Below are 41,246 nucleotides of genomic sequence, written 5' to 3'. Positions count from 1 at the left end.
GCAGACCAGTTCGTCGTGCGGTAGCGGGTAGGCATGGGCATGGTCATGCCGCCTATCTATGCGGCCGATCCGCGCCGAAAACCGTCAGGCGGGGAGTTCTGCAACAACGCCCTCCAAAGGGCCGCGAGCCGGTTTTGTGGCCGACAGTGGCCGAGACGAGAAAGGTGCAATCCGGCGGCCACATGCGACTTCTGGGCTCGGACAGCGAGAGCCGAGGGGCAGATCGGAGGATAGCTCTCAAATTTGCCCTTCCGTTTTGATCCCGTAGAGTTCCGCTTGCGCAAGATTGATGCAACCAGCAACGACGCCGGCATGCAGGATGCCCCGCAACAGCCAGTAGTTGCGCTGCGGGGTCGACAAAGCAGTCGGGATCGCAGCCAGTCCACAGCTCAAGAGCTTGGCGCTGGCCGTTATGATCATCAAAATTTTTGCCCTGCGCCCGGAGGCGAACGCGGCGAAGCTTTGCCCAGATCGGTATCTTCGCCGTGCAAGCCACCTGAACGACAACCGATTTGCCTCGATTTCTTCTTTCACCACAGCATCGAGGCAGATTTCGAATCTGGCACCGATCTTATACAAATTAAGAAAAAACGCGGTGTCCTCGCCGCCCGAGCGCCCGCGTGATAGATCGAAGCGCGCACCCGTCCAGGGGGCGCCGTTCCAACGCAACAGGGCATTGCAGGTATGGCCGGTAATGACGCTGCCCGCGTTCCTGGTCGGGATGTTGGAATGATAGTCGCCGGCCCTTATCCAAGGCGGCGCGAGATCGCCGTATCTCGCAAGCGAGGGGCCGAAGACACCATCGGCGCCCGTGGCCTGTGCACAGTCCAACAGCGTCGCCAACCATCTCGGCTCCGCGATCTCGTCATCATCGAGAAAGGCGACCCAGTCGACATCGCCCGCGGCTTCGAGCCCGGCATTCCTTGCAATGGATATGTTACCCGCCGGGGCATGGACATAGCTCACCGGCCATATGGCCTTAGTCGCGGCCGCTTCGATCGCAGGGCGGGCGGTGTCGGTTGTGTCATTGTCGACCACAATGATCCGAAGCCGCATTCTATCCGGCAACCTCTGTCTATCGACCGAGCGCAAGGTCTCGACGACCTGCGGCCTACGAAACGTACACATGGTGACCGCGACAGTGGTCATCGGACCCGGGCTTTTCCAAAGGGTTTTCCCCAAATAAATCCTAGGGCCCATGCATTATGAATGATGAAGGCCGCCACGCCGGCCCATAGTCCGCACAGGCTCCGCATCTTCGCCATGGCCACGCCGGAGGCAGTGGCCAGAGCGAAAAGATACAGGGCCGGCAGCGCCAGCGAGGCCGGCCAGACCGGTGCCATGAGCAGGGCGGCCAGTTGCGCCACGAGCGACAGCGCCGGGGTCGCTTGGCGCCATTGCAACCGTACCTCGTGCTTGCGTGTCGTCCGGGCCCTTCCCTTGCCATAGAGCCAGTACTGCAACCACAGCGCTTTTGGCGTGGGCCGCATGACGTAGTCAACGCGAAGATCGCCGTCGAGCCAAATCCTGCCGCCACTTGTGATCAGCCTGTGATCATACTCCGCATCCTCGTTGTGGGTGAAGGTCGGATCGTAACCGCCTAGCCGCCGGAACCAGTCGAGCCGAAAACCGGCATGGTGGCCATGTTTTACCCAGCCCGACCGCGTGCCGCCCCGGTGGGCCGACCCGCCCGAGCCTAGCGGCGTATCAATCAGCCACGCGCTGGCGCGCTGGAAGCAGTTCCGCCCCCCGGCATCGAGAACTCCGACAATGGAGCCTGCATCGGGATGCTGGGCGAAGGCTTGGATCACGCGGCGGATATAGCCGTTCGGATAGAGTGCATGCGCGTCGCATCGAATGAGATACCGCGATTCGGGCCTTCCCAAATCACGGACCGCTTTGTTAATGGCCGCGGACTGAATCCTGTCAGGATTGTCGATGAGATGAATATTGGCGAACTCCCTGCGAAGGGACGAAACGATCTTGCATGTGTCGTCGCTGCTGCCGCCGTCGACAATCGCGACCCTCACTTCCTTGCAGAAGTCGTCCGACCCAATGAGGGAGCGCAGACAGGCCTCGATATGCACCGCTTCGTTCAGGGTAGGGATCGCCACCAGAACGGCGTCCGGCCGAATACCGCCTAGCCCCGGCATGTCGTCACAATCGGATGATTCCGACAGCAACGTTGATGCCCCCGGACATCGCACATTACGAAGGGCAGCAGCATATCGCTCAGAGTTTGTCAGATCCGTAGAATCCTGCATGCCACTCGAAATCATTTCGTGGTGAAAGTGCGCACCTCGCATCTGACCGTTCCGCAACGGCCATTGACATGCAAAGTTGCCTTCGATTTTCGGGGGCGAACCAGCGCATGTCAACAATCATGACTTTACGACCGATTAGGATCTTGGGTCGGCTTCGCCTGATGAGGAGGGGCAACATGCAGGCGAACTCGCAAATTCCGGAACTTTCGGTCAGGCGGAGGCCCTGAGACCCTGAGCGTCTATTGGCCGCGATCGCGCCTCTGCCGGCTGGGTGTCGATGGTTGAAACGACCGATTCCTGCACGACCGGACTATATTTGTGCCCGAACTCGGTTAGTGTCGACCGGCGGGGCCTGTGCTGCTCCGGCGGCGCGGCGGCGGCCGGGGCGTGCTTTCTGGGTGGCCGGGTCATGTTGATCGATACTCACGTACATTTACACGAATGCTTCGACCGGGCCGTGTTTCTCGATGCGGCGGTGATCAATCTGTCGAAGGCGGCCCGCGTTCACAACCATTCAGAGGAGCCCGGGGCACTGGTGCTGACTGAAATCTCTGAAAGCGGCGTGTTCGAGGCCTTCGCGGCCGGGCAAGGATTGCCGAAGAGCTGGCAGGCCGAGCTCACCCAGGGCGATCCAGAAGCGGTGTGGCTGCAAAGAACGGACGGGACGAGGTTGCTGATTGTCTCGGGGCGTCAGATCGTGAGCGCGGAGGGGCTTGAGGTTCTGGCGCTGGCATCGCGGCCAGCCAGCTTGAGCGGACAAACGGCGGAGGAGATATTGGCCAGTTTGGGACAGGCATGCATACCAGCCGTCCTACCGTGGGGGGCGGGCAAATGGCTCGGTCGTCGCGGTCGGGTGCTGCAAAGGCTGCTGGAGGCGGGACCACGGCGGGGGCTGTTTCTCGGAGACAACGCCGGTCGCCCTGCAGGCTGGCCAGCGCCAAGCTGTTTCGGCGGGATGCCGGTGCTGCCCGGCACCGACCCGCTGCCCCTCGCGGCGTCGGTGCGGGACGCGGGGCGGTATGGCATCGTCCTCGACCCCGCGCCCGATCCAGCGTGCCCCGCCGCCGATTTGCGAGACCGGCTGATGCGGATGACCACCCAGCCCCCCACCTTCGGTCGACGATGCGGCCCCGTGACCTTCCTGCGCCGTCAGGCGCGGCTTAGAGCGGGTTAGGTCGGTGCGGCGCGCCACGCTTGGCGATCTCGGTGCCGCGCGCTGGGATGTTCTGGTGATCGGGGGCGGCATCTATGGTGCCATGGCGGCGCGCGAGGCGGCGCTGCGCGGGCTTCGCACGGCGCTGGTCGAACGCGCGGATTTTGGTAGCGGAACTTCCCAAAATTCTCTCAAGATCATGCACGGCGGCATCCGCTACGTGCAGCACCTCGATTTTGCGCGACTGCGCGCGTCGGCCCGCGAGAGAGCCTTCTGGCTCAGAGCCGCCCCCGACTTGGTACGACCCTTGAAATTCGTCATTCCGCTCGTCGGACATGGCACGCGCGGCCCGGCAGCCTTCGCCTCAGTCGCCGCGCTTTATGGCCTTGGCACCGTCGGGATCGACGGAACCCTGCCGGGCGTGCGGGTGGTGGGGCGCGCGCGCGCGCAGGCCCTGCTCGGGGCTATGGCACCCGAGGAGATGACCGGCGCAGGGGTCTGGCATGACGGTCAGATCGAGGACACCGGGCGCCTGCTGATGGCGGCGCTGCGGGCTGCTACACAGGCCGGTGCCTTGGTCGCAAACTATGTAGAAGCCGAGGCGCTGCTGCGAACGGCGGGACGGGTAGAAGGCGCAGCGCTGCTCGACCGGATCGCCGGGACGCGCGGCGATGTCAGGGCCGACATCACCTTGTGCTGCGCGGGGCCGGCCGCGGCCGGACTGACCGTCTCGGCACTCGGCCCCGAGGCGCGGTCGCGGTTTCCCTGCTTTGCACGCGCCATGAATCTCGTGATCGACCGGCCTGCCGGGCCATACGCTCTCGGGGTGATCAGCAGGTCGCGTGCTGACGCCATAGTGAAACGCGGTGGCCGCATGTATTTCTTCGTGCCTTGGGGCGGTCGCTTGATGATCGGCACGCATGAAAGCCCGCACGAGGGCACTGATCTCAGAGATGGTCTGGACGCTAGCAGTGCTTTCCTCGATGAGATCAATGTGATCTGCCCCGGTCTCCATTTGCGCCCTGACGAGCTGCTGCATGTTCATCGCGGACTGATCCCAGCCGATGTCGACGACGCACGCACCACGGTCCGGCGGCTGCGAAGCGGCACAGTGATCGACCACGAGGCCGAGGTAGGGGTTGGTGGGCTGATCAGTTGTACGGGGGTAAAATACACCACCGCCCGGCTGGTCGCCGCACGCATGGTGACGCTGGTACAGGCGCGGCTCGGCAAAGGTCTGCCTCCGCGGCAAGGAGCTGCACGTAGCTTGGCCACGCGGCTTCCCGTCATTTCCGAGCCCAGCCACGCAGGCCTGCAGAACTGGGCTGCGCGGATCGAGATGGCTGTGCGCGACGAAATGGCGATGAGCCTCGACGACGTGCTGTGGCGCCGCTCCACGATTGGGGAAAGTGGAGCGCTGCGCGGGGCATCCGGCATGCACCTTTGGCGCGAAGCCGCTTGTGCGGCTCAGACGCTCGGTCTGCCGCTGCGGATAGCTCCTTAACAGGCCGCCAAATCGCGGGGGAACAGTAAGTTTCTACACCTTAGGGTGAATGACGCACTGTCGTGCTTGCCGGATTGACCTGCTTCGTGCTGCAATTGGAGGTAAGCAGGAGAGGGGGGCCATGCCGTGGAAGCAAGTGACACGCCGCCACCCGGTCTGTCGGAAGACTTCTCGGGGCGCACGGTGCTGGTTCTTGGAGGTGACGGGTTCTGTGGTTGGCCGACGGCCCTGCGCTTTTCCACCCTCGGTGCCAAGGTTTCGATCCTAGACAATGGCGCGCGACGCCGAATCGATAAGGATCTCGGCACCACACCTCTGCTGCCGATTTGCAGCCTGCCAGAGCGTCTCGCGGCGTGGCAAGAACAGACCGGGCGGACTATCAGGTCGCATGAGATTGACCTTGCTACCGATCCAAAGGCGCTTCGGATCTTACTGGCCGAAACCCGCCCCGACATCATCATTCATTTTGCCGAACAGCGCTCGGCACCCTATTCCATGATGTCCCCCGAGGCGGGGCGCTATACAGTTGATAATAACCTCCGAGCCACGCACAACCTGTTGGCCGCGATTGTCGAGGCAGGCTGCGATCCGCATCTCATCCATCTTGGCTCTCTCGGGGTCTATGGCTATCGCAGCGCCGGGTTGCGCTTGCCCGAAGGTTATCTGTCGGTCCGCGCCTTCGGGACTGATGGCCGCGAGGCTGAGAAAGAGGTGCTGTTTCCCGGTGAGCCGGACTCGATCTACCACATGACCAAGTCGCTTGATCAACAGCTCTTCGCCTTTTATGCGCGGTTCCACGGGCTCCGCATCACGGACCTGCACCAAGGCGTGGTCTGGTGCACCCAGACCAAAGAGACCCGGACCGACGCGCGGTTGGTGAACCGGTTCGATCATGACCGGCTCTATGGCACCGTGGTCAATCGCTTCATGTGCCAAGCCGTTGCTCAGCGGCCCCTGACGGTGTTCGGGAGCGGCACTCAACGGCGCGGCTTCATCCATATCTGTGACATGCTGCGCTGTTTGGTTTTTGCCGCGGAAACGCCGCCCCGCAACGGCGACCGCGTACGCGTCGTCAACCAAGTTGCCGAAATCTGTTGCGTCCTCCATATCGCGGAAATCATCGCCAAGCTGACTGGCGTGCCGATCGTCTTCGTCGACAATGAGCGGCGCGAACCCGAAGGCAACGAACTCGACGTCGACAACTCGACGCTGCGCGGTATCGGTTTCACGCCGCAGTGCTTTGATACCGGACTGGCTGAGGAGATTGCAGACGTCAAGAAGCTGCTGCGTTCCAATCTTCAACGCGTTGCGGCGAGCTGATACGTCGCAGTCGCTGCAGGGCAGGGGCGCGAAGCCGTCGAGCCTACAGTCGCACTCTTCGGCAGAGGGCGTGGCCTGCCCGTGCATGGATAGCATCCCTTTCTGTGACCCGACCGCCCGGTGCAACAGGCCGGGGGGGATTGGCCATCTTGGCTGTGACAAGTCCAGGGGAGGCCTGTGCGTATCCGCAAAGGAAGTCTGGCCCCTGAGAACAGTCACGGACTGCCGTCCCCCGTTTCAGTAACCAGTTCGGCGCAACACGACCGCCATGGTGCGCAGCAGAATGTAAAGATCCGTGCGAGGCGATATCCGGTGCAGATACTCGGCGTCGAGCTTGATCCGCTGATCGTAGGTTATGTCGTTGCGACCCGAAACTTGCCAAAGACCGGTGACGCCCGGACGCAGCGACAGGTAAATGAGACGCTGACGACCATAGCGTTCCAGCTCATCGACTGTGATCGGGCGCGGGCCGATCAAACTCATCTCGCCCGTCAGCACGTTCCAGATCTGCGGCAGCTCATCAAGCGAGGTTTCGCGCAAGAAGGTCCCGAGGCGGGTCACCCGCGGATCGCAGCGCAGCTTGCGGTCTCGCTCCCACTCAACTCGCGCCTCGGGGTCGCTTGCCAGCAGTTGATCCAATTGCCTGCTAGCATCGGGAACCATGGTGCGGATCTTCCAGCAGCGGAACATCCGCCCACCGCGCCCGACACGGGTATGCCCGAACAATCCCGGCCCGCCATCCAGCCGCACGATCAGCCACAGGATGGTAATGATCGGGACAAGTGTAGGCAAAAGAAGAAGTGCGAGAGACAGGTCAATGCAGCGCTTGACGGCTCCATCATACCGAAACTGAAAAAAGTGGCGGCTACGTTCGACCCTTATCGGTCGTTCCGGCGGGGCGGCCGTAGAAGTATCCGTCATGACTACATCCTACAATTTAACCGTTTAAAAACACTTTTGATTTCTTACTGTACCCCGCATCCCCCATGGCGGGTGCTGAAACTGCCTCGTTGCGAAGGCCGGCTCTCACGGTCGACTTGCGTATGGTCAGGACCTTCTGCGAGGCAGGGGGAGCCCGGCGGCAAAAATGGTGCCTTGGCCGAACTCGAGCGGAAACCGCGTATCTGCCGGTTACCTATGGAACCCTGCAATCCTCGCGTGAAACATAATCCCAACACCTACCCCTACTATAAGCCGCAAAATCGCCATATTGCAAACCTTCGGTGCATCCCGATGGAACCCGCCTGCCGGATCGACCCTCAATAGGAGGAATTCGGCCGGTTTTTTGGCTCGCGGGTCCGTGTCATTGCGGTCCTATCAGTGAACGCGTATCTAGCAAGTCGGTGAAGGTACCGCACAACATGCGTTCTGCGGGTCCGCATAATGACGCTACTCAACTCAGCGAAAGGCAGGGGCATCGTGATCAACGCCCAGACCGATATGGAGGCGGAGGCACCCGCTACGGTATCCCCACCCAGACCCTTCGTCCGGAGACGACCTGTCATATTCCTGGCGCTACTGCTGCTGCCCCTCTCGGCCAGCATCGCCCTCTGGATCGTTTCGGCTGCGGAGTTGTCGCTGCTCTGGGCCATTCCTCTGCAGGGCTTCGTCGGAGCGCTCCTGACCATGGCTGTGGTTCTGGCGCGATATCGCATGCGACGTTGATTCCAGCTACACTGGCCAGGCGTATTTCACATAGAACTTGACGGTCGCAATGCGATCGGCCGATGCTTTGACGAATGTCAACGCTGCGACCCAGTCCGGCCAGCATTTTCGATGTGCGTCACCGGTTCGCTCTTAGGCGTGAGTTCTTCAATAGATCCGGAGCCTGCTATGCCCCAAAAAAAAGCAGAACGGCCGATTTATCTGGTGACGGGCGCGGCGGGGTTCGTCGGCGGGCACCTGGTGCGTCACCTATCGGCTCGAGGTGAAAAGGTGCGGGCACTGGTCCGCAAGCCGAAGCAAGCGGCGGCACTCGAGGAGCTTGCTGAGGTCGTCATCGGTGATGTGACGCAGCCCGAGACGTTAGGTCCAGCCTTTGAAGGGGTGACCGGGGTGTACCATGTCGCTGGCCTGTTCCGTCAGGAGGGAGTTCCTGATCAGGCCTTCTGGGAGGTGAATGTCGAAGGAGTGAGGCACGTCTTCGAGGCCGCCATCGCAGCCGGAGCCGAGCGCGTCGTACATTGCTCGACCAATGGCGTGCACAGCCATATTGAGAATCCGCCAGCCAACGAGACCGCAGCCTTCAAGCCAGGCGATCTCTACCAGATCACAAAGCTCGAAGGAGAGAAGGTCGCCGCCAGCTATTTCGAAAGCGGTCGCATCGGTGGCGTGGTGATCCGGCCAACCATGATCTATGGCCCCGGCGACGACCGAACATTGAAGCTGTTTCGCATGATATCCCGCAAGCGGTTCTTCTATGTCGGACCGGGCACTGCCTTGACCCATTGGGTCGACGTGCGAGACCTTGCCGAAGCCTTTCATCTGGCCATGCAGCGCGCCGATGTAAACGCTGAAGCCTTCTTGATCGGAGGCGCCCGGTATCACTGCCTCAAGGACAACGTTCGCGAGATAGCCCGGCAACTCGGGGTGCCCGAGCCGAAATTGCACCTGCCGGTTGCGCCGGTCATGACAATGGCCTTTCTGACGGAAAAGATTTGCAAGCCGATCGGCGTGGAGCCGCCACTATTCCGCCGCCGCGTTTCGTTTTTCCTGAAAAATCGAGCATATGATATCGGCAAGGCGCAGCGTATTCTCGGTTTTACGCCTAGGCAGGATTTCGCGGGCGAGGTCGCCGAAATCATTGCTGATTACCGCAGCAGGAACCTTCTTTCTCCGGCAGGCAACAGGCAAGAGGCAGGCTGATCTTCCACCAGCTTTCAGGCTTGCACACAGGCCGTAAGCGGTCGTCCTGATCATAGATGCCGCAAATTTGCTCGAACTGTCGTCGCAATTCGACGATCGTGTCGCATTTAGCTCCGAATTTGCCAATTTTGCGCCGAGTATTTTCGCAAGGCCGGACAGTTCCGCTTTGCGCGAAGTCGGGCCGGCGCCGTGCGGTCACGTCGCACCGTCAAGAGAGGCAAAGCGAATGAAATCCGAAAAGCTCACGGCTCTCTCGACGGCTGTGCACTTCGGGCAAAGGTTGGCAATGCCGCACCCGGCGGCGCCTGCCGATATCGGGACACCGTGCCCCGACCTCGTTTCCTCGAGCAATCGCTATGCCCGTCGTTTCGAGGGGCCAGCGGAGGAGTGGCTGCTGGCACGACAGTCAAGCCTGCTGCGCGACATAATGCAGCCTTGGCCCGCGGCCCGTGTGCTTGATATCGGCGGCGGGCACGGTCATGTCGCCAAGGCTCTGCTCGTCGATGGCCATTACATAAGGGTCCGCGCTAGTACTCCCGACGCGCTTGGCCAGGTTCGGCATTTCAATGATGACCGCCTCACGGTCGAGACGGGACCACTGGTGGCGCTTCCGCACCCGGATCGCAGCTTCGACGTGGTCACGGCGTTTCGAGTACTCGCCCATATCGGTCAGTGGGAGGAGATGTTGCGGGAAATGTGCCGAGTGGCACGTTACGCGGTGATCGTCAATTTCTCGACACAGCGCGCGGGCAACCTGTTCGGAAAACAGCTGTTCGATCTCAAGAAGTGCATAGAAGGGGATACGCGACGCTACCGGCTCTTCCGCTCCGAGCAGGTCTGTAATCTACTGCGGGCCTCCGGATTTGGACAGAGCCGGTCCGCCGGGCAATTCGTTCTGCCGATGGTGTTGCACCGCATTCTCAAGCGTCCGGCCTTGTCGGATCTGCTGGAGCGAGGCCTGTCCGCGTTGGGTGGTGCAGCAATCGCAACACCCATAATCCTCTGCGCACGCCGATCCGATCCCTGAGACAAACGGAAGTGGTGTCTGGGCAAGGCTGTCCAGCCCCGAAAGCCCGAGAGTTTTCAGATCACATTCGACATCGCGCTTCCATCCTCGCCACAGGGCACGTTAGCGTGAAACCGGCAGCAAGCTAGTCGGTGTCCGGAGAAGGGCCTGCATCCCACTCACGGAGCCGCCGGCAGTACGGCGGTCGTGATTTTGCGTGCGTCGAGGACAGGAATGAATTCATGGAGAATGCAGGAGGGCCTACGGTCGTTTTCATCGCAGGTGAGGGGCGTTCTGGCTCGACCGTGCTCGACCGGTGTATTGGGTCGATCGACCGAGCCGCGTCGTTTAACGAGATGCATGAGATCGTGCACCAGTTTCAACGTAACCAGAAGCGGTGCAGCTGCGGTGCGCTTCCGCAGGGCTGCTACTTCTGGCGCGAGGTTTTCGCCGACCAGATTTTATTGGCCGCCTTGCCCGAACTTATCGACGGGTTCGAGCGATACGATGGTTCACGACAGACTCTACGGTTGCTGGCGGGTGCCTACGGACGAAGCGATCGGGTTCGGCTTAGGCGGTACGGTATGCTCACGGCGCATCTCTATCGCCGAATTGCGCAGGTAGCCGGCGTTTCGGTTATCGTGGACTCCTCCAAGAACCCTTCACGTGCGCTGATACTGAAGCGTTACGCGAGGCTTGATGTCTGGTGCCTGCACCTTGTGCGTAACCCTGTCTCGGTCGCAGAGTCGTGGCGCCGCAGCAAGGGTGCAATGGACGACAACCTGCCGACCTATACGCAGGTGCAGACCTACAAGCGTTGGATGCTGAAGAACCTCGTCTGCGAGGCGTTGCAAGCGCGGGTGCCCTACAGACGCGTGCCGTTCGAAACTTTCACCGAGGCGCCACGGGACAGCCTGCGTGACATCAAGCAATGGGTTCCGGCGTTGCGCGGCAAGCAGGACGGGTTTGCAACCACCTCCGAGATTGATTTTGGGCCGTTCCACAGTTTGCAAGGTAACCCTGATCGCTTCGAGAATGGTCGCGTCGAAATCCGCACCAGTTCCTCGCGGCCGCTCGCCAATAGTGGCATGACGCCGATTCAGATCTGGTTCGCCTCGAGATATGGCTATAGCCGGTGACGGTGCGCAACAGTTGGGATTGGGGCGCGGTTTCAAGTAGATCGACGCACGGGCCCCGGTTAGGCTCGAATTGAAACAGCGTGCCGGGCACCCGCCGTCGGGTCGTGCCCCGAGGTCGCAGACGATCGTGACGCCGCGATGTCCTGCCTATCGTTCTGCAGCGCCCCGTCCCTCTAGTCTTTAGGCGCAGCGCGTCGGCCAGCGGTACAAGAGCGAATATAGGAGGATTGGATGGACCGAGCTCTTGAACCAGCGCATCCAGACAGAGTCAGTACAGCATCACGTCCTCTGCAACTGGTGGTTCTGGGTGGTGACGCCACCAACCCCACCTTGATCCTACGCATACGCTCGTTCCTCCGGGCCGGGGCCGGGCTCACGGCGTTCACCTTCCGGCGTCATAAGTACAACACGGAGTTCCAGCCCGAATGGGAGAATATCCATCTCGGCGAGACCGTCGATCGCAATTATCTGAACCGCCTACCGCGGCTGATGCGGGCAATCCGGCGGCTTTGGCACCACCGCGATCGTTTCCGGCATGCCGATGCAATCTATGCACGCCAGATCGATTTGCTTGCGCTGGCATTGATCGGCAAATGGCTCTCCGGGAGCCGGGCAAAGGTTGTCTACGAAGTGGAGGACATTCAGGCCGTCTATTTTCGTGCCGACGCCACCGGCGCGCTGTTTCGCGCTACCGAGCGGCTGGCACTGCGCTTTATCAACCTGCTTGTGCCACTGTCTCCCGGGTTTCACAGCGGGTTCTACGGCCCCGTGATGCGCTATACGGGGCCGAGTTTTGTGTTGGAAAACAAGATCCAGCCGGGTGAACTGACCGGACGCGCGACCTCCGCAGGACGGGCTTGGGAAGAGATTAAAGACCGCTGGGTGATCGGCTGGTTCGGGACGCTGCGCTGCCCCGCGAGCATGGCCTTGCTCGAAAACATTGCTGAGCGGCTTGGGCCGAAGGTCGAGATCTACACCCGTGGCTATCCCACGGAAACCGGCCTCGCAGCCTATATGAAGATCGTCGACCGCCACCCGAATTGGACCTACGATGGCGAATATACCATCCCCGAGGATCTGGAGCAAATGTATGGGCGCGTGCATTTTTCATGGTGCCTCGACCTGCTCGACGAGCATGGCAACTCGCAGTTGCTACGTGCCTGCCGGGTCTATCAGGGCGGCTATTACGGCGCGGTACCGCTGGTGATGGAGGGCACGGAGATGGATCGCTGGCTCGGTAGTGCAGGGGTCGGCCATGCCTTTGCACCGCCTTACGACGCGCCCATCGCTCATTTCCTCGAACATGTGGATCCGGCCGACTACTGCGCTGAACGGCAGCAGGTAATGAAATTGCGCGATGCATTGTTTCTCGAAGATGGACGCGAAGCCCGTGCTCTGCTGGACACCATTCGTGCGTTACCATCGCAATAGGCTTTGTTGCGCAAAGACTGCGATAGGATTCACCCCGTGAATCCAGCATGGTAGCCGGGGCGCAACAAAGCCACCTCGCGCCAGAAATACGAGGGACACCCCTTTTATGCATTCCTGGAATGCAAAGAAAGCCTGACGCCTCATATAGGGACGGATAAATTCAAGATAGATAATTTAGCCTAGAACTCTGGGGCCCAGCGGCAAAGACAGTCGTAAAGCAGCAGGCCTGCTAACCAAATGTATCGTATGGGTCAGAATTCGCTGCCTCAGTAATATATGGTTGCATGATAAGGCTTAAACAAGAACTTACAAACTTCTGATGCGCCAATCTAGGCTAGTATAGACAAGTGGCCTAGGCGTCGCCTATGCTCGACCTTCTATGGTACCCTCGGTGGATTTGGTTCATGTTGCTGGACGCACGACAGCTTCCGGAAAACGAAACCCTCGATGCTGATCTTTGCATCGTCGGCGGAGGAGTCGCAGGCATCACGCTTGCTCTCGAATTGATCGGGTCTCCACTGCAAGTCATTTTGCTCGAAAGCGGGGGAATGCATTACGACGAGAGGACGCAATCTCTAGCCGACGGACCAGTGCTCGGCTTCCAATACGATGCCTTAGCGAACTCGCGACTCCGCATGCTGGGCGGATCGTCCAATCACTGGGCTGGACATTGCATTCCCCTAAGCCCCATAGATTTTGAGGCCAGACCCGGGATACCACATTCCGGCTGGCCGATCACCTTCGACGATCTCTCCACCTATTACGATCGCGCACAACCCTACTTCGAATTGCAGACCGAGCGACCTTACGACTTCGATTTCTGGGCAAAGCGGATCGGGATAAACCCGTTGCCGTTCGACCCTGACATCTTCACCAGCATTCCAATGAACGAAAGCCCGCCTACGCTGTTCGGTCATACCTATGCCGACCGCCTGTCGCGCGCCGAGAACGTGACGAGCTATCTGAACGCAAACGTATTGCAACTCGAAGCGAACGAGACTGCGTCACAAGTGAATTCGGCGCAGGTGGCCTGCATCGACGGGCCGCGTTTTACCGTCCGCGCCAAACGTTTTGCGCTATGCATGGGAGGGATCGAAATTCCGCGGCTCCTGCTGCTGTCGAACGGGGTCGCGGCGGCGGGTCTGGGAAACAGTCATGGGCTGGTCGGACGCTTTTTCGGCGATCATGCTGCCGTACGACCCTCAATGCGATTTCTCGCACAGCGGAAGCTAAGGGATCTCGATCTTTACTCGAAGCAGCATTTTTTCGAGACGGGCGGCGTGTTTCCCGCCATTGCATTGTCCGAAGCTACCATGAGGAAGGAGCACCTGCCAGGCGTGCTCTTTCATCTCATCGACAGCGAGGTGTCACCCGGCGAGGTTTCGCTGTGGAACCTGCGCGAAGGCATGAGAAAGGGCGAGATGCCAGACTATCTCGCCCGACAGGTCGCCAATCTCTTTACCGATCTCGATGGGGTGACCAACAGCTTTTATCGAGAGATGTCGGGTGATCGTGAACCGCTGATCGACCGCCCATGGTACAGCCCCTGGCTGACCTTCGAATGCACGCCCAACCCTGAAAGCACCGTTCACCTTGTGGAGGAACGGGACCTTTTCGGTCAACTGCGGATCGGGCTCGACTGGCGGCTGACAGAGCTTGAGATGCGGGCGGTCAAACGAGGAACGGAGCTCTTCATTCAGGAGCTCGGACGGATCGGGATTGGCCGGGCTTGGACCGACGTATTGCGCGAGGACTATACATGGCCGGACTTCGTGGCGCGCGGCAAGCATCACTGCGGCACCACGCGCATGTCGGACGACCCCCGAACCGGTGTCGTCGATGCCAATGGCCGGGTACACGGCATGTCCAATCTCTATATCAGCAGCTCATCGGTCTTTCCGACCATGGGCTACGCAAATCCGACCCTGACCATCGGCGCCATGTCTATTCGCATGGCGGACCTGTTTCGCACCCACGCCATGTCCGGAGAGTTGTGATGGACCGTTTTGCAGACATGGGACGTCGGGCCTTTCTGAAGGCCGCTGTAGGAAGCGTGATGGGCGCCGGCGCAGCCCAGGCGGTGCCGGTAGCACCCGCCATTCTGGAAGACGCGATCGACATTGGCCGTGCTGTCCTGCGCACAGGCGTGGTCGAAAGCGACGCGGCGGCATTGCGGGCGGCCTTGGGGGTGATCGACCGCGATATTGCCACACTGTTCACACCGCGCTGGAACGCCCGGATGCGACGCGACTTTGCAACCGGCGACACAGTGCATGTCGCAGGTTGGACCCTGAGTAGAAGCGAAGCGCGGCTTTGCGCGCTCGCCGCGAGCCTGCGCCAACAGGGGCTTTGCTGAGGCCGTGGCGCGTTTCGTAATCACCCTCGTCGCGATTGCGGCTCTTGGCTTTCTGGTGTGGATATTTGTGCCGGCAAGCTTCTACACAGCGACGGCGATCTTCATTGTCCTCGGAGCCTCGTATCTTTTGGTCGGCGGAAGAAACAGTAACGGTTGAGCCTCCGAGAGCGCGCTTTGTCGAGCTCGACAGGGCGCCACTGAGGCGCTCGAGAGACGACGGCCGAAACAAGTTGCCAGCGATCATCGTTTCCCACAGTATCGATTCCGAACGGTGAGTGCCGATACAGCGACCCTCGCCGATCCGCCTTGCTTTGTCTGCGCTCGACATGACCAATTCGAAGCCAGCCCCTGGCCAGACCTGGAGCCGCGCGTGAATATGATAATCGAAGCTGCCGCCTCGCGGGTACAATACGGCGGGCCTGTCGCCGATGCCGGAACGCACCGGCCCCTTGTCGATGCCATCGGGATCGGCGCACAGAAATGCGCATCTTCTTGGGTCTATTCTGTTGCGGGATCGCATCCAGACATCAGCATCAGCGCTCACAAGGAACTGGATTTCTTCAGCTATTGTTTCGATCGTGGGTACCGCTGGTATGAAAACCATTTTGTGCCCGGAGGCAAAGATACGGTCCGGTTCGAAAGTTCACCGTCCTATTTCCACGACCCCAGAGCACCCGAACGCGCGCGAGCCTACAATCCTGACCTTAAAATCGTACTACTCTTGCGGGACCCGGTGAAGCGGGCCTTCTCGAACCACCTGCATGAGATCATCAAGGGTCATATCGACGCGATCGAATTCGAAGCCGGTCTGAAGAACAATCCTGCCTATCTGGAGCAAGGCCTGTATGCCACGCATTTCGCACGATGGAGGCGGGCCTTTCCTGAGGAGCAGGTCCTCGTCCTCTTCGCCGAGGAGATATCGGCGGATGCCAGCACAGCCGCGAGGCGTCTGTTCGGCTTTCTCGGAGTTGATGACGGCTTCGACAGTGCGATCCTGCACGAGCGGCGCAACGAGAGTGATCGGCCGCGCCTTGCTCTGTTGAGGAGCGGTCTGCGGGCGGGAGGGGATTGGATGCGTCGACAGGGGCTTGAACACGTGCTGTCTAAGATCAAGGCCGCGCCGCCGGTGTCGAATATCCTTAAGGCCAACAGTGTTGAGATGCGCACGGAAATCCCACCCATGCGTCCCGACACCGCGGCTTGGCTTAGACGGTTCTTCTCCGATGAGATGGCGGAGCTTCGCGACCTGCTTGGGAGAGACATACTTCCTTGGGAAGAACTTGCGGATCGATGAGGGCGGCGAGCGAGGCATATGTTACGGAATGGCCTAAGCGGCACAAGTTGCTGATCTTCGCCTTCGATGCGGCCGAAGCCGCGCAACGCAGACGGATCCATGCCTACAAGGCCTGCCGTTTTAATGTGATCGGCTTTACCATGCGGCGGGCCAACATGACCCATGACGCAGAGCCGTTTTGGCAGAATGTCGATCTCGGTCAGACTAGAAACGCTGCCTTGGTCCAGCGCTTGGGACGCATCTTTGCATCCATCCCCATCCTTTGGAAACATCGCGCGCGCCTAGCCGGAAGCCAAACCATCGTAGCGCGGAACCTCGATATGCTCATCATCGCCCGCATGGCCCAGCGGATGATCAGTCCCCGGCCAAGGCTGATTTATGAGGCGCTCGATATCCACGATATCATGACTCATCCGGGCAGTAAGGGAAAACTCGCGCGCGCCGTAGAGCGTTATCTGCTGCGAAGTACCGAAACGGTGGTAATCTCGTCACCGGCGTTCCAGCGGGAGTATTTCGGACCCATACAAGGCTGGACTGGCAAGGTAGAACTGGTCGAGAACAAGATGTGGATCGGCCCAGGCGGCCCACCTCGGCCGCGCCCTGAGGAGTTTGCAAATCCCGTCGTCGATCGCCCGCTTGTTCTGGGCTGGGTCGGAACGCTGCGCTGCCCCCAGAGTTTGGACCTTCTTTTGAAGACTGCCGACGCCTTAGGTCCGGATATCTCCATCCGGATGCACGGCATTGTACACCACCATATGCTGCCAGATTTCGAGAGCATGGTGCAGGACCGAGACAACGTTCACTACCTTGGGGCATATCGTTATCCCGAAGATTTGGAAGCGATCTATCGCGGCTGCGATCTGGTTTGGGCGCAGGATCTATGGCAGTGGGGCACTAATTCCAACTGGCTATTGCCCAACCGCATCTATGAAGCCGGGTATTTTGGTTGCCCCTCGGTTGCAGTGGCGGGCACCGAGACCGCAAACAGGGTCGCGCAAGGGCTGGGCTGGACGATCCCCCATCCGACGGCTGATGCGCTCATTGGGTTGCTCAGTGCGCTAACAGCCAAAGCTGCAATATGCCGCCGCATTGCGATTTTGAAGGTGCCTGCAGAAGAATTTCGGCAGACGCCGGACGAGATCGCCTCTGCCATTCTTAGGTAACGCAGTGCCTTGTCGTAGCGCGAGTACCGAACCTATTGAGACCACGGGCGTCATAGCCGGAGCCGTGATTATTAGTAGTAGGGCGATAGATTGCGTTCCGGCACCTTCGAATAGACTGCTATCTGGCTAAAGATTTCGATGTCGGCAAGCTTGCCGACCGCGGCGCGGATCTCGTCAACACGGCTGTTATGGGGGATTACCATCACCAAGGTATCGGTCAGGTGGAGTATCGGCTGGGTATCGGACACCTTCAACAGCGGCGCTGTATCAATTATGATGACTTCGAAGTGTTTCTTGAGCTTACCAACGAGCCGCTGAAGTCCATTGCCAAGCAACGCGCCGCTCGGATCTCTCGCGCCGTGTCTGGCGGTGATGACGCAAAGATTTGTCTCTGGATCCCGCCGAACGGCCGCAGCGAGATCGCTGTCATCCTCGAGTAGGTCATTCAATGCGAACGGTGACCTGAGACCCATGTGTCGGGCGATGTCACCACGCCGCAGGTCGGCGTCGATCAGAATGCAAGATCGCCCCATTCTCGAAACTGACCGTGCGAGGTTGATCGCGGTGGTTGTCTTGCCGGCACCGGCGAGTGGAGAGACCACCGAAACGACGAGCGGCGATTTCGTGGGCGATGCCAGCAGCACGGCGGTGCGAAGAGAGCGGACCGCTTCACTGAAGGGCGATGGTTTGTCACGCAAGGCGACGATCAGTGGGTTTGAACGCCCGAACAGCCTTTTCAGCCGGGGCATAGAGAGCACAGTGAAGGCTGGAAGCAGTCGTTGAAGTTCTTCCATGGAGGTCGTGCGGTTTCTTGAGAGGTGAAGCAGGAAAACCAAGCCGATCCCAAGGCTCACTCCTGCAATACCGCCAAGTGCCGCTGAGAGTTTCTTATTGGGCGAGAAGGGGGAGGCCGGGGGGGCGGCATAGTCGATGATCTCGGCGCCCGTTTCATCTATATCCACGATCTCGCGGGTTTCGGTGAAGCGATCTAGAAAAGTCTCGTAAACTAAGCGGGCGGCGTCCTGTTCCCGCTCGAGTTGCGCCAGCCGCACCTCACGATCGGCTTGAGCGATAGCTTGGCGCTCAAGCGCGCGCAACTCGCCCTGTATTGCCGCGCGGCGGCCCGCCGCCAGCTGAACCATTCTAGCGCGATCATCTCTAATGCGCATGATCTCTTCCGACAGGTCCGTCTCGAGCCTCTTTATCTCCGCTCGTACGCTGACCAGAGAAGGGGTCGCGCCGTTGAACTCGGAGCGCAGCCGTGACGCGCGCTCCCGCAGTTCGGACAAGGTGGCCTGCAGGCCGTCAATCATAGGTGAGGTAAATAGGCCGACGGTTGAAAGCGGGCCATTCTCGGCGATCATCGCATCGATACCGCTGAGCTCAGACACCTGTTCGGCATATTCCGCCGTGACAGCGCCGAGCCGTATAGAAAGCTCAGAAATTTGCCGCTCTAGCTGCATTCGATCACCGAATCCGTCGGCTAGGTTTTCGTTGCGGATTTCGATTACGGCACGCTCGGCATCCTCTAGACGTCGGCGCATCGTTTCAAGTCGCACCTCCAAGCCCGAGGTCATACGCGATAGGATCCCGAAACGACGATTGAGTTGATCTTCGAGATAGATGTCGACAAGAGCATTCGGTATTGCCGCGGCCAGCAAACGATTTTCGGATATGTACCTGATGTTCAGAAGATTGGAGCGGCCCTCTTGGCTGACCCGGAGACCGGTGGACAACTGGCCGACATATTCCGCCTGTTCACCGAGTGTCGTTCTCCCGGTCAAAGCGGCCGTCTCGACGTTACTGCTGGATGGCACGTCAGATGGAGAGCTGGAGACGGTGCCCGGGGAGGAAGCTGGACCGATGGCCCCCTTGATGAGACCCACGGCCCAATCTGTTGCCGCATCCACGATGTTGGGAGAGCTTGAATCGGGGGCCTTGTTGAACTCCGGGCGATTGCGCAAATCGAGCGCTTCGCTGACCTGAGCGAGCATGCGGCCCGAAGTCAGTATAGCGATCTCTCCTGATACGGCGGCGTCGTCCAACTTCAAATCGGGAAAGATCGTTCCCATCGAGTCGTCGACCCGCCCCTTTTGTCCGAGAAGAAGTTTCGCCGATGCGGTGTAGGACGGTGGAACCTGCAGGACCAGGATGACAGCGATCAGCGTGCCTATAAAACCCGCCGCGGCGATGATCCACCAACCCCTCCTCAGGATGTTGAATATCTCACCGAAATCGAGAGCTATATCCGTCGTATTCTGCGAATAGGGCCACAGCTCCAGTTTTCGGGGATCTCTGATACGGCTATTCATCTGTTATGCTGTCATCTTCCCCGGACAAAGTAGCTAACGCAACTCCATTGCTTCCTGACAGGCTGCGCCAAGGAGCCGCAGCAATCCAGTGAAATCTTGGCGTAGCTTTAAGGCAATCAGGCGGAGTGACTAGACGATCTGGCCGATCAGTCAGGCTTCCACAAAGCTATCGACGTCGATCGGCTATTTCCGGCGCAAGGGCAGGACATCATTGACCTATTCTCATCATCACGCTTAGGCGGTAGTTACATGGTTCGCGCGATAGTTTCCGGGGCAGTCTCGACAAATGATGCGGTGCGTCGGAGTCGGCAGGCATGCTGGATGCAGAGAAGCCCTGCGACCGGCCGAGGCGCAGCTATGGGCGACCTGACCCGGGACCAGAATAACTCAGTTCATTCTCCCTAATCGGCAAGCCTCCCCGCCCGGTCAAGATCGACGGTGAAGGCACCATGATGACTTTCGAACATCCGCTCATATGCCATGACCCGCTTTCTCATGTTTTTTGCCGCGGGACTTCGGGCGTTCGCACAGCAACCGTCGCCTTACGACGCCCCGTGGCCGCGCTGTTTTCCGTTCGCTCCGTGCCTGTCGCCCTATGCCCGGTGGTGATGATTTCCGCGACATCATATTGCTTTAGCGCTCGAGCCCCTGAGAAGACGATGATCTCTCCAACGAGGCCTATGGCGATGATCTGTATCCCAAGCACGACCATCATGACCGAAAAGATCAAGGCAGGGCGATCGGCGAGAGCGGTGTCACCGAACAGGCGACTGATAACAAGGATCGTCGTCAGGATCCCACCGATGAGGAAGATCGGCAGCCCGATCGCGCCGAAAAAGCGCAGCGGGCGCCGCAGGAACTTCAACACTACGAACAGGGCAAGCGCGTCGAACAGCGCCCGCACATGTCCGATCGGTTTGAAGACGTAGCGTGCATCCGATCGCGCGGCACTCGAAGCCGGCTTCATAAAGGCCTCGGTCAGCCGGTAGCCCCGCTGTGCAGCGATGACCGGTAGGAAATGCTGGCGCACGCCGAAGTTGGCCGAATCCTCGAGGACGCCACGCCGGACAAGCCGAGTCCGGCAGAACGGGTCCGACGGCGCGCTGCCGAAGAGGCGCATGAGGAACCTCGCGAACAACCCCTTGCGCCAGTTCTGCCAGCCCCGTTTCGGATCGGTGGTCCGCACCGCCGACACCATGTCGTTGTCTTTGAGCCCGTCAAACAGGGCGGGAAGATCGGCAGGGTCGACTTGGGGCCAGCCCGGCATCAGCAAGACCAATTCAGCATGGCTGCGGCGAAGCCCCATGGCTAGGGCGGCATCCTCGCCGACCCAAGGCTGCTGGCCCAAAACCGTCAATTCTGGCCAGCCCTGCGACAGCCTGCGCAGTCCCGCCATCTGGCCGGAATGCGCGGCGTTCACGATCACGATGAACTCGTACGCCTTTTCCAGCGCATCCAGATGGGACCGGTAGGTCTCAATGGTTTCTGACGCTCCCTCCTTTTGATCGGTAGTGACCAGAACGGTCAGTCGGGGCGCGGTCGCTCTGTCATCCAGATAGATCGTATCAGCCATGAGCGCCTCTCGGATTGCGGATCATTCTGTTTCAATACGCCGGAGTTAGGTCTTTAGACGACCAGTGTGTTGGCGAGGTTCGACCTGTAGGATCAAGCCAGTCGCGAGACCGAGCAGGACGAGGAATGCGGCCAGAGAGGCGGCGAGTGCCGCCACGGTCATCGGCACGACCGCGGGTGTCGCGGCCGGGATGGAGAGCATGGCGATAACCGCGACCAAAGCCGCGACTGACGCGACGCCGTTGAATCGGGCCATCGGGCGCCGAGAGAAGATCAGCAGGGTCTTGATGACAATTAGGTCGAGCAGCACCTTCAGGACCCGCGACAGGCCGTATTTTGACTCCCCGAACTGTCTCGCATGATGCCGTACGCCGACCTCTGCCACCCGCGCCCCCATCGGGACCGACATGGCAGGAATGAAGCGGTGCATGTCCGAATAAAGCGGCACGCGCCGGATCACCTCGGCCCGATAGACCTTGAGCGAGCAGCCGTTGTCGCGAATGGGTAGGCCGGTCATTTTGCCGATTAAGAAATTTGCCAGTTTGGACGGCACCTTGCGCGACAGAAGCTTGTCCTGCCGGTTGACACGCCAGCCGACCACGAGGTCGTAATCTTCATTGAGCTTGTCGATCATCATCGGGATGTCGGCAGGATCATTTTGCAGGTCGCCATCCATTGTGACAATATAACGGCCGCAGGCATGGTCTATACCGGCTTGCATCGCCGAGGTCTGACCGGCATTGCGACGAAATCGTACGATCACAACACGAGGATCATCCTGCGCAATACACCGCAGCTTGGGAATGGTCTGGTCGGTACTGCCATCGTCGACAAGTACGATCTCGAAACTGTAGCCGCTAGGTTCGAGGGCGGCCACGATGACATCATGCAGAGGGCCGACACTGTCTTCCTCATTGTAGATGGGAACACAGACGGAGACGTCCGGTCGGCTGGTCCAATTTACACCCAAAACCTGTCCCCTAACAAAGCTGTAACAGGGGGGTGACCGAACGTCGGCCACGCCGCGCAAATGCACCCTAGCATGGCACGGAGCCATCTGGCGAGTTTGATTTGCTGACACTCAAGCTTTGGGGCCGCTCGCCTATCGAGGCTCGGCCGGACATGATCCAGGCGGGCCCGGGATCACTCGGAGGTTGAAGCGAGCGTCACGATCAGTACATCGAGCGGCTGCAGGGCAGTTGATGGGGTGGCGAGCATAGTCTCCTGTGCACCGCCGCTATCGCGCAGTATTTGAAACTGCAGCGTCGTTTCTTCTGTCTCGTCCTTGCCGAGCATCTGGAGTTCGGCCACCGAAAGGAGATTCTGCAACGTTCCCAATCGTGTCTCGTTCCGTTCGGTCAGAGCCTGCGCCGCTTGCAATTCCTGCAAGACTCGCAACTGACGTCCTGTCCGCAGGTCATTTGCCGCGCGCGACAGCTCGGATTGTTGTTGGCGAGCCCGGAAAATCCCGGTCTGCGCATCCAGCTCCCGCGCTTGCAGCTCGATCTGCGTACGCTGCAGATCGATCAGGGCAGGGGACCTAGCCAGCCCGCGGTCGCGCAGCTCCTCCATGTTTCCAAGAGACTCGTCCAATAGTTCGAGTTGGCGCTGAATTCCGCTCAGCTTTTCGTCAAGCGAGGATATCTCATTGACCAACAGCGCCTGCTCCTCGTCTAGCGAGGCAAGCTCGGTCTGAAAGCGCTCGTACCGATTGACGAACAGGTCGCGCTCCAGGAGGAACAGCAGCTCCTCGGCCTTCTCTCCCTCGGGGTGCGGCACTAGATCCGGCCGCTCGAACGTCGTTTCACCCTTCATCTCCGCTTCGAGCCGCGCGACTGTCATTCGCGTCCTGGCGATCTCGCTTTCGAGCTCCGAGATGCTGCCAATGGTCCGGATCGTGTTTGACACGACATCGCTGCGCGCCTCGACCGACCGATAACCGCCCCCCGCCACGGCATAGGCCTGCAAAACGGTGATCCCCGGCGTGAATTCGTATCGCCCCGGCTGTGCCACGTCACCGAGCACGTAGATTGGTCTGAACGCCACGACCTCGACTGTCACGCTTGGCGGCGTTCCGAGACCGAGGCGGTTGCGGTAGAGTTCGGGAAGTAGCGCAGCCAAGGCCGCCGGTGTCTGCGCGGCCGCCGCTACCGATCCCAACAAGGGAAGCGCGACCTCACCGTTTTGGTCAATCTCGAACGTCCCCGCGAGCGCGTCGAAGGTTTCGAATTGAAGGGTTACGGCGTTCCACGACAGCACCTTGATCGAAATCCGATCGCCGGCCGCCAAGGCATAGCCACCGCCATGCTGCGCCAAGGCGGCCTGCCCCGAGAGGACGACGGCCAACCAGAGCACGAGCGCGCCGGCACATCCGCACAAAAACACGAACTTGCCTACGCCACGCTTAGCGGCTTTCATAATCCGATCAGGTATTTGGGTTTTCATCATTATGTCTTCGATCACGGCGATTATACCGACTTACAACAGGGCAGGGTATTTGATCGAAGCTGTCAATGCTCTGCTCGCTCAGACTCGCCGCCCCGACGAAATAATTGTCTGCGACGACGGCTCGACCGACGCGACCGAGGCGGTTGCCAAGAGGTTTGGCCGAGAAATCAGATACTTCCGCATAGAAAACGGTGGAAAATCCAGGGCGCTCAACACGGCAATGAGACAGGCGCGCGGCGATTTGATCTGGATTTGCGACGATGACGATCTTGCCTTGCCTCAGGCGGCAGAAATGCTGGCCGGTATGCTGGAGGCAGCGCCACAAGCCGGCATTTCGGGGGGCGGCTACCGGCGATTTCGAGATGGGCAAGGTGGCGTGCGATCCGAAGAAGGGCCAGGCTACTGGCCCGATCTGTCCAACGGCTCCCCGGTCCGACATCTACTTGAGGACATTTTCCTCTTCCAGAATGCGATGATGGTGCGCCGGAACATCTATGATCACGCGGGGCCATTCCGGGAGGATCTGCCCCGTTCGATTGACTACGAAATGCTCATTCGTCTGGCCACACTGTCGCCGATTGTCCTCACCGATGCGCCACTGTTTCTGCAACGAAAGCATGACGGCGATCGTGGTCCGGCTGGCGCCCGTCACGCTGCCGCGAAATCTGAGGAGGTGTGGAAGGATGCCGACCGGACCATATTTGCCGAGTTCCGGAACCGAATACCGCTCGATTTCTACGAGGCAATGTTTGACGCCGATTCCCGGCATGCCGTCGCCCGCGCGGCCTTGTTACAGCGGGCCTGTGTCCATGCGCGGCGAACGGACTGGGTGTCCGCGCGTGAAGATTTCGACCGTGCCGCAGCCATCATGCCCGCCAAGCCGCTGTGCGCCGTCGAACAGGCCATCTGCCGACGCGCCATGGCGGGCAAGCACGGTATCGAGGAGGCAATGAGCCCCGCATCGCGACGCGGGCTTTGGGCGCTTTCTAGGCAAAACGCCTGCGGTGCTTCCATCGCGAACGCGCTCGTGCGGGGGCTGGCATGGCGGCTGAAAGCGGCTGTGAGGGAGCGTGATGCGACAACGGCCGCGCGGCTCTTACGGCTTTCGTCCGGGCTGGTGTCGCCCATCAGCGGCCGGGGCGCTTCGGGGCTGCAAACGATCGAACGCCGCAACATTCCTGCTGCGGCGTTCCTGTCCTCATGGTGTACCGACTCTCGGCCGGGTCGCGCTTAGGAGTAGAGCTCGAGCGCGCCGTTGGCGTACAAAGTATCGATGTCGAGCCCGCGACCATTGCGCAGCATGGCCATATCTTTGAAGCCCTCGCCGGACTGGTCGTATTGCAGCACCCCAACGGTGCCCTTGTCGACAACGCGCATCCGGGCAAGCATGTCCTCGGGTACATCGTCAGCAGCACCGATGATGGCGAGGATATCCCCTTCGGAAGCGTCGAAATCCTTGATGTCGTCAACGTCCTGACCGACATCCCGAGTCTTCAGCACGAAGGTATCCGCGCCACTGCCGCCGAAGAGCTTATCGCTTCCTTGGTCACCTATGAGGATATCGTTGCCATTGCCGCCCCAGATCCGGTCGGTTCCCGCATATCCCACTAGAACATCGTCGCCTTCGCTGCCCGTCAGATAATCATTGGTGTCGCCACCGGCGTGCGTCAGTTCAAAGATGAACTCGGAAGCAGTTGCGGTCTCGCCGACCGGCTCGACCTCTACCGGTAGTTTAACTGGCGTGTCGCCCTCGACGCTGCCGCCTTCGGACACAATATCCTCTGCTTCACCCGCCGGATCTTGGGGTTCCACGGGCGTCGGCTCGGCCGGGGTTTCGACCACGGGTTTCGGCTTTGTTGGGGTTTCGACCACGGGTGTCGGCTCGGTTGGGGTTTCGACCGGCGTTTTGCCCCCCTCATCAACGGGCGCATCGTCGCCAGCGATCAGAGCGTCGATACTCTCGAACACTTTGAACTGGCCACTTGCATAAAGATCTTCCACGTCGAGATCGCGTCCCCAGCGGAACTTTGCCAGCGACTCGAAACCCGTGCCCGTGTCGATTTGAAGTTCGCCCAAGGTACCCGACTTGACGAAGCGCACCCAGTCGAACGCGCCGGATGAGGCCAGAGCCCCGGGCACATCGACGAGTGCCACCATGTCGCCTTCGAGTAGATCGAAGTCTTTGACGTCATCGACTTTCCCCGACCCGGCATCGCCGACAGCGAGCGCGAAGATGTCCGCACCGGCCTTACCTCTGAGGATGTCGCTGCCGAGTCCGGCAAACAGGATATCGCCACCGGCCGTGCCGTCCATACGCTCGTCCCGCGCGGTACCTTCCACGAGGTTCATGCTCCCAGGATCGCCGGCTCCACCAGATATCGGGTCGCTTGGCATAGTAGTCACGCCCGTTTCCGAGTCGATCGTTTCGGGCCTGCCAGGGGTCGTGGGCGCCGGGGTCTCACCGATGGGCGCATCGCCCTCTCCGAGTTCGCCGTCAGAACCGGTAAGGGTCTCACCGCCCGTTTCAGTAGGCACATCCTCGGGTTCGGTCGGGACGGCAACCGGCGTGTCAGTCTCCGAGCCGCCGGAAACCGGTGGCATCGTAACCCCTGTCTCACCCTCAAGCTGCGTGCCGCCACCTGTGACGTCAAAGCCGAGTTCGAAGTCGGGGTTGTTGACCTCCGGCGTCGGGTAGGACGCAAGAGCGAATTTCGACAGGTAGGTGTCATCGAAATCCTTGAGGTTGATTTCGATGACCACTGGATGCTGATCGCCGCTTAGCCGTTCGGTCAGCCAAAAGACCACCGGTGCGACCCAGTCGCCGTTCTCCTTCTGCCACGTGCCGTGCAGTTCGAGGAACTCGTCTCGGGAGAAATTGCGATGCCACGTTGTGTCGTAATTCACGAGCTTAAGGCTCGCACCCTCATACGACGAGGCTTGATTGCTGGTGCTGCCGATGATGTTTTCATAGAACACACGCTCGCCGAGACCGTCGACGATCTTTCCGGTAATGTGCACTTCGTCGTCGTTCGGCGCGAGGGTGTTGTCCGCGTCGCTGCCGAGCGTGAAGGTTAGGCCCGCGTTAGGGTCGGCGTCCTCCTTCGACAGGATCTTCGGAAGCGGGTTCTCATAGTCGATGCCGAATTGGGCAAAGTATTGCTTCCAATAGGAGGTGTCGCCCCGCGTGTTATCATAGGCAATGTCGAACATTCGGTCTACGTCGTTGGTCACGACATCATAGAGCACTGCTTCGTGGCTGATGCCGTGCGCCTTCCAGAGCAAACCGAAATCAGAAGCCCGGATATCATTCATGACCGCCGAGGAGTTCTTGCCCCACATCGTGAAGGCAATGCCGCTGCCGCTCCAGTCCGAGTCGATGAACTCGTAGTTGAACCCGTAGTTCTGCAGGTTGACACCGTCCTTACCGCCCCAAATGTCGAAATCCTTTATGACGCTCAGGGTGTCGCTGTGGTTTGCGAACTGACGGTGGAATACGCGGAACGCCTCGGTGGAGGTCATCACCTCGTTCCCAACGAAGTCCGTGATCGCCGGCTCTTCGTGATCGATTGCCACGTCGAACGGATCAGGGTCGAATTTCAGCTGATCGCGCTCGAACATCTTGCGATGGATGCCGTCGTTCGGTGCTTTGCTCGGATCGTCTTCGGCAAAAGATTCTTGACCCGAGAAGTTCCAGCCCAGCTTCGAATTTGCAGCGATGTTGTCCTGCTGGACAATAATACGCGACTGGTTCTCGTAAGCCGCCCCTTGATCGCCGTCGCCATTCTTGTTCTCAGCATTGTAGCCGGTGACACTGGAGACGAGGTTGCGCATCCAGGCGCCGGTTTCGTTACCGAGCTCAGATACGATTCCGCCACCGACGATGTCATAGACGATGTTGTCGTTTACCTCGCCCCGGCTGCTGTGCTGGACGATACCCCAGCCCGGGCCACCCGAAACGGCGTTGCCGACCAGATAGTTCGTGGCCGCGCCCTCGTCCGTTCCAGTCTGATGGAGGTGGAGCGGATAGCGGCCTTCGGGGTTGGCAGCGCTGATGTCCATCGTCTTGTCGGTGCGACCAAGATCTTCGAACGCGGCATAGCGAACGTTGTTGGCCGAGCCGTCTACGGCGTCGGCCATGCCGTTATGCAGCATCACGTGACCGCGCGTACCTTCGGGGTTCTCGGAGCTAAAGGTCACGTTCCGCGATAGGTTGCCGACATAGATGTCCGCCTCTTGAGAGGTCGGTCGCGAATGCCCATGGTCAAGCGGTGTGTCGAAATGGATTGTGTCACCCTCGACTCGGGTGATCGTGCGAGTCTCGTCCTCGGTCATGAGGACGCCCTTGCTGTTTTCACCCAGATAGGTGGTGCCGACAACAAGGATGGTGTCTCCAGCCTTCCAGTTGTTCAAGTCGCCCTCGACAGCCATCGAAGTGGCGCCGGCAGGAACGTCCCCCTTGATAACCAGGTGTCCTTGCTTGGCGGCGCCCTGAATATCCACATCACCGAAAGCGACCAACCCGTGGCCGAGCATTTCCGGATCGGCCGCGGTGTCGATCGGGGTATCCCTGAACACGATATCCACTGTGACACTCGCAGGGATCGGATCGCCCATCGAGCCGATGTCGAAGCTCGATCCGGGGGTTGTCACGATGGTCTCGATCCGCATCTCGGTGCTGTGATCGCGGGCAAATTTCATATTGCCATCAACGCGTAACATGCCTAGATCCGGCGAAGTCCGTGCATCGTAACGGATTGAAATTCCTTCGGGGATGTGTATCATAGCCTCATCGCTGGGCACCTTGCCACCTTCCCAAGTATTAGGGTCGGTCCAGTTTCCGTCCCTGACGGCGACATGGGTAGCCTTGTCGATAGCGAACAAGGCGTTAGCTTGCTCCATGCCATGGGCGAGAGAGTGGGTCGTGTTCATCGATATGCCTCTTGTACGGGGGCTGTGAGCGGTGGACGTTCTGCCGCGGGGCGGTGAGTTTGGGAGAACTCACCGCTTCGGCCGCCTATACGTTCAGATAGGCGGTACAAACGGCAGAATAACGGCGTTGGTGTGGATAAGGGCTTTTGTTTGTCACAGTTGACCGAGCGTCACTCGTAATGCACCACAAGTCTTAGCGTCGTTTTAATGTACCTGGACGAGTGTCGTCCGTGGCTGCCGGAAGCATGTGCCCTTTCGGCAGACTTGGTGCAACACGACGTATGCACTCTTGGGCGAGATGATGCTGACAAGTCGAACAAACTGCGCGAGATGCAGCGCAATGACGTTGGGTACTCACCCTAAAAGGGTGCGTGATCAAACCCTTTCGCCTTAATATGCCTCGGCAATTGTCTTCTGAGGCAACCGTTCTCGTGAGTGACGTGACGGGAGCGCTCTTCTTTCAGAGAGGGGATTCGATCGATCTCGACATGTCGACTGACAGGGTGTGCCGCAGCCATGGGCGGCCTTACTCTCGTCTCTCCACTAGGCCGAGCGCCGGTGCTCGGCCTTTATGTAGTTGCGAATTAACAAGCGCAGATCCCATAGCGACCAGACATGACACTCCGAAAGGCAACGCTCTTTGTAACGCGGCGGTGATATGCTACCGTCCCTTACGTAAAGGGTATGATGCATGCATCGGTCTGCACGAGTTCTATCAATCAAGTTGATCATCGGCCTCGCGCTGATCGCTCTGCTCCTGTTCCAGGGCGATATCTGGCGGCAGACCACCTCTATTCTCATGGAACTGACGCTCGGTGGCTTCGCGGTCGTTCTGTTGGTCCCAGTCGTATTGATTTGGGCAAGCTGTCTGAAATGGCGCCTGCTTTTGCGATATCGCGGTATCGACATGAGCCTCATCTCGTTGATGCTCTATTACACGATGGGGTATTTCTTTAACAATTTCTTGCCTAGTAGCGTCGGCGGCGACGTGGCGCGCTCCTACCTCGTCGGGCGGCGCATCGGATCACAGACGGAATCTCTCGCCGCGGTCGTGCTGGAGCGGCTTGTCGGGCTTTTAACGCTGGTCGGGCTGGCCGCCATCGGCTTTGCTCTTACACCCGCTCTGCACGACAATCTTCTGGTCGCGGGATCCATTGCAATCATGCTTGCCGGATGTGCCGTTCTGATGGCATTGATCTGGATGCCCGATCCCGTGGCGCGCCCTATGTTGGGATATATCGACACTGTCCCACTAGTGCGTCGGCCGATCCGCAAGATCGAGGGAATGCGCCGTGCGATGGGGACGTTCTGGGGCAGGCCTCGCATAGTTGGGCTCAGTTTCCTTTACTCGTTGCTCTATCACCTGCTGACGGTCGTGAACATCTACGTCACCGGCTGGGCGCTTGGGGTCGATCTCGATATCGTTTCGTTGTCGGCAGTCGCACCGATCATCTTGGTGATCGCCGCCCTTCCAACCACGCCGGGGGGCATCGGCGTGTGGGAGTGGGCGTTCTCTGTGCTGCTCTTGCCGATTGGCACCGGACTCGAACAAGGCTTGGCAATTGCCCTCGTACTGCGTGCACAACTGTCGATCACGTCGCTTCTGGGGGGAGTTCTCTATCTCTTAGATGGCCGCGCGCCGATCCCGGGGCAGGGGGCGGTCCGGTGAGGCTTGGAAACACCGAAACAGAGTATGATCGAACGACAGGAGACGGTCATGGGTGAGATATCGTACAAGGTGCAAGACGAGGTAGCCGGGCGCCGAAGCTCGACTATGCAGAAGTATCAGGACATGGTTATAGGGTCCCGCAGTCTTTGGGCCCTGATCCGGTACGAACTGATCATGCTCTTTGTCTGCCCGATACCGGGCGCGCTCGGCCTGTTTCTGCGCGGTAAGCTCTACCCGTTGATCTTGGGTGAATGCGGGCGGGGCGTGGTGTTCGGGCGCAACATCACTCTGCGGCATCCGCACAAGATCCGGCTTGGGGACCGGGTCATTATCGACGATAACGTGCTGATGGATGCCAAGGGCAAGACCAACACCGGAATCAGCATCGCACAGGACTGCTTCATCGGCCGCAACTCAATCCTAAGCTGTAAAGACGGTAACATCGAGCTTGGCGAACGCGCCAATGTCGGCTTCAATGCGGAAATCTTCTCCTGTAGTCGGGTTCGCATCGGGGCCGATGTCTTGATCAGTGCTTATTGCTACGTGGTGGGGGGCGGAAACTACGATCTCGCCCAAAGAGAAAAGCGGATCAACCGCTCTTTACGGGAAGACCGGGCCCGCGGGATCGAACTGGCGGACGATGTCTGGATCGGGACGCATTCAGTGCTGATGGATGGAGTGACGATCGGTACCGGCACCGCTGTGGCGGCGGGCTCTGTGGTCACGGCCCCGATGCCAGAAGGTGTCATCGTCGCAGGCACCCCGGCGCGGGTCCTGCGCGAGCGTCCTGCAAAGTCCCCGTCTGCTGGAGAAACGATCACGCGCGAGGTTGCCAATGAATCCGTGCAGGCAAAGGCCGCGCCGCCCGAGGGAGCCGAACAGCTCGCAGAGTAAAGCCGCGAGGCGTGGGTTATGCTGCCGGGACCGGGTGTAGCTTCACAGCCCGGCACCCCCGTTCACCAAGTAGGATGCAATATGACGAAATCACGCCGTGGCACTCGCCAGCCGCCTCTATGCGGCACGAGTATCAAAGACGGCCCTGCCTTCGTCGTTGAGCTGATAAGCATACAGCTCATCTGCAATTCACGCCACGGCCTCCTAGGCTAACTCAGATGGCCAGCGGCTGACGTAGCCTTGGACCTTAAACGCAAAGCCGCCTGTCCATGATCGCAATGACCTCCTTCAAGACGTCAGGCGTGATATCAGCGTAGCGATAGATCTTTCCCCCCAGCTCCGGATCCTGCCTGCGCCGTGACGCTGTGCCAGCCAGCACGTCACAAACTGCCCGAGGCATCGCGTCAAGTGCAGTCACCTGGTTTCGCATCCGTATAGTCCAGGGCCCATCCGAGGCCGCAGCTGCTTGGGGAAACTGGGCGATGATATCACCGGTATCGACGCCGGGGTCCACATAGTGAATCGTCAGGCCCGCCTTGTCGAGATCGTCGTTGAGCACCTGCCAAAGCTCGACGCGGGTGCCCCGGTAATGGGGCAGAAGGGAGCCATGCATGTTCAGTACGCCAAGTGATGCTGTCCGCAACAGCGGTGCACGGACGATCGGCGTCCCTGTCAACACGATCACCCGTGCCGAGAAAGCAGCTTGCCACGCAACTGTCTCATCGCTGTTGACGTCGACGCGCGCGATGCTCCGAATCTCGCATCCCTCGGGCCAGTCGGGCAGCGGGCCAGCGCTATTAAAAAAGGCCTTACGTGCCTCGCTCTCGTACTGGTGAACCGTGTCGGACAGGTCTTGTCCGGCGGCCAGCAGGCGCTGCAATCGCCCGATCACGCGACCTGCCAATCTGCGGTGAGAGGCAGGCGTGGGCGGCTTGAGAACCAGAACACTGCGCAGCGGATCGTTACTCCCAGCCAGCCTCTGCGCAAGTCGTGCCGCCATGTGGCGGCCTAGCGGCGTGTCCCCCGTGATCAGCCCGACGCCGCTCATCGCTTAGTCGCGCCGTCCCGCGTTCGGGCAATCTCGAAGTACAACTCGCGATCGCGAAAGAAAAATTCGAGAAAGGATGCCGGCAATCCGCTCCACCCCAGCTCGCCCTCAAGCGCTCCGGTTTGCGAGCGGTGACAAGCAAGCGCTTTGCGCTTGCGTTGCACGATCCCGTCAAGGTCAAGTGCAACTGCTTTTAGATGCCGCGCCGACCGGCTTGAGTTACGTAGACCGGCAACAAACCCGGCCTTGTTGCTAAGCCCTTCAGGACGCCAAGACCGAAAGTCCCAGAACCAGACCGGGTATTCCCATAGCGTCGCACCGCCGAGGCGATCCGCGGTGTGAAGCTGGCGCACCACCCGCGCCAAATCGACGTGATCGCGATGGCCGTCGTGCAAGGCGCAGACGAAGATTTCTGAGGGGGACAGCTCCTGCACGAGCGCGACAATCTGCGCCTCGAGCCCGACGCTTTGCGCGGAGAGTGCGCCATCGGGGAAGCCCAGGAACCGGATATGAGACGCACTCACACCGAGAAGTGCGCAGGCGGCGATGGTCTCGCCTTCGCGCAGCTTGATCATGTCGTCTCCGAGCATACCGGACACAGCCCCGGTCGCGCCAGTCGCACCCCCGTCGGTGGCCACGGCGACATGGACCCGTTGCCCCGCTTCGCGCTTGCGCATTATGAGTCCGCCGCAGCCCAGTGTTTCGTCGTCGGGATGGGGGGCAAGGATGAGACAATCGCCGTGCGACATCTCCTGCGTCCGGTTCTCGGCACGGCGAGCGAGCCGCCGCCACAACCGCCGCATCGCTGCCTGTTCGAGCGGCTGCCAGATCATCGAGAGGTCGACAAAGGCCATAGAACCAATTCACCTCGGCAAACATACTGGATTGAACCGTCACCTCGGATCATACTGCAAAGGAACTGTACCCCTGACAATACCCAGTAGCCCGGACTGACTGCCGCTCGCATCTTGATCGGGATGCGAGCGATCCGTCAGTGGTCCAGTAATGCGTGCTCTTTGAAACGAAGAGCTACGGGCCGCATCGACGTGGTACAGCGTCGGGCGTGCTGTCACGGTCCGGGCGGACGCGGGGACGCCTCTCGCGCAGGGATCCGATGTAACTCGTGAATCTACTTTTGAGAATACGGGGCATCGGATAGCCTGAACAGGAATGTTGGAGACTTCAGAACCTTCGAGCGGGACGGTCATGACACAGCAACCAAAAGTTCTGCGGCCCTATGGTTATCCCGCACAATTCAACACGCCCAGAGACCCTCAATCCATTCGCCTGATCACGCGCAGATGGCTTCCGATGCACAAGTTGTGGACGCCGCTAGAGGTGGCTCTGTTCATGCCGACCACCGATGCCGACCTAATTGCAACCTTCAACCGCATCCCGCTCGGTACCCGTCCCTTCGCAATCACTTTCGAAAGCCATTTGCCGCGCCTGTTCGGCTACGAAGGCAGTGCGGCGTTCCGGTATTTTACGAGGAAGCTGGCCGACACCAGATGTCGGGCGATCATCCCGATCTCAAAATTCGCACGCGGGTTGTTTCTCAGGCAACAACGAAGCTGCGCGTATCTTGACGTTCTTGAGGACAAGCTCACCGACCCGATACACCCCAATATCCGCGTTCCGGAGAAAAGGCCACGACAGGACCGGCGCGGCGAGCGCGTCCTCAAATGTGTCTTCGTCGGCAGCCATTTCATCCGCAAGGGCGGGCTTTCCGTCCTCCATGCAGCGCGGCGTGCCCACGAGGAGGGATTGCCGATCGAATTCCACATCGTGTCGGACATGACCATGGGTGCGGCCAACGGCGTCTGGACCGACCCCAACGCCTTGGATTTTGCAAACGACTACCTAGTCGCGCTCAAACTCCCGAATCTGCACCATCACGGGAAACTGGCAAATAGCGAACTGCTCGCCCTTCTGCACACCTCAGATGTCAGCCTGCTACCAACACTCTCGGACACCTACGGGTATTCGGTGATCGAATCCTTCGCGATGGGAGTGCCCGTGATCGGCACTGCCTGTTGCGCGCTGCCGGAGATCATTGAAGAGGGGGTCAACGGCTTCCTCATCGATCTGCCAGTGACCGAACAAGGCGTCTGGGCGCCCCTTTGGGCACATGATCACGATGGGGTCGACTATATACGCATTCTTCGCGACACGACCGAGAAGGTCGCGGCTCGCCTGTTGGCGCACCTAGCCACGCTTGCCGTCGACAGGGAGAAGCTCGAAGAGATGTCGGTCGCCGCGTTCGACACAGCCAGATATCGGTTCGCCGCCTCAAAACGAGACCGGGAACTTGAGGCCCTATATCACACGCTCGCGGCTGCGCCCTACAGCCGCAAGAAAGATCGGGCCACATCAGGTCCGTCATGCGAGACTGCGAGTTTTTGACAAGGCAGTCAGGTCACGCGGTGATTAGGATATCGCCATTGGCCCAAAGGGTTTCGGCATCGAGCGCCCGGCCGTTGCGGATATAGGCCAGCATGGTGAAGTTGTCGCCGCCACCGTCCACGTCAACCTCAAGCCGGCCCATCGTACCCTGCGCGGCGATGCGGATGTGACCCAAGATCCCGAGACCATCATAGCCGGTCAGGATGTCGCGCAACTCCAACCGGTCGCCTTCGAGTAGGTCAAAGTCCTTCAGGTCGTCGCCCGGGTTCAGCATATCCTCGGCCAGAAAGACGAAGGTGTCGCCTCCGTCACCGCCCCGCAGCGTGTCGGGATCCGCGCCACCGATGACGATATCGTCGCCATCGCGGCCCTGAATGATATCGCTGCCTGCCAGGCCCAGGATCGTGGTGTCCTCGCCCGCGATGCCATTCAGTCGGTCCGCCGCAGCCGTGCCGATGACTTCGGCCCCGGAGGAAGGCGGCGGCGCGCTGGTGTCGAGTGTCAGACCGGGCCCGGCGACGCTGGCCGTGTTGGCCGATGCATCTGTCGCCGTTACGCTGCTGGTCAGCGGGCCGTCTTGCAAGGTCGAGAGATCGATCGACACCGTCCCGTCTGCGCCGATGGCTGCCGATTGTACGGTGCCGACGCCGTCGCCGACCGTGATCACCGCCGTCGCGTCCGAATCCAACCCGGACAGGGTGAACAGCACCGTGCCGACCTCGGTCGCGTCGATCGAAAGATCCGGCGCCGACAGCGCTAGATTGCCATCCTCATCGGCGGAGGTGTCCGGCGCGGTGGCCAGCGTAAGGCCGGGGCCCGACACGCTTGCGCGGGCTCCGGCCGTGTCGGTCGCGGTGACGCTGCTGGTCAAGGGGCCATCCGACAGTGTCGAGAGGTCCAGCGTCACCGTGCCATCCGTCGAGACCGGGCCCGACACGACCTCGTTCGCCCCGTCGCTCACGGTGACGACCGCCGTGGCGTCGGCGTCGAGCCCTGCGATGGCAAAGGCCACCGCACTCACCTCGTTCGCGTCGATCTCGACATCGGGCGCAGTCAGAACGAGGTTCCCGTCGTCATCCCCGGTGTTCGGAGGTGGGCCGGAACTGGTGATTAGGATATCGCCATTGGTCCAAAGGGTTTCGGCATCGAGCGCCCGGCCGTTGCGGATATAGGCCAGCATGGTGAAGTTGTCGCCGCCACCGTCCACGTCAACCTCAAGCCGGCCCATCGTACCCTGCGCGGCGATGCGGATGTGACCCAAGATCCCGAGACCATCATAGCCGGTCAGGATGTCGCGCAACTCCAACCGGTCGCCTTCGAGCAGGTCAAAGTCCTTCAGGTCGTCGCCCGGGTTCAGCAGATCCTCGGCCAGAAAGACGAAGGTGTCGCCTCCGTCACCGCCCCGCAGCGTGTCGGGATCCGCGCCACCGATGACGATATCGTCGCCATCGCGGCCCTGAATGATATCGCTGCCTGCCAGGCCCAGGATCGTGGTGTCCTCGCCCGCGATGCCACTCAGTCGGTCCGCCGCAGCCGTGCCGATGACTTCGGCCCCGGAGGAAGGCGGCGGCGCGCTGGTGTCGAGTGTCAGACCGGGCCCGGCGACGCTGGCCGTGTTGGCCGATGCATCTGTCGCCGTTACGCTGCTGGTCAGTGGGCCGTCTTGCAAGGTCGAGAGATCGATCGACACCGTCCCGTCTGCGCCGATGGCTGCCGATTGTACGGTGCCGACGCCGTCGCCGACCGTGATCACCGCCGTCGCGTCCGAATCCAACCCGGACAGGGTGAACAGCACCGTGCCGACCTCGGTCGCGTCGATCGAAAGATCCGGCGCCGACAGCGCTAGATTGCCATCCTCATCGGCGGAGGTGTCCGGCGCGGTGGCCAGCGTAAGGCCGGGGCCCGACACGCTTGCGCGGGCTCCGGCCGTGTCGGTCGCGGTGACGCTGCTGGTCAAGGGGCCATCCGACAGTGTCGAGAGGTCCAGCGTCACCGTGCCATCCGTCGAGACCAGGCCCGACACGACCTCGTTCGCCCCGTCGCTCACGGTGACGACCGCCGTGGCGTCGGCGTCGAGCCCTGCGGTGGCAAAGGCCACCGCACTCACCTCGTTCGCGTCGATCTCGACATCGGGCGCAGTCAGAACGAGGTTCCCGTCGTCATCCCCGGTGTTCGGAGGTGGGCCGAAAACCGAGAGCGTGTCACCTGGCAGGGTGATGGTTTCGCCCGTCGCCGTCGTCGCTGTGATCGAGGTGATAACGGCACCGTCGGCGAACCCAGTTAGGTCGAAGGAATACACCCCGTCGGACGCGACCTGTTGGGTCCGAGTGTTTACCCCGTCGGTGATGATGATTGCGCCGCTCGCATCGGCGTCCAGACCTGACACCACTAGGTCGACGGCGCCAAGTTCGGTCTCGTCGATAAGAAGGTCGGGCGCCGTCAGCGCGAGGTTGCCGTCATCATCCGCAGAAGGCAGCGGTGCTGCTGAGATCGATGGCTCGACCGCGGCCGCGGTCTGTCCCAAGATCTCGGCGAATGTGACTAGGCCGCCACCCGTGTCCAGACTCAGCTGGACGCCATTCTCCCCGTCCTCGAACACGAGGCCAGTGAGCACCTGCTGCGCGCTCCAGCCCAAAGCCGCCGCCATGCGCGAGAGGTTTATGGTATCCCCCTCGGTGATGGAGAAGCCTGCGATGACATCCCGCGTCCCGTCGAGCGCACCAGCACCGAAGATAATCGTGTCTGCTCCAGACCCCGCGTCGATGTAATCGCCGCCGCCTCCGCCGTCGATTTCATCATCGCCGACTGTCCCCAAAATGCGGTCTCCGGCGTCGCTGCCGACGACCCGCTGGGTCGACTGCATGTAGTGGGCATCGCCATCGAAAGTTCCAGCGGCCAGGCCGATCTCAGCTTCGAGGAAGTCGGCGAGCGCCGCGGCGTAGGCAGCATAGGACGCATGGCTGAAGTGAACGTCGTCTGGTGACAGCCCAGATGCGGTGACGGGGTTTTCGAACAGTAGGATGTTGGGGGTGCTCGCGGCCCGCGCCAGAACCGTCGCCTTGATCCCGGGCTGATAAGTTCCGTTGCCCGCATCGCCGACCACAGGGCTTCCGTTCACAGTGGAATAGCCTTCGTTCAGATAGTCGGCGTAGATCTCTGGTGTGTTCGCTTTAATCTTCGGCGCCAAGGTCGAGATCACGAGGTAGGAGTCCTCGCTGCCCGGCATGGCGAGGAACTGGTCGATCGCCTTGCCGATATTGTTCATGATCGAGGGGAAGTTGTTGTTGAAGAAGCCGTTTTCGAAACGATTGTAGTCATTCGTCCCAGCCATGAAGAGGACGATGTCAGGTAGAAACTGGTCAAGATTGTCGGACAGGTCCGCTTCGCCGGCTATGCTGTCATTGCGGACGATGTTGCGCAGGGGCATCCCGCCGATGGCGCTGTAGTCCCTGTCCAACATGTCGGATGGCCCGCTTTGCAGGAACCCTACATAGTCGATCCAGCCGCCCGCCGCGACGATGTTCTGAAAAAGGTCGAACCGATAGCCATCGCGCTCTTCCGGCGCCTCGTTCGGATCGCCGGCGTCGACGTAGCCCACCGTCAACGAATCTCCGATCGGAAGCACTGTCGCCGCCTCGGCATAGGTTTCGGCCGCCATGTCGATGACCAACGCCTTGGAGGTTCCGGCGAAGGTGACGGCACCGGTCTGGTCCACCGGAAGATCGATGTCGGCCTCGCGATAGGAAAAGGAGGTCAGCTGCATCGAAGTGTCGATTTCTGGGTCGACCGGGCCGTGCCAATGCTCAAGATTGGTGTCCCCGGTCCAGAGGCTCGACATCACCCTCATGTCTTCGTTCGGGATGGGCAGAGGTGCCTGATCGGAACGTATCTCGTAAAAGAGCCTGTCGTCTACGAACCAGCGGATGGCGTCGGGCATCCAGTCGATCCGATAGTCATGGAACGCGGCGGAGGCATCGAAGCCGAGATTGATGTCCTCTTCGATGTAGTTTGCGAGCTTATCGTCGCCGTAATAATAGTTGATACTGACTTGGGATGGGTTGTTTCCAAGAAATTCAAAGTCGATCTCATTGTGGGCATCGGCGCCGAAAAATTCGCCGGTGTAGAGGAAAAACGCCGATACGGTGCCGGATTCACCGGAAGCTCTCATGCGCACTTCAAACGAGCCGTAGCCGAACGAGTCTCGCGACTGGATCTCGGCGCCGGTGAAAGGTTTGGTGCCTGTGTCGGTTCCGTCAAGGCGCAGGGTCAGGTCGCCGCCACCATATTGGGCATGATCCACCTCCCAAGCCGTCTGATTCCATGTTGCCGCTACAGCAAAATCCGAGAGATTCCAGAATGTTGGGTCGAATGTGTCAAAAGAGTCGGATTTCTCCTGCCCCATGATCACCTCCTAAAAATGCACCAATAAACATAGTAAAATCAGCCCACGGCCCCGCATGACTGTGCCAAATCGGTGACGACATCGCTAACGGATCCCAACCGACCCTCTCATGGGGCTTGACAATAGATGTCTTGTCAACCCTAGCCCAATGCGGGCAAGGCTGGACTAAGGCTCGAAACCAGCTCGATCGGACCATCGGTAAGCGCAGACATGATCGAACATTTCCACTGTTATATCAGGTCGCTCACCGATTAGCCTTGTAGGGTAGGCAGCCATCGGGTGGGATAGGTCCGCGCGCCCCTCAATTTTCGGCGACTGCTTTGCTGATGGCGGCATCGGCGTGTCCGAGGATGGGCTACACGCCGTCCACAGATTGATACCGTTTAGCCAGGGCTTCGGCTGTCGATGCTGTTATCTGCACGGCTGTCTCTCAAGCTAGACGAGTGTTTCAGCCTTGCCGACGCGCCTATTTTCCGGTGCCCGATTGCCAGCCGAGCGTCATTTGTCGATTATATGAGAAGATAGCGGGACCTCTCAGGCGGAGCATCAATGTGGCAGACATTGGCATCGGCAATCCGACCGGGCCTACTCTGCGGATCTCGGCGCAGCAGCGGGATTTTTTGATTTTCACCATCTGGTCGATGGTGACCTTCGTGCAGTTTCGGGGCGACGATCTGCTGCTGTATCCACTGGCTCTCTACTACGCATACACGATCCTGCGCGATCAGAGAGCCGTCCTTCCGCTGATCGCCCGATCCTGGGTGCTCCTGCTTTTCCCCGCTTGGAGTCTGCTATCGCCGCTTTGGGCCGAACTGCCAGTCGTGGCATTCAAAAACGCGCTGTATCTCTCGCTGACGATTATCATCTGCCTCCAGGTCGCGGCGAATTTGGCGCCGCGGCAGATCATGCATGCGATTTGCCTCGCAGCGAGCGTGATCGGGGTCGTCAATATCGTCGCCGCGTTCGGTCTAGGGCAGGGCGACTTGGGCATATTCACTTCTAAGAACGCCATGGGCAAGAACATGGTGGTTTTATGGATCGTAGCCTTCGCCACCTTTCTCGATTCGGGCACGCATTGGCCCGTCCGGCTCGCGGCACTCGGCATGGCGGGCATCGCGGCCTTCATGGCCGCAATCAGCGACTCGGCAACGGCAGTGCTTTTGGTCTTCGCGTCCTCCCTGATGCTCGTGGCCGGCGCCATCGTCCTGCGCGGTGGTCTTCTGCGCGCAAGTCGTCTTGCCGTCCTCTTCGTGACCAGTGGGCTCGTCCTCGGCGCAGCTTTTACTTACCTTCCCTATCAGCAGATTGACCCTGTTGATGCAGTTCTAAACCAGTTTGGCAAAGACAGCACACTTACGGGGCGGACCGTATTATGGCAGTACGCCGAAGACCAAATCCGTGAACGCCCGTTGCTTGGCGTCGGGGCTGGAGGATTCTGGCGATATTCGGAATCGCCGCTCATTCAAAGAATATACTTCGAATTCTACAAAGGTCCTTGGGACATCTTCAATTTTCACAACAGCTACTATGAGATCGCGGTTCACCAAGGCCTGATCGGTTTGGGCCTCGTGGTCCCGGCGATGCTGTGGGGGATATGGATGATTGGTCGTTGGGCACTTGGTGAAGGATCCATGCCATCGCTTTTTTTCATGTCTCACATGGTGGTCGTGCTGGTTCGCACGATGACTGAGGCAGATTTCCTCAAACCTTTCGTGCTATTCCACATGGTGTTCTGGATCGGCGCCATCGCCGCTGCCCGGCAGCGGAGGGACCTCAGAGATAACAAAAGTACATAACGTCGCCGTCGCGCGTCACACCGATGTCGCAGAAAGGTCGGCAGCTTCAGTGTCTTCAGATGATCCGCGAGCAGGATCTTCGAGGTATCGGTCATGCCGCATCTCCCGATAGCAGGGACATGTAGCTGGCCGTCGAGGTGGTCCCGACATTCGCGCGGCAGATAGGGGTAGACGTCGAGGTCCAGCTTCGGCGGCCGTTTCTCGACCTGGCAGAGAACGAGGTGCTTCACGGCATCGAAGCCGACCGCGCCCAAGTGCAGCGCCTTCTTCACGGCGGC

At 60.2% G+C, this 41,246-nt stretch carries 27 protein-coding genes and 1 pseudogene; 16 read left to right on the top strand and 12 right to left on the bottom strand.

Annotation, left to right across the window (positions count from 1 at the left end; translation table 11 throughout):
* Nucleotides 1–237: 237 nt before the first annotated feature.
* Nucleotides 238–1,128, bottom strand: coding sequence for a glycosyltransferase family 2 protein (locus NHG85_RS12385; RefSeq protein ID WP_253332799.1), 891 nt, complete (start codon nucleotides 1,126–1,128; stop codon nucleotides 238–240).
* A 17-nt stretch (nucleotides 1,129–1,145) separates the two neighbouring features.
* Nucleotides 1,146–2,264, bottom strand: coding sequence for a glycosyltransferase family 2 protein (locus NHG85_RS12380; protein WP_253332792.1), 1,119 nt, complete (start codon nucleotides 2,262–2,264; stop codon nucleotides 1,146–1,148).
* Between the two features lie 277 nt (nucleotides 2,265–2,541).
* Here NHG85_RS12380 and NHG85_RS12375 point away from each other — a divergent pair, with 277 nt between their 5' ends.
* The 3 genes from NHG85_RS12375 (at nucleotide 2,542) to NHG85_RS12365 (ending at nucleotide 6,241) form a co-directional block, all read left to right on the top strand.
* Nucleotides 2,542–3,438, top strand: coding sequence for a hypothetical protein (locus NHG85_RS12375; protein ID WP_253332790.1), 897 nt, complete (start codon nucleotides 2,542–2,544; stop codon nucleotides 3,436–3,438).
* 4 nt (nucleotides 3,439–3,442) lie between these two features.
* Complete coding sequence (locus NHG85_RS12370) at nucleotides 3,443–4,921, top strand: FAD-dependent oxidoreductase (protein ID WP_253332788.1); 1,479 nt, start codon at nucleotides 3,443–3,445, stop codon at nucleotides 4,919–4,921.
* A 126-nt stretch (nucleotides 4,922–5,047) separates the two neighbouring features.
* Complete coding sequence (locus tag NHG85_RS12365; protein ID WP_253332786.1) at nucleotides 5,048–6,241, top strand: NAD-dependent epimerase/dehydratase family protein; 1,194 nt, start codon at nucleotides 5,048–5,050, stop codon at nucleotides 6,239–6,241.
* A gap of 237 nt (nucleotides 6,242–6,478) precedes the next feature.
* Here NHG85_RS12365 and NHG85_RS12360 read toward each other — a convergent pair whose 3' ends face one another.
* Entirely contained in the window at nucleotides 6,479–7,162 is a 684-nt protein-coding gene (locus NHG85_RS12360; protein WP_253332784.1) for a sugar transferase, read from the bottom strand.
* 912 nt (nucleotides 7,163–8,074) lie between these two features.
* Here NHG85_RS12360 and NHG85_RS12355 point away from each other — a divergent pair.
* From NHG85_RS12355 to NHG85_RS12320, 8 genes are all read left to right on the top strand, one after another.
* Nucleotides 8,075–9,106, top strand: coding sequence for an NAD-dependent epimerase/dehydratase family protein (locus NHG85_RS12355; RefSeq protein ID WP_253332782.1), 1,032 nt, complete (start codon nucleotides 8,075–8,077; stop codon nucleotides 9,104–9,106).
* Between the two features lie 67 nt (nucleotides 9,107–9,173).
* Nucleotides 9,174–10,133, top strand: a complete 960-nt coding sequence (locus NHG85_RS12350; RefSeq protein ID WP_253332780.1) for a class I SAM-dependent methyltransferase — start codon at nucleotides 9,174–9,176, stop codon at nucleotides 10,131–10,133.
* Between the two features lie 335 nt (nucleotides 10,134–10,468).
* Nucleotides 10,469–11,251, top strand: a complete 783-nt coding sequence (locus NHG85_RS12345) for a hypothetical protein (protein WP_253332778.1) — start codon at nucleotides 10,469–10,471, stop codon at nucleotides 11,249–11,251.
* Between the two features lie 231 nt (nucleotides 11,252–11,482).
* A complete protein-coding gene (locus tag NHG85_RS12340) occupies nucleotides 11,483–12,682 on the top strand; it encodes a glycosyltransferase family protein (protein ID WP_253332776.1) in 1,200 nt (399 codons plus the stop codon).
* 404 nt (nucleotides 12,683–13,086) lie between these two features.
* On the top strand, nucleotides 13,087–14,679 hold the full coding sequence (locus NHG85_RS12335) for an FAD-dependent oxidoreductase (protein WP_253332774.1): 1,593 nt from the start codon (nucleotides 13,087–13,089) through the stop codon (nucleotides 14,677–14,679).
* The gene (locus NHG85_RS12330; RefSeq protein WP_253332772.1) at nucleotides 14,679–15,038 is read left to right on the top strand and encodes a hypothetical protein; all 360 of its coding nucleotides are present in this window, start codon (nucleotides 14,679–14,681) and stop codon (nucleotides 15,036–15,038) included. Before NHG85_RS12335 ends, NHG85_RS12330 begins: the two co-directional genes overlap by 1 nt.
* 376 nt (nucleotides 15,039–15,414) lie before the next feature.
* Nucleotides 15,415–16,332 (top strand): sulfotransferase domain-containing protein, encoded by a 918-nt coding sequence (locus tag NHG85_RS12325; protein ID WP_253332797.1) that lies wholly within the window; start codon nucleotides 15,415–15,417, stop codon nucleotides 16,330–16,332.
* 47 nt (nucleotides 16,333–16,379) lie between these two features.
* On the top strand, nucleotides 16,380–17,495 hold the full coding sequence (locus NHG85_RS12320; protein ID WP_253332770.1) for a glycosyltransferase family protein: 1,116 nt from the start codon (nucleotides 16,380–16,382) through the stop codon (nucleotides 17,493–17,495).
* A gap of 71 nt (nucleotides 17,496–17,566) precedes the next feature.
* On the opposite strand, the gene NHG85_RS12315 is transcribed toward NHG85_RS12320, so the two are convergent.
* The 4 genes from NHG85_RS12315 to NHG85_RS12300 form a co-directional block, all read right to left on the bottom strand.
* The gene (locus tag NHG85_RS12315) at nucleotides 17,567–19,807 is read right to left on the bottom strand and encodes a GumC family protein (protein WP_253332769.1); all 2,241 of its coding nucleotides are present in this window, start codon (nucleotides 19,805–19,807) and stop codon (nucleotides 17,567–17,569) included.
* 493 nt (nucleotides 19,808–20,300) lie between these two features.
* A complete protein-coding gene (locus NHG85_RS12310; protein ID WP_253332767.1) occupies nucleotides 20,301–21,380 on the bottom strand; it encodes a glycosyltransferase family protein in 1,080 nt (359 codons plus the stop codon).
* Between the two features lie 45 nt (nucleotides 21,381–21,425).
* Nucleotides 21,426–22,256 (bottom strand): glycosyltransferase family 2 protein, encoded by an 831-nt coding sequence (locus tag NHG85_RS12305; protein ID WP_440339878.1) that lies wholly within the window; start codon nucleotides 22,254–22,256, stop codon nucleotides 21,426–21,428.
* A gap of 266 nt (nucleotides 22,257–22,522) precedes the next feature.
* The gene (locus NHG85_RS12300) at nucleotides 22,523–23,827 is read right to left on the bottom strand and encodes a polysaccharide biosynthesis/export family protein (RefSeq protein WP_253332766.1); all 1,305 of its coding nucleotides are present in this window, start codon (nucleotides 23,825–23,827) and stop codon (nucleotides 22,523–22,525) included.
* 49 nt (nucleotides 23,828–23,876) lie between these two features.
* Here NHG85_RS12300 and NHG85_RS12295 point away from each other — a divergent pair, with 49 nt between their 5' ends.
* Complete coding sequence (locus tag NHG85_RS12295) at nucleotides 23,877–25,061, top strand: glycosyltransferase family 2 protein (protein ID WP_253332765.1); 1,185 nt, start codon at nucleotides 23,877–23,879, stop codon at nucleotides 25,059–25,061.
* Here the strand turns inward: NHG85_RS12295 and NHG85_RS12290 are convergent.
* Nucleotides 25,058–28,756, bottom strand: a complete 3,699-nt coding sequence (locus tag NHG85_RS12290) for a G8 domain-containing protein (RefSeq protein ID WP_253332763.1) — start codon at nucleotides 28,754–28,756, stop codon at nucleotides 25,058–25,060. The genes NHG85_RS12295 and NHG85_RS12290 overlap by 4 nt on opposite strands.
* Before the next feature lie 724 nt (nucleotides 28,757–29,480).
* Between NHG85_RS12290 and NHG85_RS12285 the strand changes: the two genes are divergently transcribed.
* Complete coding sequence (locus NHG85_RS12285; protein WP_253332762.1) at nucleotides 29,481–30,425, top strand: lysylphosphatidylglycerol synthase transmembrane domain-containing protein; 945 nt, start codon at nucleotides 29,481–29,483, stop codon at nucleotides 30,423–30,425.
* A 48-nt stretch (nucleotides 30,426–30,473) separates the two neighbouring features.
* Nucleotides 30,474–31,319 carry an acyltransferase gene (locus NHG85_RS12280; RefSeq protein ID WP_253332760.1) on the top strand — a complete coding sequence of 282 codons (846 nt, stop codon included), beginning with the start codon at nucleotides 30,474–30,476 and terminating at the stop codon, nucleotides 31,317–31,319.
* A gap of 247 nt (nucleotides 31,320–31,566) precedes the next feature.
* Here NHG85_RS12280 and NHG85_RS12275 read toward each other — a convergent pair whose 3' ends face one another.
* Both NHG85_RS12275 and NHG85_RS12270 read right to left on the bottom strand, forming a co-directional pair.
* Entirely contained in the window at nucleotides 31,567–32,367 is an 801-nt protein-coding gene (locus NHG85_RS12275) for a formyltransferase family protein (RefSeq protein WP_253332759.1), read from the bottom strand.
* A complete protein-coding gene (locus NHG85_RS12270; protein WP_253332757.1) occupies nucleotides 32,364–33,221 on the bottom strand; it encodes a PIG-L deacetylase family protein in 858 nt (285 codons plus the stop codon). Before NHG85_RS12270 ends, NHG85_RS12275 begins: the two co-directional genes overlap by 4 nt.
* Before the next feature lie 352 nt (nucleotides 33,222–33,573).
* On the opposite strand from NHG85_RS12270, the gene NHG85_RS12265 reads away from it, so the two are divergent.
* Nucleotides 33,574–34,770 carry a glycosyltransferase family 4 protein gene (locus NHG85_RS12265; RefSeq protein WP_253332755.1) on the top strand — a complete coding sequence of 399 codons (1,197 nt, stop codon included), beginning with the start codon at nucleotides 33,574–33,576 and terminating at the stop codon, nucleotides 34,768–34,770.
* 13 nt (nucleotides 34,771–34,783) lie between these two features.
* On the opposite strand, the gene NHG85_RS12260 is transcribed toward NHG85_RS12265, so the two are convergent.
* Nucleotides 34,784–39,172, bottom strand: coding sequence for a family 16 glycosylhydrolase (locus tag NHG85_RS12260; RefSeq protein WP_253332753.1), 4,389 nt, complete (start codon nucleotides 39,170–39,172; stop codon nucleotides 34,784–34,786).
* A 551-nt stretch (nucleotides 39,173–39,723) separates the two neighbouring features.
* On the opposite strand from NHG85_RS12260, the gene NHG85_RS19855 reads away from it, so the two are divergent.
* A complete protein-coding gene (locus tag NHG85_RS19855) occupies nucleotides 39,724–40,968 on the top strand; it encodes an O-antigen ligase family protein (RefSeq protein ID WP_253332751.1) in 1,245 nt (414 codons plus the stop codon).
* 91 nt (nucleotides 40,969–41,059) lie between these two features.
* Here NHG85_RS19855 and NHG85_RS12250 read toward each other — a convergent pair.
* Nucleotides 41,060–41,246 (bottom strand): annotated as a pseudogene (locus tag NHG85_RS12250) (IS21 family transposase); the annotation flags it as partial.

The sequence above is a fragment of the Limimaricola litoreus genome (assembly GCF_024159025.1).
GTDB lineage: Bacteria > Pseudomonadota > Alphaproteobacteria > Rhodobacterales > Rhodobacteraceae > Limimaricola > Limimaricola litoreus.
Note: the sequence above shows the minus strand (reverse complement) of the source record. Positions and strands in the feature narration are given on the sequence as shown.

What these genes read in the sequence shown, in the direction of transcription:
- NHG85_RS12290 (WP_253332763.1), bottom strand. Translation starts at nt 28,756, where the DNA reads ATGAACACGACCCACTCTCTCGCCCATGGCATGGAGCAAGCTAACGCC.
- NHG85_RS12310 (WP_253332767.1), bottom strand. Translation starts at nt 21,380, where the DNA reads ATGGCTGATACGATCTATCTGGATGACAGAGCGACCGCGCCCCGACTG.
- NHG85_RS12340 (WP_253332776.1), top strand. Translation starts at nt 11,483, where the DNA reads ATGGACCGAGCTCTTGAACCAGCGCATCCAGACAGAGTCAGTACAGCA.
- NHG85_RS12335 (WP_253332774.1), top strand. Translation starts at nt 13,087, where the DNA reads ATGTTGCTGGACGCACGACAGCTTCCGGAAAACGAAACCCTCGATGCT.
- NHG85_RS12345 (WP_253332778.1), top strand. Translation starts at nt 10,469, where the DNA reads ATGCATGAGATCGTGCACCAGTTTCAACGTAACCAGAAGCGGTGCAGC.
- NHG85_RS12380 (WP_253332792.1), bottom strand. Translation starts at nt 2,264, where the DNA reads ATGCAGGATTCTACGGATCTGACAAACTCTGAGCGATATGCTGCTGCC.
- NHG85_RS12260 (WP_253332753.1), bottom strand. Translation starts at nt 39,172, where the DNA reads ATGGGGCAGGAGAAATCCGACTCTTTTGACACATTCGACCCAACATTC.
- NHG85_RS12330 (WP_253332772.1), top strand. Translation starts at nt 14,679, where the DNA reads ATGGACCGTTTTGCAGACATGGGACGTCGGGCCTTTCTGAAGGCCGCT.
- NHG85_RS12265 (WP_253332755.1), top strand. Translation starts at nt 33,574, where the DNA reads ATGACACAGCAACCAAAAGTTCTGCGGCCCTATGGTTATCCCGCACAA.
- NHG85_RS12325 (WP_253332797.1), top strand. Translation starts at nt 15,415, where the DNA reads ATGATAATCGAAGCTGCCGCCTCGCGGGTACAATACGGCGGGCCTGTC.
- NHG85_RS12270 (WP_253332757.1), bottom strand. Translation starts at nt 33,221, where the DNA reads ATGGCCTTTGTCGACCTCTCGATGATCTGGCAGCCGCTCGAACAGGCA.
- NHG85_RS12385 (WP_253332799.1), bottom strand. Translation starts at nt 1,128, where the DNA reads ATGTGTACGTTTCGTAGGCCGCAGGTCGTCGAGACCTTGCGCTCGGTC.
- NHG85_RS12280 (WP_253332760.1), top strand. Translation starts at nt 30,474, where the DNA reads ATGGGTGAGATATCGTACAAGGTGCAAGACGAGGTAGCCGGGCGCCGA.
- NHG85_RS12315 (WP_253332769.1), bottom strand. Translation starts at nt 19,807, where the DNA reads ATGAATAGCCGTATCAGAGATCCCCGAAAACTGGAGCTGTGGCCCTAT.
- NHG85_RS12300 (WP_253332766.1), bottom strand. Translation starts at nt 23,827, where the DNA reads ATGATGAAAACCCAAATACCTGATCGGATTATGAAAGCCGCTAAGCGT.
- NHG85_RS12375 (WP_253332790.1), top strand. Translation starts at nt 2,542, where the DNA reads ATGGTTGAAACGACCGATTCCTGCACGACCGGACTATATTTGTGCCCG.
- NHG85_RS12275 (WP_253332759.1), bottom strand. Translation starts at nt 32,367, where the DNA reads ATGAGCGGCGTCGGGCTGATCACGGGGGACACGCCGCTAGGCCGCCAC.
- NHG85_RS12355 (WP_253332782.1), top strand. Translation starts at nt 8,075, where the DNA reads ATGCCCCAAAAAAAAGCAGAACGGCCGATTTATCTGGTGACGGGCGCG.
- NHG85_RS12360 (WP_253332784.1), bottom strand. Translation starts at nt 7,162, where the DNA reads ATGACGGATACTTCTACGGCCGCCCCGCCGGAACGACCGATAAGGGTC.